This window comes from Nocardiopsis prasina DSM 43845 (assembly GCF_000341265.1).
In the GTDB taxonomy this organism is placed as follows: Bacteria; Actinomycetota; Actinomycetes; order Streptosporangiales; family Streptosporangiaceae; genus Nocardiopsis; species Nocardiopsis prasina.
This window is the reverse complement of record NZ_ANAE01000110.1, coordinates 112,864-170,534: the sequence shown is the minus strand read 5'-3', so window position 1 is coordinate 170,534 and position 57,671 is coordinate 112,864. Positions and strand designations below refer to the sequence as shown.

The following is a 57,671-nucleotide window of genomic DNA, read 5'->3' as shown; positions in this document are numbered from 1 at the left end:
ACCGCGTAGCAGCACGACGTGTCGTTCTCCTCGAAGGTGGCCAGGCCCGCTTCCTTGAGCCGCTCGGTGGCGGCGTCGACCTGAGCCGAGTCCTCGACCTCCACCCCCAGGTGGTCCAGTCGGGTCTCCTGTCCGGGCTCGCCTTCGATGAGGACCAGCTTGAGCGGGGGCTCGGAGACGGCGAAGTTGGCATACCCGGGGCGGCGCTTGGCGGGTTCGACGCCGAAGAGCTGCGTGTAGAAGACCACCGATGCTTCGAGGTCGGCGACGTTGAGGGCGAGCTGCACACGGGACACGGGGGACCTCCACAGGCCTTGTATCGAAATCCGTCGATGCAAGGTTGCGGGTTGTTTTGAAGTTTGTCAACATAGACGCATGTCGAATCAAGAGCGCACGGCCGATGCTCCCGCTTCGGTCCCCGGCACGGTCGCGGACTGCTGCCCCGGTCTGCTGACCACCCCGCTGGAGGAGGGCGAGGCTTCGGAACTCGCCAGGGTCTTCAAGGCCCTCGGTGACCCCGTGCGGCTCCGACTGCTGTCGATGATCGCCACCCCGGACGGCGGCGAGGTGTGCGTGTGCGACCTGACGCCCGCCTTCGACCTCTCCCAGCCCACCATCTCCCACCACCTCAAACTGCTGCGCGAGGCCGGACTCATCACCGCCGAGCGGCGCGGCACCTGGGTCTACTACCGGCTCGTGCCCGCCGCCACCGACCGCCTGGCCGCGGTCCTCACCCGCCGCACCACGACGGCGGCCGGAGCGTGAGCGCCCCCGTCCAGCCGAGCACCGAGACGGGTGTGGTGCGCCTACCGGTCCTGGACCGCTACCTGACGGTGTGGATCCTGATCGCCATGGCCGCGGGCCTGGCCCTGGGCAGAACGGTCCCCGGTCTGGGGCAGGCCCTGGCCGGGATGGGCGTGGCCGGGGTGTCGGTGCCCATCGCCCTCGGACTGCTGGTGATGATGTACCCGCCGCTGGCCAAGGTCCGCTACGACCGCCTGGGAACGGTCACCGGCGACCGGCGCCTGCTCGTCACCTCGTTGGCGGTGAACTGGATCGTCGGTCCGGCGGTGATGTTCGCCCTGGCCTGGCTGTTCCTGGCCGACCTCCCCGAGTACCGCACCGGCCTGATCATCGTCGGACTCGCCCGCTGCATCGCGATGGTCATCATCTGGAACGACCTCGCCTGCGGCGACCGCGAGGCCGCCGCCGTCCTGGTCGCGCTCAACTCCGTGTTCCAGGTGGTCGCCTTCGGCGCGCTGGGCTGGTTCTACCTGGTGGCCCTGCCGGGGTGGCTGGGCTGGGAACAGGCCGCGCTGGAGGTGTCCTTCGTCGACATCTCCGTCTCCGTCCTGGTCTTCCTCGGCGTTCCGCTCCTCGCCGGATACCTCACCCGCCGCCTGGGCGAGCGGGCGCGCGGCCGCGACTGGTACGAGAACCGGCTGCTCCCGAAGCTGGGCCCGTGGGGGCTGTACGGGCTCCTGTTCACCATCGTGGCGCTGTTCGCCCTCCAAGGCGAGGCGATCACCTCCCAGCCCTGGGACGTGGTCCGTATCGCGGCCCCGCTGCTCGTGTACTTCGTGCTCATGTGGGCCGGGACCCTGCTCCTGGGACGCCTGCTGGGCTTCACCCACCCCCGATCGGTCACGCTGGCCTTCACGGCGGCGGGCAACAACTTCGAGCTGGCGATCGCCGTGGCCATCGCCTCCTTCGGGGCCGCCTCGGGGCAGGCCCTGGCCGGGGTGGTGGGGCCCCTCATCGAGGTTCCCGTCCTGATCGCCCTGGTCCACGTCGCGCTGTGGTCGCGACGGTTCTTCCCCCACGAGGAGGTGCGCGGTGTCCGGCCCTGAGATCCCGCAGGTGCTGTTCGTGTGCGTGCACAACGCCGGACGTTCCCAGATGGCGGCAGCCTTCCTCCAGCACCTGGGCGCGGGGAGGGTGCGGGTGCGGTCGGCCGGTTCGGCCCCCGCCGACACCGTCAACCCCGCCGTCGTGCGGGCCATGGCCGAGGTCGGCGTCGACATCGCCGCCAACGTGCCGAAGGTCCTCACCACGGACGCGGTCCGCGCTTCGGACGTGGTGATCACCATGGGCTGCGGAGACGCGTGTCCGTTCTTCCCAGGCAAGCGCTACCTGGACTGGAGCCTGCCCGACCCGGCGGGACAGGGCGTGGAGGCGGTGCGGCCGATCCGTGACCGCGTCCGCGTCCTGGTGGAGGAGCTCCTGGAGGAACTGGCCCCGCCCGGCCGGTGACACGGGGGAGACCATCCCCGTGGGGCGTGGGGCGTGGGGCGTGGGGCGCAGTCAACCCTTCATATCTGGCGCTATGGAGGGTTGAGACCCCTCCCGTGTGGAACCACCGTTTCACCCAGCGGGGAACGTCACTCCGGTGAGCTCCTCCGAGACGGTCCACAGACGCTGCTGGGTGGCCTGGTCGTGGGAGTCGGGGCTGGAGGTGACCAGCTTGGGGTACCCCCGGATCTCGCCCCGGTTGCCGGGACCGTAGTACTGCCCGCCGAGCACGTCCGGGTCGGTGGCGGCCCGCAGTGTGGGCAGGGCGCCCATCTCGGGCCTCTGGGTGAGCAACGGTGCCAACCAGGTGACGGGCAGCCGAAGCGCGGCGGGTGTGTTGCGCAGGAGCTCGGTGTTGGACATGCCGGGGTGGGCGGCCACCGCGATCGTGGTGCCGTGCCGTTCGATCCGGCGCTGCAACTCGTACGTGAACATCAGGTTGGCGAGTTTGGCCTGGCCATAGGCGCCGACCCGGCTGTACGAGTTCTCCCACTGCAGGTCGTCGAAGTGGATCGCGGCGCGGATGCGGTGGCCGGTGCTGCTGACCGTCACGACGCGGGACCCGGGAACAGGCAGGAGCCGGTCCAGCAGCAGGCCGGTGAGGGCGAAGTGGCCGAGGTGGTTGGTGCCGAACTGCAGCTCGAAGCCGTCGGCGGTGGTCTGCTTCGGGGTGTACATCACGCCGGCGTTGTTGATCAGAAGGTCGATACGCGGATGGTTGGCACGTAGGTCGACCGCGGCGGAGCGGATCGAGTCCAGGGAGGCCAGGTCGAGGGCCTGGACGGTGACGTCGCCGGTGATGCGAGAGGCTGCCTGTCTGCCCTTCTCGACGTCTCGGACGGCCAGGACCACAGCCGCCCCGTGCTCGGCGAGCATCCGAGCGGTCTCGAAACCCAGCCCGGTGTTGGCTCCGGTCACGATCGCCACCCGGCCGTGCTGATCGGGCACGTGTTCCTCGGTCCAGTCACCGCTCATGGCGCGCTCCTAAAAGACTGGTGGTCTATTATTGAGACCAACTTAAAGAACCGGTGGTCTGATGTCAAGAGACCGGCGGTCTTCAAGCTAGGTTGAGGACATGACATTCCAGCGGGCGCGAAGCGAGGAGCAACGCCAGATCCGCCGCCGAGCGATCCTGGACACGGCGGCGGCGATGCTCGACGAGATGCCCGTGGCCGAGGTGAGCCTCAACGAGCTCAGCCGACGGGTGGGTCTGGCCAAGTCGAACGTCCTGCGGTACTTCGACTCGCGTGAGGCCGTACTGCTCGAACTGCTGGACGATTTCCTGGGTGACTGGCTCGCCGAGCTGGCGGAGGAGCTGGCCGCGGGCATCGAGGCACACGCGGCACCAGAACTGCGGGCGGCCCAGCTGGCCGAGGTCCTCAGCCGGTCGCTGGCGAACCGGGGGGTGCTGTGCGACCTCTTCGGTGCGCAGGGCGGCGTCCTGGAGCACAACGTCTCGGTCGAGGTGGTCAAGCGGCACAAGCGATCCTCCCTCGCCAGGCTCGCGACCATGTCCGAGCTCGTGCGCCGCCACGTGCCCGAGCTCGGCGACGACGCTCAACTGTTCTGCCTGACGAGCCTCATCTCGGCGGGCGCCCTAGCGTCCTACACCCCACCGTCGCCCAGCCTTCTCGCCGCCTATGCGGACGAACCTGCCCTCGGTGCGCTCCACATGGAACTGCGTGATGCTCTACGCGTCGCCTTCACCTCGATGCTCCTGGGCGTGCTGCCGCGCTCCTAGGCCCTTCCACCCGCCACGAGGAAGGCGGATCGGACCAACCCGGTCCGTGGACTTCGCCCATGGGGCGGTCGACGCCCCGAAGGGCGTCAGGCGACGGAGTCCCGTTTCCACGAGAGTCCGCAGCAGGTAGCGCGGGCCGTGGCTTCCACCCGGCGAGGAAGGCCACGGCCCGAACCTCGTCAGCCACCCTGGACACAGCCGGAAGGCACACGGAGAAGGAAGCCATCTCCGAGCGTCGTACCCCCGCGCTACCCTCCACGCCATGCTCGTGGACTCGATCACCCTCCAAGCCGACGATCCCCCCACCCTGGCCCGCTTCTGGTCGGAGGCCCTGAGGGTGCCGATCGTGCGGGGAGAGCCCGCCGGGCTGCTGCTCGCGACTCCGGGCGTGCCGCTACGCCTCATCCCGGCCCCCTCCACCTCTCGGTCGGAACCGGCCATCACGCGGCTGCACCTCGACCTCAGCGGCGGGAGCGACCACCGCTCCTGGGCCCGAACCCTGTGCTCACTGGGCGCCTCCCCACGCGACGTGGGGCAGGGCGACGTGCCGTGGGAGGTGCTGGCTTACGTCGAGGGAAACCTCTTCTGTGTGATGCCCGGCGATCGCTACGAGGAGGCCGGACCCGGACTGGGATCACTGCCCGTGGACTCCGCGCGCCCTCGGGCCGACCGGGACTTCTGGGCGCGGATCACCGGCTGGACACCCACCGAGAAGGGCCACCCGGAGCTGCGGCCCCCGCACGGCCCCGGCATCCGCCTGGCGTTCTGCGACGAGCTCGGACCCAAGCCCGCGAACGAACCGAACCTCATGGGCCCGGCCCTGCGTCTCGAAGAGCACGAACGCGAGACCGACGCCCTGGAACTGTTGGTGCACGCGGGCGCGGTTCGTGTGGAAACCGAGGACGAGGCCCCCTGGCACCTGCTGGCCGACCCTTCGGGAAACGAGTTCAGACTTCTGAAACCGCTGCGCTGAGTTCTCGTGCTCGGCCCTGATCGGGGCGGGCAGGAGTGAATACCGGCCATGCCCTATTCGGCCTGATGGGTGATGTGTTTCGGGGACAGCACTCGAACGAAGGGGCCGATGTTGTCCGTGTCCGATTCTCGCGAGGAGGTGGTCGAACCGCGCAAACCACCGAGCCCCGGAGGGCATCCCACGGGGTGACATCCCCCCGACCCTGGAGCCCCCATGGCCTACACGTCCTCCGGCGAGAGCAGTCCCGGAACCGCCCTCGCCGTCGCCATCCTCACGCTCGTGTGCTGCAACCTGATCGGCGGCGTCGTCGGTATCGCCTTCGCGGCGGTGGCCATGGGCAAGGAGGACGAGGAGGAGCGGGCCCGCTTCACCGGCTACGCCTGGACGGCGATCGTCATCGGCCTCGTGCTGAGCGGGCTGGGCATCCTCCTGATCCTCTGAACCGGCACGGCGACAACCCGTACACACGGCGAGGGGCCGTACCGGTGCCGGTACGGCCCCTCGCCGTCGCTCAGGCCGGTTGGTCCGCCCCGCCGGTCGTCACGGACAGCCGGTCCAGGGAGTCGTCCACGTCCACCCGGATGGTGTCCCCCTCGCTCAACTCACCCGAGAGCAGCTCACGGGCGAGCGGGTCACCGATGCTGGACTGCACCAGACGGCGCAGTGGCCGGGCACCGTAGTTCGGGTCGTAACCGGTCAGGGCCAACCACTCGCGGGCCGCCGGGGTGACGCTCAGGGTCAGCTGACGGTCGGCCAGACGCCGAGCCAGCTTGTCCACCTGGAGGTCGACGATCCGGGTCAGGTCCTCGGTGGAGAGCGCGTCGAACATGATCACGTCGTCCAGCCGGTTGAGGAACTCCGGCTTGAACGTGGCCCGCACGACGTCCATCACGCGTTCCCTGCGCGTGGCCTCCTCCAACGACTGGTCCACCAGGAACGGGGAACCGAGGTTGGAGGTGAGGATGAGGATCGTGTTGCGGAAGTCCACCTGACGGCCCTGGCCGTCGGTGAGGCGCCCGTCGTCCAGCACCTGGAGCAGGGTGTCGAACACCTCCAGGTGCGCCTTCTCCACCTCGTCCAGCAGCACCACCGTGTACGGGCGACGCCGCACCGCCTCGGTGAGCTGGCCGCCCTCCTCGTAACCCACGTACCCGGGAGGCGCGCCCACCAGCCGCGACACCGAGTGCTTCTCCGAGTACTCGCTCATGTCGATGCGCACGATCGCGCGCTCGTCGTCGAACAGGAACTCGGCCAGCGCCTTGGCCAGCTCGGTCTTGCCCACACCGGTCGGACCGAGGAACAGGAACGACCCCGTGGGACGGTCCGGGTCCGAGATCCCCGCGCGGGCGCGGCGCACCGCGTCGGACACCGCCTGGACGGCGTCCCTCTGCCCGATCAGCCGCTGTCCCAGCTCGTCCTCCATGCGCAGCAGCTTGGAGGTCTCGCCCTCCATGAGCCGCCCGACGGGGATACCGGTCCAGGAGGAGACGACGTCCGCGATCTCGTCGGCGCCCACCTCGTCCTTGACCATGGTGTCCCCGGCGCTGGCCTCGGCCCTCTCCTCGGCCTTGGACGCCTCCTCGACCTGCTTCTCCAGTTGCGGGATCTCCCCGTACATCAGCCGGGACGCCTCCTCGAAGCGGCCCTCGCGCTCGGCCAGCTCCGCCTTCGTACGCATCTCGTCCAGCTGGCCCTTGAGGTCACCGACCCGGTTCAGCCCCGCCTTCTCCTGCTCCCAGCGCGCCACCAGGCCGTTGAGGTGCTCCTGGCGGTCCGCGAGGTCGGCGCGCAGCCGCTCCAGCCGCTGCTGACTCGCGGGGTCGGACTCCTTGTCGAGCGCCATCTCCTCCATCTTGAGGCGGTCCACCGTGCGGCGCAGCTCGTCGATCTCCACCGGGCTGGAGTCGATCTCCATGCGCAGCCGGGACGCCGCCTCGTCGATGAGGTCGATCGCCTTGTCGGGCAGGAACCGCGCGGTGATGTAGCGGTCGGACAGCGTCGCGGCGGCCACCAGCGCGGAGTCCGAGATCTGCACCTTGTGGTGTGCCTCGTAGCGCCCCTTGAGGCCGCGCAGGATCGCGATGGTGTCCGCGGCAGACGGCTCGCCCACCATCACCTGCTGGAAGCGGCGCTCCAGCGCGGGGTCCTTCTCGATCTTCTCCCGGTACTCGTCCAGGGTGGTCGCGCCCACCATGCGCAGCTCGCCCCGGGCCAGCATCGGCTTGAGCATGTTGCCCGCGTCCATGGCGCCCTCGGCCGCGCCCGCCCCCACCATGGTGTGGAGCTCGTCGATGAACGTGATGACCTGGCCCTCGGACTCCTTGATCTCCGAGAGCACCGCCTTCAGCCGCTCCTCGAACTCACCCCGGTACTTGGCGCCCGCCACCATCGCGGACAGGTCGAGGCTGATCAGGCGCTTGCCGAGCAGCGACTGCGGCACGTCACCCGCCACGATGCGCTGGGCCAGCCCCTCGACCACGGCGGTCTTGCCCACGCCGGGCTCACCGATGAGCACCGGGTTGTTCTTGGTGCGTCGGCTCAGGACCTGGATCACCCGGCGGATCTCGCCGTCCCGGCCGATGACCGGGTCCACCTTGCCCTCGCGGGCGCGCTCGGTGAGGTCCACACCGAACTTCTCCAGCGACTGGTAGGTGTCCTCCGGGTTCTCCGAGGTGACCTTCCCGGTGCCGCGCACCCGCTCGAAGGCCTCCAGCAGCGTCTCCGGGGCGGCACCGGCCTCGTTGAGCAGCCGGGCCGCCTCACCGCCGTCGGTGGCCAGGCCGACCAGCAGGTGCTCCGTGGAGACGTACTCGTCCTCCATCTGCTGCGCGCGCTGGGCGGCGGTGTTGATGGAGACGATGAGCTGGCGCGAGGAGGACGGCGAACTGACCGTCGATCCGGCCGCCTTGGGCAGGGCGCTGATCGCGGCCTCGACCTTGTCCTTGAGCTGGTCGGGGCTGGCACCGACCTCCTTGAGCAGCGGTCGGGTGATGCCCTCGGCCTGGTCGAGCAGGGCGTTCAGCAGGTGCAGCGGCTCGGTCTGCGGGCTGCCGTCGGCGGTGGCCTCACGGATCGCCGCAGCCAGGGCCTCCTGGCTCTTCCGCGTGAGCTTGTAGTTCACGTCCGGTTACTCCTTCCGCATGAATAGTTACTCAGAGTGATCGCTTGGGGCCGAACTCGCCGGGTCCCGCATCGCGGTTCCCGTCTGTCAGCCCTGGGCCGGACCGCCCGTCTCGGGTTCGTCCCGGCCGCCGGGGCCACTCTGGCCGCCCGCCCCGCCCTGGCGGCCCTGGTCCGGGTGCTCGCCGTCGGGTTCGGCGGTGTTGAAGATCGTGACGCGGGTGCGGCGCACCAGCTCCCCGCGTACCGGCCCGCCCTCGGGACGGGCCGGACGGCCCCGCCGGGACACCGCCCGGCGGGCCGCCTCAAGCTCGTTGGCCAGGTGGAACGCCTGCTCGCGCAGCTGCTCCACCTCGTGTTGCAACTCCAGGATCCGCTTGATGCCGGCGAGGTTGATGCCCTCCTCCTGCGACAGGCGCTGCACCTCGCGCAGCGTCCGTACGTCGCGCATGGAGTACCGGCGGCCCCGGCCGGAGGTACGGCCCGGAGACACGATCCCGAGCCGGTCGTACTGCCGCAGCGTCTGCGGATGCATCCCGGCCAGCTCAGCGGCCACCGAGATCACGTAGACCGGTGCGTCGGCGCCGAAGGCAGGATCGTTCACGTTGTTCACGCGCCCTTCGCCCGCGCCTCGAGCCCGTCGCGCGGGTCGTAGTCGGAGGTCGCCGCGCGGAACTTCTCCAGAGCCTCGCGGGCGTCGCCGTTGAGTGTCTTGGGCACGTCCACCTCGAAGGTGACGAGCATGTTGCCCGTGGTGCCGTCCTTGCGGGTGGCGCCCTTGCCGCGGACCCGCAGCGTGTGCCCGTTCTGGGTGCCCGGCGGCACCTTCACGGTCACGGGGAAGCCGCTGAGGGTGGGGACCCGGACCTCGGCGCCCAGGGCCGCCTCGGGGAAGGTCACCGGGACCGTGATGGTGACGTTGTCGCCGTTCCTGCCGAACACCGGGTGTCCCTTCACGTGGACGACGACGTAGAGGTCACCGTTGGGGCCGCCGTGCTCGCCGGGGGCGCCCTTGCCCTTGATACGGATGCGCTGGCCGTCGCTGACCCCGGCCGGGATGCGGGTCTGTATGGTGCGGGTGCTCTTGCCTCGCCCGCTGCCGGTGCAGGTGGGGCAGGGGTCGTCGACCACGAGGCCGCGTCCCTTGCACTCGCTGCACGGCTCGGACAGCGAGAAGCCGCCCAGGTTGGTGCTGTCGTGTCCGGTGCCGCTGCACTTGGGACACATGCGCGGGGCCGTGCCGGCGCGCGCTCCCGTGCCCTTGCACGTGGGGCACGGGGCCTCGCTGCTCAGCTGGAACGAACGGGTCACCCCGTCCGCGGCCTCGCGGAAGGTCAGTGTCGCCTCGGTCTCGACGTCGGCGCCCCGCCTGCTGCGGGTGGCGGTGCCGCCCCGCCCGCGGTTGCCGAACAGTCCGCCGAAGATGTCGCTCAGGCGCTCGCCGCCCGCGGCCCCTCCGCCGGAGCTCTGGCCGAAGATGTCGCTCATGTCGAACCCGCCGGGACCGGCGCCGCCGGGCCGGTACGACCCGCCGAACATGGAGCGCGCCTCGTCGTACTCCTTACGGCGCTTCTCGTCCGACAGGACGTTGTACGCCTCGGAGATCTCCTTGAAGCGGTCCTCGGCCTTGGGGTCGTCGGTGTTCGCGTCCGGGTGGTTCTCCCGGGCCAACTTGCGGTAGGACGACTTGATCTCGTCCTTGGAGGCCGTCTTTGAGACTCCCAGGACCTTGTAGTAGTCCTTCTCCAGGTAGTCCTTGGTGCTCATCGACTGGTGCCTTCTCCCGCTGGTGCCGGTTGCGTCCGATGTTTCCACGTGGCCCCGCACCGCTGGGGTGCCGGGGGCGGCCCGGGGCCGTGACCGACGCTCTCACGTCGGCCACGGCCGGGTCCATGCCTGCCTGCTCGAGGCAGGCGTTACTGCTTGTCCTCGCCGTTCTCGGCGGTGGAGTCGTCGGCGTCCGAGGACGGGGCGGCGGACTCGTCGTCCCCCGCGCCCTCCAGCGGCTCACCGACCACCACGCGGGCGGGGCGCAGAACCCGCTCACCCATGCGGTACCCAGGCTGGAACACCTCGATCACCGTCTGGACGGAGATGTTCGGAACCGGGACCAGGGTGAGCGCCTCGTGGACGTTCGGGTCGAACTCGTCGCCCTGCTCGGCGTACTTCTCCAGGCCCAGCTTGGTGGCCGTGGCCTCCAGGGCCTCACCCACCGCCTTGAACCCGCCGTTGAGCTCGTCGTGCTCACGGGCCCGACCGATGTCGTCCAGGATCGGCAGGAGTTCTCCGACGACCTGGGCGGTGGCGACCTCACGGACGGCCACGCGGTCGCGCTCGACACGCTTGCGGTAGTTGGCGTACTCCGCCTGCACCCGCTTGATGTCGTTGGTGAGCTCGATGACCCGCTCGTCCGCGTTGATCGCCTCGGTCACCACGGACTCCGGGGTGTCCGGAACCTCGGGGACGTCCTCGATCTCGACCTCGACGACCTCGGGCTCCTCCTCGGCGGCCGTGGTCTCCTCGGCGGACGCACCCTCGGGGGTGCGGGCCTCGCCGGTCTCCGGGTCGACCTTGCGGTTGTCCCGGATCACCGGACCCTGGTTCTCGTCACCCGAGTCGGGGTTGTTCTTGTCCTTGTCCGACGGCGCCATGTCCGACGTTCCCTCCTTCCTCGCCTCTCACCGGTCCTCGGGGGTCAGGACCCCTGGTTGCCCTTGCCGTTGTCCTCGTCGACGATCTCGGCGTCGACGACGTCCGCGTCCTCGGTGGAGGAGTCGGCGTTCTCGGAACCGGGCTGAGCGGCGCCCTCACCCTGCTGGCCCTGGCTGTAGATCGCGGAACCGATCTTCTGGCTGGCCAGCGCGACCTTCTCGCTCGCGGAGCGGATGGCCTCGGTGTCGGTGCCCTCCAGGGCGGTCTTCAGCTCGGCGACGGCGGCCTCGGTCTCGGAACGCACGTCCGCCGGGACCTTGTCCTCGTTGTCCTTGATGACCTTCTCGGTCTGGTAGACGAGGGACTCGGCGTTGTTGCGGACCTCGGCCTCCTCGCGGCGCTTGCGGTCCTCCTCGGCGTACTGCTCGGCGTCGCGGACCATCTGGTCGATGTCGTCCTTGGACATCGCCGAACCACCGGAGATGGTGACGGACTGCTCCTTGCCGGTGCCCAGGTCCTTCGCGGTGACGCTGACGATGCCGTTGGCGTCGATGTCGAAGGCGACCTCGATCTGCGGGACGCCGCGCGGCGCCGGGGGCAGACCGGTCAGGTCGAAGACGCCCAGCTTCTTGTTGTACTGGGCGATGTCACGCTCGCCCTGGTACACCTGGATCTGCACGGACGGCTGGTTGTCGTCGGCCGTCGTGAAGATCTCGGAGCGCTTGGTCGGGATGGTCGTGTTGCGCTCGATGAGCTTGGTGAACACGCCGCCCTTGGTCTCGATGCCCAGGGAGAGCGGGGTGACGTCCAGCAGCAGGACGTCCTTGACCTCGCCCTTGAGCACACCGGCCTGGAGCGCGGCGCCGATGGCCACGACCTCGTCCGGGTTGACGCCCTTGTTGGGGTCCTGGCCGCCGGTCATCTCCTTGACCAGCTCGGCGATGGCGGGCATACGGGTCGACCCGCCGACCAGGACCACGTGGTGGATCTGGTCCAGGCTGATCCCGGCGTCCTTGATGACCTGCTGGAACGGGGTCTTGGTCCGCTCGACCAGGTCGGCGGTCAGGCGCTGGAACTCGGCGCGGGTGAGCTTCTCGTCCAGGTGCAGCGGACCCTCGGCCGAGGCCGTGATGTAGGGCAGGTTGATCTGCGTCTCGCTGGAGCTGGACAGCTCGATCTTGGCCTTCTCGGCGGCCTCGCGCAGACGCTGGAGCGCCATCTTGTCCTTGGCGAGGTCGACGCCGTTGGAGTTCTTGAACTTCTCGACCAGCCAGTCGACGATCGCCTGGTCCCAGTCGTCGCCGCCGAGGTGGTTGTCGCCGTTGGTCGCCTTGACCTCCACGACGCCGTCGCCCACCTCGAGGAGGGAGACGTCGAAGGTGCCGCCACCGAGGTCGTAGACGAGGATCGTCGCCTCGTCCTCCTTCTCCAGGTGGTAGGCGAGCGCGGCCGAGGTGGGCTCGTTGATGATGCGCAGGACGTTCAGGCCCGCGATCGTGCCGGCCTCCTTGGTGGCCTGGCGCTGCGAGTCGCTGAAGTAGGCCGGGACGGTGATGACCGCGTCGGTCACGTCCTCGCCCAGGTAGGCCTCGGCGTCGCGCTTGAGCTTCTGGAGGATGAAGGCGCTGATCTGCTGCGGGTTGAAGGTCTTGTCGTCGATCTGCACCGACCAGTCGGTGCCGATGTGACGCTTCACCGAGCGGATGGTCCGGTCGACGTTGGTGACGGCCTGACGCTTGGCCACCTCGCCGACGAGCACCTCGCCGTTCTTGGCGAAGGCCACGACCGAGGGGGTGGTGCGGGAGCCCTCGGCGTTGGTGATGACCGTCGGCTCGCCACCCTCAAGGACCGCGACACACGAGTTCGTCGTACCGAGGTCGATTCCGACCGCACGTGCCATGGTTGTTTCCTCCGTCAAAGTTGAGTCGTTCAGGCGTAATTTTGCTTCGTCGGGTTGGGGCTGTCAAGTCAGTTGAGTCGACCCCACTCAAGTTGCTTCCTACGCCCTGACAACGGGTGGCCGCGCGGGGATGTTCCCGACCTGGGCCGATTTCACGAGGGGAACGGATGAACCCCGGGAGAACTCGGGGACATCCTTGACCTGGAAACCAGGGATGCCGGGGGCGTCTCGGGGTCGCCTCCGGGGGTCTCGGCGGGGCGGGCGGAGTGGCGTGCCGCGACACGGCGGGGGGTTCTCCCGGGGGTCGGGTGGCCCGTGTCGTGCCCCCGGTCCGCTTTGATGGGGGTGTGCGGTGTGTTCGGGGTGTCCGGTTCGCACCCGCGTGAACCGGGTCGCGTCGCGACTGGCTACCGTGGGCACCCGCCGCCGCGCGGGTGGACTCCGGGTCGGTGGCCGCCGTGCTATTACTCGCTAGTAACATCAATAGGGACCACCGGTGTGTGGCGCACCGGTAGACGGAAGCAGGATGGGAGGCCACGGACGATGCATCCTCTGTACTTGACGCTGGGCATCATCACCTCGGTCTTCGCCGTGGTCGCGTTCACCTTGTTCGGTCTGGCCATTCGCCAGATCGTGCGAACCGTGGGTGTCGGCCGAACGGTGGAGCCGGAGCGGAAGGGACCGTTCGGACAACGGTTCACGATGACGCTCATCGAGATCCTCGGACACACGAGGATGCTGAAGCGGCCGTGGGTCGGTGTGGCCCACTGGTTCGTGATGGTCTCCTTCCCGCTGCTGGTCTTCACGGTGATCGAGGCTCAGGGTGAGGTCTTCTACCCGCACTTCAAGCTGCCGCTGATCCACGACTGGGTCCTCTACGGCCTGGCCATCGAGGTCATCGCCGGGGCCAGCCTCGTCAGCATCATCGGTCTGACGGTCTACCGCCTGCTGAACGGGCCCCACCGCAAGGGCCGGGACTCCCGCTTCTACAACTCCAAGACGTGGACCGCGTACTACGTCGAGGCCTACCTGTGGGCCCTGCTGATCTCGATCTTCGTGATCCGCGGTCTCAAGGTCGCCATCGAGGACTTCCCGTTCCCGGTCTGGGCCACCCCGATCTCCCACGCCGTCGGAGCGATCCTGCCGACCGACGTCGCCGTGGCCGAGCCCGCCATCGCCCTGGTCGCCGCGTTCAAGCTGATCATCAGCTACGCGTTCTTCGCGATCCTGTACTTCAAGCTCACCATGGGCATCGGCTGGCACCGTTTCATCGCGCCGTTCAACATCTACTTCAAGCGCAACGCCGACGGCACCCCGACCCTCGGCGCCGCCAAGCAGATGATGGACAAGTCCGGCACCAAGCCCCTCGACTTCGAGGAGGCCGACCCGGACGAGGACCCGTTCGGCGCGGGCAAGCTGGAGGACTTCACCTGGAAGGGCCTCCTGGACTTCACCAGCTGCACCGAGTGCGGCCGCTGCCAGTCCCAGTGCCCCGCCTGGAACACCGGCAAGCCGCTCTCTCCCAAGAAGGTCATCCTCGACCTCCAGAAGCACACCTACGAGAAGGCCCCCTACCTCCTCAAGGGCATCACCGAGGAGACCATCGCCGAGGGCGCCGACGACAGCCACGCCGGAGTCGACGTCCTCGCCCTCCTCAACAAGCCGCTGGTCGGCACCGAGGAGGAGGGTGGCGTCATCCACCCCGACGAGCTGTGGGCCTGCACCAACTGCGGTGCGTGCGTGGAGCAGTGCCCGGTCGACATCGAGCACATCGACCACATCCTGGACATGCGCCGCTACCAGGTCATGGTCGAGTCCAACTTCCCGTCCGAGGCCAACACCCTGCTCAAGAACCTTGAGAACAAGGGCAACCCGTGGGGCATGGCCGAGGACCGGCGCATGGACTGGATCGAGGAGCTCGCCTCCCAGGAGAACCCGGTCGAGGTCCCGGTCGTCGAGGACAAGCTCCCCGAGGGCACGGAGTACCTGTTCTGGGTCGGCTGCGCCGGTGCCCTGGAGGACCGCGCCAAGAAGACCACGAAGGCCATCGCCGAGCTGCTGGACATCGCGGGCGTGAAGTTCGCCGTGCTGGGCGGCATGGAGGCCTGCACCGGTGACCCGGCGCGCCGCCTCGGCATGGAGTACGTCTTCCAGATGCTGGCCCAGCAGAACGTCGAGACGCTCAACGAGGCCGGGGTCACGAAGATCGTGGCCAGCTGCCCGCACTGCTTCAACACGCTGGCCAAGGAGTACCCGCAGCTGGGCGGCACCTACGAGGTGATCCACCACAGCCAGCTCCTGGCCAAGCTGGTTGAGGAGGGGCAGCTCACCCCGGTGAACTCGATCGACGAGAACATCACCTACCACGACCCGTGCTTCCTGGGCCGCCACAACAAGGTGTACACGCCCCCGCGCGACATCATGGCGCAGGTTCCCGGCGTCAAGACGCAGGAGATGCACCGCCACAAGGAGCGCGGCTTCTGCTGTGGCGCCGGTGGTGCCCGCATGTGGATGGAGGAGCGGATCGGCAAGCGCATCAACACCGAGCGTGTGGACGAGGCGCTGACCACGAACCCGGACACCGTCTCCACCGCTTGCCCGTTCTGCCAGGTCATGCTCGGTGACGCGATCAACGAGAAGAAGTCGTCGGGCGAGGCCAAGGAGTCGCTGGAGGTCGTCGACGTCTCCCAGCTGCTGCTGCGTTCGGTCAAGGGTGAGAACCCGGCCCCGGGCGAGGAGAAGGAGACCGCCGACGCCCAGTAGCCGTCCTTCGCCGGGGTGGGTCCCGGTGCGGTGAGGGCCGCGATCAGAGCTCGGGAAGGGGCGGGGTGCCACGCGCGCACCCCGCCCCTTCGCGTGTCCGGGTCGGGCGTGGCCAGGCCCCGGTCCGACCAGCCCGTTTCCGGTGGCCTCGCAGGGGTCCTCCAGTCGATACGGGTGTATCAAAAAAGCGGGGGTGTGCCAGAATGACCCCGTGCCGAAGGTCGTAGACAGGGAAGCCCGACGGGATCGGGTCGCCGAGGCGATCCACCGCATCGCCGCCCGGGAGGGACTCGAAGGGGTCAGCGTGCGGGTGGTCGCCGCCGAGGCGGGGCTGTCCGTGGGCGCCGTGCAACGGGAGTTCGCCACCAAGGACGAACTGCTGCACTTCGCGCTGCGTGCCTCCGTCGAGGAGGTGTCCGCGCGCTTCGGCCGGTTCCGGGTCGGTCCGGTGGCCCTCACCGTCGCTGAGGGGCTACGGCAGGTGCTCCTGGACCTGCTCCCCACCGACGAGCGGCGCCGGGCCCAGACGCGGATCTGGGCCGCCTTCTACGCACGCGCGGCCGTGGATCCGGTCTTCGCCGGGGTGCTGGCCGAACTGGACGCCCAGGCCAGGGGGCACCTCCGCGTCGCCCTGGAGTACGCGAGGGACCAAGGTGAGCTCGCCCCGGGGCAGGAGCCGGAGGCGGCGGCGGAACTGCTGATGGTGCTCATGGACGGCCTGTGGCTCACCTGCGCGCGCCTGCCCGAGGGGGCCGACCTGTCACCGCAGCGCGCCGCGGTGGAGTCGGCGGTCCGGCTGGTCACCGCCTGAGCCAAGCGGTGGGAAACGGTCGGGACGTGATTGGTGTCCTTGGTCCCGGAACGGGTTCACGACGGGATCGTCCCTTCCAGTCATGGTCCTGACCAGCGTTTTTCTTGGAGTGGAGGAATTCCTGGGAGGTGTCGGTAAAACCTTTCCCGGATCGTGTGTTCGGCGGGGGGTCGTATTTCCGAGGGGTCGGTGAGGATTTCCGTCTTCCCTGATCAGTGCGGGGTTCTCGGTGTCCGAAGGTCGTGGGGTGGTGTCATTCGTACCAGCGTTCGGTCTGCGCGCGACTCGGGATGGCTTCCTCGGGACGATGTTTCCCAAGAAGAAAGCAACCAATGCTCGGGTGTCGGGAATCCACCCGTCGGAATTGCCGTATTCCACCGGCGCGCCCGGTCCGAGTCGTGTAGAACGTTGGTGACCGCCGAGGGGTCGCGCCCGGCATCGCGTTGTGAGGGGACGGGCGCGCCCCCGACCGGCGGCGACGGCCGCGCTCGTACGTGAGTTGACGAAGGGGCACGCACGAACGCGGCCGTGTTCCCGCGGTCCGGCGGAGGGGCCGGAACCGCGGGACGGAACGCGGACGGGCCCCGGGATGACATTTGTCAGCGACGGGGGCGGATGAAGTGTCATCGGCGAGGGGTGACAGCGGCGTCTGTCAGCCGGGGCCCGGTTCGCGGGACTCTGGTGGCATGACGACGACAGAGCACACCGGACCGGCCGCCGCGACCCAGGACCCCACGTCGACCACGGGGCCCTCGGTGGTCGTCAGCGACCTCCACCAGCACTACGGCGACTTCGAGGCGGTCCGGGGTGTCTCCTTCGAGATCCGGCCCGGCGAGCTCTTCGCCCTGCTCGGGACGAACGGCGCGGGGAAGACCACCACCATCGAGACGCTGGAGGGTTTCCGGCGGCCCAGCTCCGGGACGGTCCGTGTCTTCGGGCAGGACCCCTTCGGTCAGCCCCCCGGTGTGCGGGAGAGGGTCAACGCCGTCCTCCAGGGCAGCGGGCTCCTGGAGGACCTGAGTGTGGACGAGAGCCTCAGGCTCACCAGCGACCTCGCCGCCTCGCCCCGGGACGTCGAGGAGATCCTCCGCCTGGTCAACCTCACGGACAAGCGCGGCCTGCGCGTCCGGCAGCTCTCCGGCGGTCAGAAGCGCCGTCTCGACCTGGGCTCGGCGCTGCTGACCCGGCCCGAGGTCCTCTACCTCGACGAACCCACGACCGGTATGGACCCCGAGGCGCGGCACGAGACCTGGCGGATCATCAACGACCTCAAGGAGAGCGGGGTGGCGGTCCTGCTCACCACGCACTACCTGGAGGAGGCTGAACGCCTCGCCGACCGGCTCGCCATCATGCACCGGGGTGAGATCCAGGTGGAGGGCACCCTGGCCGGGGTGCTCGCGGGCTGGGGCGACCGGGTGAGCTTCCTGCTCCCCGGCGACGTGCGCACGGCCGACCTGCCCGACGTGGACGGAGCCACGATCGAGGTGGAGACCCGCGACCAGGAGTTGTGGGCCACCTACACCGTCACGGGCGGGGACGTGGCCGAGCGCGCCCACCGCGCGGTCGCCGCGCTGGTCGCGTGGTCGGCCGAACAGGGGGTCGTCCTCCAGCACCTCCAGGTGCGCGGCGCCTCCCTGGAGGACGTCTTCCTCCAGGTCGCGGACGGCGCCGCGGACCTCGTCACCCCGTGAGGAGGCGGGTCCGGCGCGTGCCGCACGGACCCCGGCGGCACCAGTGGCCGTCCCCTTCCGACCCCGCCCCGTCACCGGGACCACGCGCCGCCGCGCGACACCCCGGCACCAGAACCCAGGAGACACCATGACCACGACCACCACCCGGCCCCCGGCCCCGAGCGTTGACCGGACCTCTCCCAGCACCCTGAAGCGGACCCTGCGCCTGGCCCGCACGGAGTTCACCCTCTTCGTGCGGTACAAGACAGCGCTGATGTACCTGGTGATGCCGCTGATCCTCTTCATGCCGCTGCTGTCCACGCCCAGCGCTCCGGTCTTCGGGGACTTCACCACCCACGACCTCACCCTGGCGTCGGCCGTCATCGGCATCGGCCTGATGCTGGGGATCGGACATCCCTCCAACGTGTTCGCCGCCCGCCGTGAGGCCCTGGTGCTCAAGCGGCTCCGGGTGAGCGGGATCCCGCAGACGGCGATCTTCGGCAGCGTGACGGTGGTCGTCGTCCTGTTCTCCCTGGCGATGTCGGTCCTGATCCTCGGCGCGGTCGCCGCGCTCGGCGGGAGCCTGCCCGCTGACCCCGTGATGCTGGTGGCCGCGGTGCTGCTGAGCGCGGTCGCGATGAGCCTGGTGGGCCTGCTGATCACTCCCATGGTGCGCAGCGCCGAGTCGGCTCAGATGTTCTCCGTGGTCCCCATGATGGGGCTCCTCCTCACGGGCGGTGTCTTCTTCCCGCTCGACCTGATGCCCGAGCCCGTCCGCCTGGTCGCCCAGTTCCTTCCGGTCGCCCCGGCGGCCGAGATGGCGCAGGCCGCCTACACCGGCTATGACGTGTTCGGCGGGTACGAGGGCGCCGAGGCGCTGGGCGCCGCCGCCCTGTGGGGCAGTGCGCTCCCGTCGCTCGCCGTGATGCTGGCCTGGATCGTGGTGCTGTCGCTGCTGGTGCGGCGCTACTTCAGGTGGGACCCCCGCCAGCCGTAGGCAGCGGGTCGAGGGGGCGGAGTCGGGAGGCCGGGACGGGGCCACCCGGCTCCGCCGCGCATGGGGCCCGGAGGAGATCCGACCTGTGGACAACGGTCGTGGAGGGGTGCTCCGCCCTTACGTTGGAGTCCGGTGAAAAGCGCCGGGGGAAAGCGGGAGGCGGACGTGGGGGAGCAGGGCGGGCGCGCGGCGTCCGTGGCGGCGCCGGAGAACGGTGGTGCCACGGCTCCGGCGGGCCGGGGCGCCGAGACGCCCGCGCCACCGGGGATGAGCGCGGGTTTCGCGCGCAGGATCCGGCGGGCGCGACTGTACTGCCTGTACAGCATGGCGGCGTTCCCGTTCCTGGTTCCCTTCTGGGCCGGGACCGGGCTCCTGGTGGACCTCCCCTACGCCGGGGGCGTCCTCGACGGCCAGCCTGACTACGTCCTCGGGCTCGCCGTGGTCCGCACGGTCGCACTGTTCGTTGCCTCGGTCCTGTGCGCCCTGGCGATGTTCCGCATGATCCGGGAGCGGTTGGACGGCAGAGTCCGACCGAACCGGATCCTGTACCGGAGCACCGTCGCCCTGCTCCTGGTCGTGTTCCTGTTCCTCTGGCACACCCCGAGCGTCCTCGGGATAGCCGCCTCGGCCTGGGTGCTGCTCGCCTTCCTGTCCTCCCGGCGCGAGCTGTTGTACCTCACGGGTGGCGGGATCGCCGTGACGGTGGTGAACGCGCTGGTCACGCCGATGCGGACAGCGCTGTTGCCCGGACCGGGCGGTCTCGGCGGCCCCCTGGGGATCCTCGGCAGTCTGGCGGGGCACGGCCTGATCATGCTCTTCTGGGCGGGCTTCCTGTGGATCGGCTGTCTCTACACGATCTGGCTGTGGGACGGCATCCGGCGGGTGACCGAGGGCCAGCAGGCCCGCGCCCAGCTGGCGGTGGACGGGGAACGGCTCCGCTTCACCAACCAGATCCGTGAGCTGCTGTGGCACCGGCTCGACGCGCTGCGCATCGGCGCCGGTCAGGCGGGACGGCACGTGCGGACCGACCCGGAGGCGGCCGAGCGGGAGATCGGCCAGGTCCACGAACTGGCGCGGACCACGCTGAGACAGGTGCGCTCGGTGGTCCGGGGGTACCGGGACATCGACCTCGACGCGGAGGTGAACTCGGTCCGCGCGGTCCTGGAGGCCAACGGGACCGTCACCGCCGTCACCGGACTGACGGGCCTGAACCCGCCGGCGGACACGGCGGCCCTGGCCGCCTGGGTGGTGCGGGAGGGCGGAACCAACGTCCTGCGGCACAGCCGCGCCCAGAACTGCCGGATCGCCTTCACGGAGGAGCCGGGGTCCGCTCCCGGCCTCGGCGAACTGGTCGTGGAGCTGAGGAACGACCGGGCCCGGGAGGGTGCCCCGTCCGGGGTGGGGTCCGACAGCGGTCTGGCAGGTCTGGCCGAGCGGATCGCCGGTGGCGGCGGCACGCTGGAGGCGACCCGGACGGACGACGGCGGCTTTCTGCTGCGGGCCACCCTTCCCTTGGCGGATGGCCCGGCACCCGCGCTGGCCGGGGCGGGCGAGAACGGGGCGAGCGAGAACGGGGCGTATCCGGCGCCGAGCGGCCCCGTGCCCGCGACGGCCCTGGTCGCGCCCGAGCCCTCCGAGGAGACGACACCGCAGGAAGCCGACACGGAACTGCTCAACGACCTGGCCAACGACCGGCGGGTCCGTCTCTCCCGGCGGATCATCATGGCTCTGATCGGTTTCAACAGCCTGCTGCTCGTGGTGCTGGCCCTCATGGATCTCGTCGGCAGCGCCGAGTACCGTCTTCCGCTCTGGTCCTCGGTGGTCGGCACGCTGCTCACCGTGGTGGTCGCGGGTCTGCTCATCCGCCTGCTCCGGGAGCGGCTGGATGGTAACCGCAGACCCAGTCCGGGCCTGTTCTGGCTCTCCGTGGTGCTGCTCCTGATGGGCGCGGTGTTCCTGAACAACCCAGCCGTGGCGCTGATCATGATGGGCGCCTGGTGGGGGACCGGAATCCTCTTCACCACGCGTTGGCCCGGCGTGGTGGTCACCGTCCTGTTGTTGTTCGCGCCGCTGCCACTGATCCCGACCTTCTCCGCGGTCCTCGAACCGAACGGATTCAACCCCCTCGTCTACGGACTGGTCTGGCTGCTGGCGGTGATCGTGGCCCTGACCTTCCTCTTCAGCACCTTCGGCACGATCTGGCTCTGGGACATCAGCCGCGAGGCGGTCGCCGGACAGCGGGCCCGCGCCCAGCTCGCGGTGACCCAGGAACGGCTCCGCTTCGCGCGGGACATGCACGACCTGCTGGGCCACAGCCTCTCCGCGCTGGCGGTCAAGGCGCAGCTGGCCGGGCGGCTCGTGGACCGGGCCCCGGACCGGGCCCTCACCGAGATTGCCGAGGTCCAGGGGCTGGCGGGGCAGGCGCTCCAGCAGATGAGGTCCGCGGTGAGCGGTGACCGGGAGGCTGACCTGGAGGGGGAGGTGGCGGCGGTCGGCGCCGTCCTGGACTCGGGTGGAACGCGGACCGTGGTCACCGGCCTGGAGGGCCTGGAACTCCCGTCGGAGGTCGCCGGGCTGGCCGCCTGGGTGGTCCGCGAGGGCGCCACGAACGTCCTGCGGCACAGTGACGCGCGAGAATGCCAGATCAGCTTCCGGCTCACCAGGGACGGCGCGAACGTGTCGAGGGGCCTGGTCGTGGAGGTGCACAACGACAGCGCGAGGGCGCGGACGCCCGGGGGCAGCGACGGCAACGGACTGGCGGGCCTCTCCGAGCGGGTCGCCCTGGCTGGGGGAACCCTGTCCCGGGCCAGGACCAGGGACGGCGGCTTCCTGCTCCGCGCGGTGATCCCGTTCTGACCGACCCTCGAACGGTGCTCCGGGGACCGCGTGCGGAGCCGCGTGCCGGGTCACGGGCGGCTTGTCCGAGGGCCTCCCTGTCCCGCGGCGCCCTGGACCGGGGCACCGCGGAACGTCCGGGGGGCCTTGCGGGGGAGTGCTCAGACGGTGCCCAGGGAGTCGAAGGCCGTGTCGATCCCGGCTGTGGCGTCCTCGCCGCCGCTGGTGTTGAGGCCGAGCATGAACGCGCCCCGGTCGTCGGTCACCTGGACCACCAGGAACCGACCGTAGCCGCCGTCCTCGTCGGAGGCGTCGCCCAGGGTGGCGCCGAAGGCGGGGCGGTCGTCCAGGGTGGTCTCCCCGGAGGGCTCGATGCGTAGGTCCGCGCCCCCGGTGACCAGCTCACCGACCATCTCCGTGGCCAGGGACAGGCCGGTGGCCGCGATGGGCTCCAGGGGGCCGAGATCCTCGGTGCCGGTGACGATGATGGCGTCCGGATCGTCCTCGGAGCCGTACACCGTGTACGAGGAGTACTCCGCCGGAACCTGGTCGTCGCCGAGCCGGGCCCACCCCTCGCCGGGCAGGAGGTAGGCGAGCCCCGCCCTGGAGTCGGTGACGGTGCCCTCGTCGCCGGGCGGAGGCCCGGAGCCCGTGGGCGGCTCCGTCTCCCCGGCGGTGCCGTCCGAGGCGGTGTCCTCCCCGGGTCCCGTCCCGTTCCCGGTGCCGTTGGCCAGGAACCAGCCGATGCCTCCGGCCGTGACCAGGAGGAAAAGGAAGGTCACCACGAGGGCGACAGTGAGGGTGACGCGGCGCGCGTTGTCGGGTTCGCTCACGCGGCGGGGATGACGGTCGGCGGGGGCGCGTGAGTCCGGGCGCTCCACCTCGCGTTCCGGCCTGTCGGGTCCTGCGTGCATCTCGGCTCCTGAAGGGGCTGCTGGCCGTTCTGTGGGCTGAGGGGCCCTGAAGGAGCAGTACCCAGTACGAGTCGGCGCGGAGCGGGACGAACGTGGCCGGATCAGGCCGATTTCGGATGATTCTGTTTCCGAAACGGAGGCTGTGGGGGCGGGTGTGACCTCAGAGGTGCCAGGCCCGCCAGGGGACGAAGTGCGGCAGGACCACGTCACACAGCGGATGCGATGCCGAGGAACCGCCCTGGACGCCGCCCTGGACCGGCACGACGAAGGTGGGCGGGCGATGGCCGTCACGGGCCGGGGGCACCGGACTGGCGTACCTGACCTCGGACGGCTGCTCGGGAACGGCTCCGCGACGCGGCCGTTTCCTCCTGACGGGAGTGCCGGTGGGGCCGGGTGCGGCGTGCCGGACACCCTCGTCCGACGCGCTGGTTTCGGTCGGCGAGACCGGTGGTTTCTCGGCGGTGTCGGCCTCCCGGACACCGTCTCCGCCGGGCTGGTCGCCGACCAGGTAGCGCCCGGTCAGGCCCAGTGCCCGGTCGATCTCGGCTGGACTGAGCCTGTGGTCGGTGTCGGCCACCGCGATGAGGACCTCGGCGTACAGCTCGATCTCGTCGAGCGCGACGTGGTCGTGGAGCCGGTCGCACACACTCAGCCCGTTCGCTCCCAGGCGGTTCACCACCACTCACCTCCCGGGGCACCGGTGTCGCAGGACAGGACGGCAACCCCGTGCGCCGGGGCGATGCGGGCGCGGCGCGACGGAACCGATCCCACAAGGAGAGAGGACTACCAGGCTACGGCCGCGGGACCCCGGAGCGCATGACTCTTGTGGGCCAGTACCGGGATCATCCGGGTTAGCCAGTGCCCCACATCCCCTTGGGGAGAGGGGATGTGGGATCTCACCCAGGCGAGTCACGGTCGGCCGGGCACCGTCCGCCGTTCCGACGGCGGGGGAGCCACAGGTCCAGTCGCCCCCAAGACGTCGGTGCGCGGTGTTGGGGGGCGTCGTCCGAGGACCCGGGAGGACAGGACAGAGGCTTCGAGGACCGCTCCCCCGGCTCGCGGGCTCTTCTCCTCCCCGAACCCGGTCCACGGGCGAGGAGCCTCGTCCGAAAGGCTCATCTCCGCACGCCCGAGCCCGGTACGCGGCTCCCTCCGCGCACCGGGCTCCGCCGCGTCCGGAGGAATCAGCGCCAGACGACGTCCTGGTGCTGCACGGCGTAGGCGGCGTAGGCGGTGGGGGTGTGCTCCAGCACGAGGCGGTCGTCGTCGTTCAGCTCCCGGACGACCTTGCCGGGGAGCCCGGCCCACAGGGTGTTCGGGGGAACGACCTTGCCCGGGGCGACCAGCGAACCCGCCGCCACCAGCGCGCCCCGGCCGACCCTCGCCCCGCCCAGGACGATCGCGCCGATGCCGATGAGCGCACCCTCCTCGACGATGGCGCCGTGCACCATCGCCTTGTGCCCCAGGCTCACGTCGTCATGCAGGACGGCGGGCTGTCCCGGGTCGGAGTGGAGGCCGCACTGGTCCTGGATGTTGACCCGATCGCCGACCACGATGTCCTCGGTGTCCGCGCGCAGGACCGATCCGTACCAGACGCTGCTCTCGGCGCCCAGACGGACGCGTCCCACCACCACCGCACCCGGGGCGATCCAGGCTGTGGGATGGATCTCCGGCTCGCCGAAGGGCGCCCCGCCGATCCTCGCGCCCGGGCGCGGCTCCATGCCGAATCCGTCCGTCTCGCTGTCCATGCGTGGGTCCTCTCGCTTTATGTCCCCTGGGGCGAGAGGGCAGGAAGTTGACCGCTACGCCCCCGTACGGGGATGATCGCGCATACCTTAGTAAGAACGTGACCAGGGTCCGCACGGCGATGTACGCGCCGGGGCTCTTGACGCCTCGGCGCAGCGCGTGTCTACCTTGGTCGTTTGGACGGTGTCCACGGCTTCACGCTCCGCTCTCGGCCGGTGCCCCTCATCGTGCCGAGCCGGAGCTCGACAACGGACATCCGCGGGCGAACCAGACCGAACGGTTCGACGGGTGCTTCGACGACACATGGGTACGGGGCAACTCTCACCATCTCTCACCACCTGCGACGCGCAGCAACGGTGTTAAGGACATGAAAGGCACATGAGCGATATGTTGCCGGGCGGCGGACTGCAACAAGACCGTTTTCCGACGGTGCGCAAGGGCGGCTACGACAAGGCGCACGTCGACGACTACTACGTCCGAATGGACAACCAGTTCAAGGATCTCCGTGAGCGCCTCCAGCGCATGGACGACGAACTGGAGCAGTACAAGCGCGACCTCGCGATCGCCCGCGAGAAGGCCCAGGTCAAGCCTGAGCACGAGCAGATCAGCGAGCGCATGGCGGAGATCCTCCGCATCGCCGAGGAAGAGGCCAAGGAGCGTCGCTCCCGGGTCGAGTCCGAGGTGAAGGAGGCCCAGAAGAAGGCCCAGGAGGAGGTCGCCAAGCACCGCAAGGACGCTGAGGAGCACGCCGAGCGGATCGTCTCCTCCGCGCGTTCCGAGGCCAACGAGATGGTCGGCGGTGCCAAGAAGGAGGCCGACCAGCTCCGTGAGCAGGCCAAGCAGGAGGGTGACCGCCGCCTGAGCGAGGCCGAGGCCCGCGCCAAGAAGATCCACGACACGGCCGACCGTCGTCTGGCCACGCTGACGGCCACGCACGCCGAGGCGCTGCGCCGCCTGAAGGACATGCACTCCACGCTGGCCGACCTGGTCGCGGCCGAGGACAAGGCCGGTGCCCTGGAGACGGGGCTGTCCCGCGAGGAGACGGCCCCCGCTCCGGCCGAGGCCCCCAAGGGTCAGCCGAACTCGGGCCCGCAGAACCCGGTGCGGCCCAAGCCCGCGGTCAAGCCGGAGAACAGGGCACCCGAGGCCAAGGCTCCGGAGGCCAAGGCCGCCGAGGCTCCCAAGGCTCCCGAAGCCCCCAGGCCCGCCCAGCCGGAGAAGAAGGAGGAGGCCACCACCAAGCTTCCCCCGCTCCAGCAGGAGCCGGACCACGCCACCGTGCGCATCCAGCCGCTGCCCAAGCCCGAGCAGGGACAGCAGGAGTCTCCCGAACCGGAGGTCCAGCAGGGACCGAGGCGTGACGAGGGCAAGGGCGGCGAGCCCAGGGTCGCCGCCCCGCAGCCCCCGCAGGGTGCCCGCTTCGACGCCCCGGCCCCGGGGCAGCAGGCGCACCAGCAGCCGAGCGGCCCGCAGCAGGCGCCGTCGGCTCCGCCCGCCGAGGAGGCCGGGGGTGACCCGGGTATCACCGGCGTGTACCGTCGCCCCGAGGGCGGACAGCAGCACCCGCCCGCGAACGACGAGGGCGTGCGGGTCATCCGCAAGCCCTGACGCGGCGCCGTACCGGGCTCCGCACCGGCGTCGTCAGGTGTGTCACCAGGGCGGGACCGGCCGGTCCCGCCCTTGGTGTTTTGTGGTGAGTTGTAGGGTGACGTCCGCCTTGTCGCAGGCCGTCGGCTACGATGCCGACAGCCATGATTATCCGCGCGGCCATTCGGTCCGACCTCGGTGCGATTCTGCGTCTCCTGCGCGAACTCGGTGACACCACCCACACGCAGAGCGCTCATGTTCGCATGTCCTCCGCCGCCGTACGCGCCTGGACCCGCATGGAGAACGACCCCGACCGCACCGTCCTGGTGGCGGAGCGCCGGGGCCAGATCATCGGGACCCTGGACCTGCTGACGGTGGCCAACCTGACCCACGACGCCCAGCCCTGGGCGGTGGTCGACAACCTCGTCGTCGACCCCGACACCAGGCTCCAGGGCATCGGCCGGGCGCTCATGGAGGACGCTCTGGACCGTGCCGCGCGCGCGGGCTGCTACAAGGTGGAGCTGCTCTCGCACGAGAGCCGCCAGGGGGCGCACCTCTTCTACGCCGCCCTGGGCTTCGACACCTCGGCCGCGGGCTTCCGCCGCTACCTCTGAGCCCGCGGGGCCCGCTTCGGCCCGCCACCGCGCAGCGGCACGCCCTTCATGAACGAGACCGCGACCAGACCCAGCACGGCGATGGGAACTCCGGCCACGAACACCCCCTGCATGGCGTGGTCGAAGGCGCCCACGACCACGTCGCGGACGGGGCCGGGCAGCGAGTGCACCAGCTCAGGGGAGCCCTGGGCGGACTCCGCCGCCTGCTCCAGCCCCACCGTCAGCTCCCGGGCACCCGAGTCGGTGCCGTTGGCGGTGTCCAGGGCCAGGGCCTCCTGCGCGGAGGTCGCGGCCGAGGCGAGTTCGGCGTTGAGACGGCTCACCATGACGGCGCCGAAGGCCGCCACCCCCATGGCCCCGCCCAGGTTGCGGAAGAAGGTGACCGAGGCGGTCCCGGAGGCCATGTCCCTTACCGGCAGCGCACTCTGGGTGGCCAGCAGCAGGATCTGCATGTTGAGGCCGAACCCGAGGCCCACGAGCATCTGTCCCACGACCACCGTGGTCAGCCCCGGGTCGAACTGGGCCAGACTCAGCACGGTGAACCCGATCACGCAGAGCACCATGCCGACGACGGGGTAGACCTTCCACCGGCCGGAACCGCTGATCGCGAATCCGGAGCCGATCGAGGTGAGCAGGAACGAGGCCACCAGCGGCAGGGTCATCAGCCCGGAGACGGTCGGGCTCATGCCGTGCACCATCTGGAGGTACTGCGGCATGTAGATGATCAGGCCGAACATCATCATGCCCACGGTGACGGAGCCCGCCGAGGCCAGCACGAACGTGCGGTCGCGGAACAGGCGGGTGGGGATGATCGGTTCCTTGGCCCGGCTCTCGACCAGGACCGCCGCGACGGTCAGCAGCACCGCGGCGGCACCCATGGCGTACGCGGCCGGGGAGTTCCACGGGATCTGTGTGCCGCCCAGGCTGAGCAGGACGATGACCGTGCTGGCGGCGCTGAAGATGAGCCCGGCGCCGAGCCAGTCCACGGTGGGCCGCTGGCGCGGCGTGAACGGCATGCGGAACATGAACTGGATGACGCCGAAGGCCACGACCGCGAGCGGCACGGTGATGAGGAAGCACCAGCGCCAGCCGAGGGGGCTGTCCACCAGGAACCCGCCGACCAGCGGCCCGAGCACCGTGGAGACACCGAAGACCATGCCGATCAGGCCGCTGTAGCGACCGCGTTCACGGGGCGAGACGACGTCGCCGAGGATGATGTTGGGCAGCGTGGCCAGGCCGCCGACACCGAGGCCCTGGAGCGCCCGGGCGGCGATCAGCCAGTTGATGTCCTGGGCGAATCCCGCCGCGAGCGAGGCGACGATGAAGATGCCGAGGGCGATCTGGAAGAGGAGCTTGCGCCCCCAGATGTCCGAGAGCTTGCCCCACACGGGGGTGGAGGCGGTCATGGTCAGCAGGGCGGCGGTCGCCACCCAGGCCAGCCGGTCCTGTCCGCCGAGCTCGCCCATGATCGTGGGCAGCGCCGTACCGATGATCGAGTTGGTGAGCATCGAGGTGAGCATCGCCAGGACGAGCCCGACCATGATCCGCCGTACGACCGGGCGCGAGGGGTACTCGGGTGTGGGTTCGGGAAGTGGTGCGGGGGCCGGGAGGTCCTGGGGGGAGGCGGTCCCGGGGGAGGAGCCCCGGGTGGTGGATGTCCCTTGTACTGACTGTTCCATGAGGCCCCCGATTCCGGACGCACGAAAGCCCCGCGGCACGCACACCGGGGGCAAGCATCCACGTCAGGTATATGTAAACGCTGTTGACCTGTCAAATCGGTATCTCTCGGGCGCTTCCGGTATGCGTGGGGTGTACCGAGGTGTCAACCTGGAGTACTGAAAGCCCGATCGCGGCCGCCAAGGGGTGTGCAGATGGAGCGTCCGGAACAGACCGGAGCCGGCGCGGAGGCGCCGACGCGTGGCCGTGAGGCGACACGGGAGCGCATTCTCGCCAGCGCCAAGACACTGTTCACCAGTGAGGGGTACGGCGCGGTGTCCTCGCGCAAGATCGCGTCCCACGCGGGGGTGAACGTCGCGCTCATCAACCGTTACTTCGGCTCCAAGGCCGGTCTGCTCACCGAGATCCTGCGCGAGGACGGCGTGTTTCCCCGGCTCATCGAGGAGGGCTCCCCCGAGGACCTGACCGAACGGCTGGCGGAGCACTCGGTGGGCCGTCTGCACGGCGAGGGCACCCCGTTGCAGCTGTCACTGGACGACTCCGCCGGTGATCCCGACCTCCAGTCGGTCTACCAGGGGCGGCTCAAGAGCGCGCTGATCGATCCCCTCGCCGTCTACCTGGGCGGCCCCGACGCGCGCGTGCACGCGTCGCTGGTCGCCGCGGTCCTGTTGGGGGTGGGCCGGGTGCGGCGCGTGGAGGGGGCGGCGGCGCTGCGCGCGCACGACCGCGAACAGCTCAAGGAACGGGTCCTGGCCCTGCTGGAGCTGTGCCTGAGAGACTTCGGCGAGCCGGAGCCGGAGGCTTACTGAAGAGGTGCCCCCGCCCCTCCCAGGCAGGGGAGGGGTGGGGGCGTTCCCGGGCCGGGGGGCGACCCGGGGGTTCACGGGGGTGTCAGAGCGGGAAGGCCGTGGCGGCGATGCCGACGGCGACGACCGGCAGGATGAACGCCCAGTACTGCATCGGAACGAAGAAGAGCGTGTGCGCGTTGCGGTGTCGGACGGGCTGTCCGGTGGCCGGGTCGAAGGCCTGCTTGGGGGCGTTCAGCCTCTGGCCCACGAAGTAGACGGCCACGGCGGCCAGGACGCAGCCCACGGCTCCGCCGAGGCCGGAGGCCTGGGAGCCCATGAGGTGCCCGGCGACGATGCCGCAGGGAACGGCGATGGCCGCAGCGATGAGTAGGACCAGAATGCCCCAGCCGCGCCAGATGATCATTTCTGTTGTTCCTTGAGGTCTCAGTGGGGGAATTGTGGACGTCTCGTGGGACACGTGCGAATAGGGATCAGTTCTGAGATTCCGGTGAATATCCGGACCGTCTTCTCATCCCCTTTTGTGTGACTCCTTTGCGGGTTCGGCAAGGGAACTCGCATCACCGCACCGCGCTGAGCAGAGTGGGGGAGGAGGTGGTCGACACATGACCGACGAGTACGGTTCCCTGCCCGAGGAGATGGGCGAGGACTTCTGGAACGACCGGTACCGCTCCGAAGACCGGATCTGGAGCGGACGGCCGAACCGGCACCTGGTCAGCGAGATCGAGGGCGTCCAGCCCGGGCGGGCGCTGGACGTCGGCGCCGGTGAGGGCGCGGACGCCCTGTGGCTGGCCGCACGGGGCTGGCGGGTGACGGCCGTGGACATCTCGTCCGTGGCGCTGGACCGTGCGGCCGCGCACGCGGTGGAGGCGGGCGCGGGGGTTGCGGACCGGATCACCTGGCTGCGCGCGGACGTGACCCGGTGGGCCCCGCCGACCCCCGAGTACGAGCTGGTCACGGTCCAGTTCATGCACCTGTATCCGAACCCCCGGGCGCTGCTGTTCGCGGACCTGGCGGCGGCGGTGGTGCCAGGCGGGGAGCTCCTGGTGGTCGCCCACCACCCCAGGGACCTGGAGACGGGGGTGCCGCGTCCGCCGTACCCGGAGCTGTTCTACGAGGGTGACGCGGTGACCGCCGCTCTCATGGAGGGGGAGTGGGACGTGATCGTCAACGAGGCGCGGCCCTCGGAGCAGACGCTGGACGGGACCGTCCATACCGTCCACGACCTCGTGGTGCGGGCACGCCGTCGTGGCCCGGTCCGTGGCGGCCTCGCGGATTGATGACACAGGGAGGGCCTGGGAGGACGTCCGGCGCGGACGCTCTGGCAGCCGCGCGAAGGGGCCGACACGGTGGAACCGGCCGCCCCCGGGGAGCCGGTGTCGGGGGCGGCCGGTCGACGAGGTGCGTCCCGGGGGACCGTGCACCGTGCGGTGAACGGGTGGCCGGGGCGCGGATCGGGCCGCGACCGGGAGGCGGACCGAGGCGACCGGTCAGTCTCGGAGCTTGGCGACGACGTCGATCTCGACCAGGATGTTGGCCAGGTCGGAGCCCACGGTGGTGCGGACCGGGTAGGGGGTGGTGAAGTGCTGTTCGTAGACGGCGTTGAACTCCGGGAAGTCCGCCTTGAGGTTCTCCAGGTGGACCGTGGCCTTGACGACGTCGTCCAGGGTCAGGCCGTGCTCGGCGAGTACGGCCGCGACGTTGGCGAGCACCCGAGTGGTCTGCTCGCCCACGGTCGGCGCCACCTCGCCGGTCTCGGGGTCCTGCGGGCCGAACCCGGCCGTGTACAGGAAGCCGCCCGCGACGACGCCCTGGCTGTAGGCACCGGCGGGAGCGGGGGCCTGGTCGGTCTGGACCGCCTTCTTGGACATGCGTCTCCTTCGGTCGGGTCTCGCGTGCTCCTGCGCGCGCCGGGGATCGTGTGGTCACGCGGGTCCGCGAACACATTTATTGGCAACAAAGTTACCAATTATCTTTACTGAAGCGTATCTTGGGCCACACTGACACTCCGACGGCGGAGACGCCGAACCGGGTGTCGGGGACCCCGAACGGAGGAACAGTGCAGCCCGAGACCGTACTCGCCGGGGGACGGGTGATCGACGGCACCGGCGGCCCCTCCCGCCTCGCCGACCTCGTCCTGCGTGACGGCCGCATCAGCCACATCGTCCCACCCGGGAGCGCCAGGAGCACCGGCGAGATCATCGACGTGAGCGGCCTCGCCGTCTCCCCGGGGTTCGTGGACATGCACGCCCACTCCGACCTCGCCCTGCTCGCTGACCCCGCCCACGAGGCCAAGGTCCTCCAGGGCGTCACGCTGGAGGTGCTCGGCCAGGACGGGCTCGGCTACGCGCCCGTCACCGACGCCACCGCCGACGCCGTCCGTGAACAGATCGCCGCGTGGAACGGGACGCCCGACCTCGACTACTCCTGGCGCGGTGTCGGCGAGTACCTGGACCTCATCGACCGGGGGTCCCCCACCAACGCCGCCTACCTCGTCCCCCAGGGCAACGTCCGCATGGCGGTCGTGGGCAACGACGACCGCCCCGCCACCGAGGCCGAGACCGACCGCATGCGCGCGATGATCGCCCAGGGCATGGCCGAGGGCGCGCAGGGGCTCTCCGCAGGGCTCACGTACACCCCCGGGATGTACGCCAGCGACGACGAGATCGTCGCCCTCCTCGAACCCGTCCGCGCGGCGGGCGGCTACTACTGCCCCCACCACCGCAACTACGGTTCGCGCGTGGTGGAGTCCTACCAGGAGTGCCTGGAGGTGGCCCGCCGCGCCCAGGTGCCCCTCCATCTGGCCCACTGCCACGTGAACTTCCCGCAGAACAGGGGCCGCGCCCCCGAGGTGCTCGACGCCATCGACGAGGCCACCGTCCGCTACGGCCTCGACGTCACCCTCGACTCCTACCCCTACCGGGCCAGCGCCACCTACCTCGCTGCCCCCCTGCCCTCCTGGGTCCAGGAGGGCGGGACCGCGGCCACCCTCGAACGCCTGCGGGACCCCGCCATCCGAACCCGCGTCCTGCGGGAGATCGAGGTGGAGGGCACGGACGGCAACCACGGCGCCCCCATGGACTGGACGACCCTCGTGGTCACCGGGACCGCCGACCCCGCCCTGTCCTGGGCGGTGGGTTCCTCCGTCTCGGACCTCGCTCGGGTTCGCGACGAGGCCCCCGGGAAGGTCTTCGTCGACCTCCTGATCGCCGACGAGCTGCGCAGCGGCTGCCTCCTCCATGTCGGCAACGAGGAGAACATCCGCACGATCATGCGCCACGGCTCGCACACGGCGGGCAGTGACGGCATCCTCGTCGGGGAACGCCCCCACCCTCGCGGCTGGGGCACCTTCCCCCACTACCTGGGCCACTACGTGCGCGAACTCGGGCTGCTCAGCCTGGAGGAGTGCGTCCGGCACCTCACCTCGCGGCCCGCCCTGCGCCTCGGCCTCGTCGACCGGGGGAGCATCCACGTCGGAGGCGTCGCCGACCTGGTCGTGTTCGACCCCGACACCGTCCACGCCCGGGCCACCTACGAGGAACCCCGTCAGACCCCGGTGGGCATCGAGCACGTCATGATCGCCGGAGAGTTCACCGTCCGGGACGGGCGCCGCACCGACCGCCTCCCCGGCCGATCCCTTCGGAGGAACACCCGATGACCAGGATCGACGCGGTCTGCGTGGGGGAGACCATGGCGGTGCTCACCTCCCCCGAGGCCCTCGCTGAGGGCGCCCGCCTGACGGTGGGCACCGGTGGCGCCGAGTCGAACGTGGCCATGGCGCTGGCCCGGCTCGGCCACCGCTCCGCCTGGGTGAGCCGGGTGGGGGCGGACCCCTTCGGACGGATGGTCACCGACTCCGTCGCCCGCTGCGGGGTGGACGTGCGCGGCGTGGAGGTGGACCCGGTGCTCCCCACCGGGCTGTACGTGAAGGACACCGCGCCCGGCGGCGCCGGGGTCCTCTACTACCGGAAGGGGTCGGCCGCCTCGACGATGTCCGTGGTGGACGCCGAGAAGGTGTGGTCACGGGGGCCCAGGCTGGTGCACCTGTCCGGGATCACCTCAGCGCTCTCCCCACGCGCCGCCGCGCTGGTCCGGGAGCTCCTCGACCGCAGGTCCGGGAACGGGGCGCTGCGCTCCTTCGACGTCAACCACCGGCCCGCCCTGTGGGAGGCCCGTGAGGCCGGGCCGGTCCTGCTGGACCTCGCGCGCCGCGCCGACGTGGTGTTCGTCGGCCGCGACGAGGCCGAACGCCTCTGGGGCACCCCGGCGGCGGAGGACGTCCGGGCGATCCTCCCGGAGGTGCCCACCCTGGTGGTCAAGGACGCCGAGCACGGGGCGACGAGCTTCGACGGGGCGGACACGGTGTTCGTGCCCGCCCCGCCGGTGGACGTCGTGGAGGAGGTCGGGGCGGGCGACGCCTTCGCCGCCGGCTTCCTGTCGGGGCTGCTCGACGACCTCGCACCAGACCGGCGGCTCAGCCTGGGACACGCCGCGGCCGGAGAGGTGCTGCGCTCCCGTGGGGACGTCCTCGACCGCGTTCCGGACGAGGTCCCCGGCATCCGTGCGGGGAACGCCTAACCGATCACGATGGCCCCGGCCAGGACCGGGGTGCCGAAGCGGACGGATCCCTGACCGGAGGCCAGGGTGCGGCTGCCCTGGCAGCTGGTGCCCGCGAAGAGCGCGAACCGGGACTCGCCCTCGATCTCGACCACCCCGCCCTGACCGGTCTCCAGAACACGGCAGCCGCCGTTCTCCACGGACTGCTCGTGGCCGGACTCGAAGGTGACGAGGACCGGGGCGGTCTCCTCCTTGCTGGCCATCCCCGAGATGGCCCCGGCGATGGTCGCGGACATGGTGGCGAGGTTCGCAGGGCGGATCGGCACGGGATTCCCCTTTTCACCGGGCTCGCACGAGCCCTTGGGACACAGGTACTGGAGACCCGGCCGGGCACCGAAGGGCGCTGCCGAGTGCAGAGATGGTTACTCTGTGTCATTTAGCTACAGGATCACGCGAAAGGTGGGGAGCCGCAACGGAGTGTCGGCGGATTTCTCGCGGGGTGAAGGGGCCCTTCGCCGGCCTGGTGGCGACTGGGTACCATGAGTGCCATCGGACGGGAAGGGAGGGCGACGCGTGCAGTACCTGCTGCCCTTCTTCGAGTTCCTCACCCTCGGCTTCCTCCCCGTCGACCTCCCGCTCCCCGGCATGGAGAGCGGCGCCCTGACCCTGCTGGTCGTGGCGGTCGGCGTGGCCCTGACCTGGCTGGCCCTGCGCGGCACGGCCCTGTGGCCGGTGGGCGACACCGCCACCGGCTCGGCGCACGCGATGCGCCGCAGAGCCAGGAAACTCCCCGTCCTCACCCTGTGCGACCCCGACGCGGCGGGCAGACCGCGTCCCCGAGCACCCGGCGGGGCCCTCCCGGCCGCTCGCTGACCACGCCCCGACGCGTGCCCACGCACGCCGCTGTGCCCACGCACGCCCGTGCCGTGGCTCGGCTCCGAGCGGCCTGACGTCTGAACTTCCCACCCAGACGAAGGGTCCCGACCTTGTACACCTTCGGGCCGATCGCGGCCGTCATCAGCATGCTCTCGGCGGTCCTCGCCGCCCTCACCACCACTCTCACACCGCTCACGGGCGCCCTGGCCGCAGGACTGGCGATCGTCGGCCTGACCGTCGCCGTCCGCCTCCTGCTCCTGCCGCTGGGGGTGGCCCAGGTGCGCGCGGAGAAGCAGCGCGCCCGGATCGCGCCCAGGCTCGCGGAGATCACCAAACGCCACGGCAAGAACCCCGAGCGGATGCTCGCAGAACAGCGCCGGGTCTACACGGAGGCGGGCACCTCGCCGCTGGCGGGCTGCCTGCCCGGCCTCGTGCAGATCCCGCTGGTCGTGGCCCTGTACGGGCTGTTCATCGGTGCCGGACCGGGGGAGGAGCCCCTGCTCGCGCACACCTTCGGCGGTATCGAACTGGGCTCCACCCTGGTCGCCAGCGTCGAGGGGCTCCTGGTCCCGCCGGTCTTCGCGGCGCTGCTGGTCCTCCTGGCCCTGGTGGCCTGGGCCAACCGCCGCTACGTGGTGCTTCCGATGATGCGGGAGAACCCCGCGCAGCCCCCGATGCTCGCGGCGCTGTCCTACATGCAGTTCATGACCGTGGTCATCGCCGCGTTCGTGCCGCTGGCTGCCGGGATCTACCTGTTCGCCTCCACGACCTGGGCGCTCGCGGAGAAGGTGGTGCTGCGCAGGGTGCTGCCGGACTGAGCCCCGCCGCCGGGGCCGACCGCGGGCGTCAGAACTCGACGGTCACGCAGGCGAGGCGGTCCCCGGCGGTGCCCGCGTGCCCCTCGTGGGTGGCGGTGTGCTCGTCGTGCAGCACCAGGGAGTGCGCCTCGCCCTCGCGGAACTCCCAGTCCACCGTCGAGGTGACGAAGGCGTTGCCGCTGTTGTCGGTGGTCATGTCCAGCCAGACCTCGTTCTCCGGGTTGGCGTACTCGGGGTCCGTGGAGGGCTCGTCGTCCTTCGCCGCCGGGTCGACCTCGTTCTGGTAGTGCGGCCCCGCGTCGGCGGGGTCGTCACCGCAGGGGCGGGTGTGCACGTGGGCGCCGAAGTCCCGGTCCGCCTCCAGGCCGGTCCCGGTGAACTGCACGAATGTGGAACCGTCCTGGACACGGACCTGGACGTCGGCGGTGGCGCCCTCGGGTACCGCGGTCTCGTCGTAGGTGATCGCCCCGGCGCTCTCGCCCGGCGGGAGGAAGATCGAAGCGGTCACGCTCGGGGCGGTGGTGGGCTGGGCGGCGGGGTTGTCCGTGGAGGTCGCCCCGTCACTTGTGGAGGGCGCGCCCTGAGCGCACCCGGTGGCGAGAAGGGCGGTCAGGACCAGACCGACGACGGGTGGCGTGGTGCGCATGTCGGGACTCCCCGGGGATCAGTGCTGTGGCTGTCCGCAACGTTACCCAAAGTGCATGTGGGATAACTACGAGTGCGGCAACTGTGGTGTGGGCGGAGGGTCGGCGCCGCCCTCGTGAGGGCGCGCCCGTGCGCCCGGCCCCCGCTGTGCGGGCTCTCCCGGCGCTCCTGGGCCCCTCCGGTGAGGGGACCGTACCAGCAGACCGTGCGGGAGGAGGCCGGCCCCCTCAGGGATGGCAGACTGGTGCGTCCCACCACGAACCCTTCTGAACAGGCGACATGAGAACGATCAAGCGCGGCGGCGAACACGAGATCGAGATCAGGAAGTCCCGGTTCGTCTGCGCCATGGCCAGGGTGGACAGTGAGGACGCCGCCCGCGCGTTCATCGCCGAGCGCCGCAAGGAGCACTGGAGCGCCAATCACAATTGCACCGCCTACGTGCTGGGCGACGACGGAGGAGTCCAGCGGTCCAGCGACGACGGCGAACCCGCCGGGACCGCCGGAGTGCCCATGCTGGAGGTGCTCCGCCACCGGAGGATCACCGACACGGTGGCGGTGGTCACCCGCTACTTCGGCGGGACCAAGCTGGGCGCGGGCGGGCTCATCCGCGCCTACGGCAACGCGGTGTCCGCCGCCGTCGAGGAACTGGGCCTGCTGGAGCGGCGCCGACTCCTGGTGGTGGACGTGTTCGCCGACTACGTCCTCGGCGGTCGGCTGGAGAGCGACCTGCGCGACTCCTCCATCACCGTCAGGGATGTCGCCTACGAGGAGCGGGTCCGGATCGAGGTGGCGCTGCCCGAGGCCGAACTGCCCGGCTTCGAGGTCCGCCTCGCCGAGCTGACCGGAGGCCGGGCCGAGTCCGAGGTGAGGGGAGTCACCACCATCGAGGTGGAGCCCGAAACCGGCGCCTGAGCACGGGAACGGCGCGCTCACAGGGCCGTAACGAGTGGCCGACACCGTGTATCCACCTGGCCGCTCCCCGGCTTAGGATTTGCCGTAAACGTCATCGTTTCGTGGGGAGATACCGTCAATGCGCAGCTCACGGGTGCTTCAGGCGCTGACCTGTGGCCTTGCGGCGCTGCTGGTCGCGGGGTGTACCGGTGATCCTGAACCGGAGCCGCCCGCTCCCGCACAGGAGGAGGAGCCACCTCCGATCCCCACGGAGTTCGAGGGCGAGGCGCCTCCCGGCATCGAGGGCGAGGTCCTGCGCCACCTGCACGGTGACGGCGCGGACTCCCACGACATCCTCGACGACCCCCTGGGCGTGCGGATCAGCCCGGTCGGCGGTGCCTTCCTGATCAGTTCCGGCGGTGAGGACCGCCACCTGCTCCAGGACGCCGCCACCGGCGACACCCTCTGGGAGGGCGAGGCGCGCTTCCGAGGCTTCGACACCGACACCGAGGGTGCGTCCGTCCTGCTCATGACGGACGCGGACGACACCCCCTTCGTCCTGGACGCCGACGGGGACAGGCTCTGGGAACCGGCCGAGGAGGGCGACCTCTATCTGGACGGCCTCGCGGTGCGCCGCCCGGCCGAGTGGAGCGCGGAGGAGCCCCACGGCGACTTCTCGGTGCTGGACCCCGAGGGCGAGGAGCTGTGGTCCTATACCTTCGATCCGGAGGACCCCGAGTCGGAGGACCCGGGTCCGGCGGACGGTGGGGCCGACGACGACGCCGACGAGGAGACCGACCCGGAGGAGACCGAGGCCAGCGCGGACGACCCCGAGCGCCTGGGAGTGCCGGTGGCCGCCTGGGACGACACCGTCCTGCTGGACTCCGGGGACTCCGTCCTGCGCGCCCATTCGCTCGACCCCGACGACGCGGGTGAACTCCTGTGGTCGGTGGCCGCGAGCGACGAGGAACTGGGGCTGCCCGCCACCGCGCCGACCCCCGTCCCGCAGATCCTCGGGGTGTTCCCGGCGCCCCAGCCCGACTCCGAGTCCGAGTCCGAGGAGGACGAGGACGACCCGGCGACGGTGCTGCTGCGCTGGGCCCAGCCCGAGGCGCCCTCGGTGCTCTCCGCGCACGACACCGTGGACGGGGAGCAGTTGTGGACCCTGGAGGAGGCGGGCACCAACCCGGTCTCCCGGCACTTCGACGAGGCCGGCTACCCCGGGCTCCTGCACGACCCCGACACCGGCACGCTCCTGCTGTCGCAGGCCAGCGGTGAGGCCACGATGGTCGCCGTCGACCTCGTGGAGGGCGAGGTCCGCTGGGGCCTGGAGGAGGACGACGGCTCGATCTCCCCGGCCTTCGCCCACGGCGGCCTCGTCTACGGGGACTCCCGCTCCAACGAGGACGGCGACCTCCAGCTGGTGCTGGACGCCGAGACCATGGACGTGGTGGGGGACGAGCTCTCCGCCTACGTGGAGGCGATCACCGACACCGGTCACGCCATCCTCGTCCAGGACCGCCAGCGCTTCGTCTTCGGCCCCGCGCCCGAGGACCTCGAAGCCACCGAGGACGCGCAGGACGGGGACGCCGAGGACTCCGAGTCCCCCGACCCCTCCGACGACGCCAGCTGATCCGGTGAGCGACCGGACACCGGCCCCCGGACCCGGCTACGAGAGCGGTGTCGTCACCAACCCGCTACTGCGGATCGCGGGAATGGTGGGCGGCCCCGCGATCATGGTGGCCGGCACCGGCATCCTCATCGTGGACGAGGGGGCGTTCTGGTGGCCCCTCCTGGCGGTGGTGCTCCTCGCCGCCGCTGTCGGCGGCACACTCGTGTACGTCTCCAGCGTCCACATGAGGGTCGGGAACGGTGAGCTGGAGATCAACGCGGGCTACCGCAGTGTCAGGCTTCGGACCGGCTCGGTCGGGTACGTCGGCAGGGCCCGCTTCGAGGGCCGTCACGCGCGACGCCTCGGCAGGTTCAACCTGACCAACGCCCGTGCGGGCGAGGGCGTCGAGATCGTCAGCAGGAACGGCACGTACGTCACCGCCCGCACCGACACCCCCGACGAACTCGTCCGGGCGCTGATCGCGGAGGGCATGGACCCGAGCGCCCTCCGCGTCCCCTTCCCCTTCGAGTCCGTCAGCTACCGCCGCGTCCGCGAGATCCAGCGCGAGAAGCGCACCGTGAACCCGGCCTGAGACAGCCCGGCGCCCCCGATGGCGGCGGTCCCGCTCACTGGCGGCGTTCGGGCAGCCGCAGGACCACCCTGAGGCCGAGCGCCCCGGTGTCGACGGTGCCGTCCTCGTGGGCCTCCCACTGCCAGCGCGCGTGGATCGACTCCCCGGTGCCCACCACGAGGGTGTTCGGGGGGATGCCGCCGAGCACGTGCTCGTCGGCGGTTCCGAGCGGACGCGGTACGACCACCACGAGCGGGTGTTCGGCGCTGTGCTCCAGGCCGTGGACGGGGTCCGGGGCGGTCAGGTCGGGCGGAGCCGCGGTCACCAGCGAGTGCAGCGGCTGACCCGACCGCAGGACCCGGACCGTCAGGCCCTTGGAGTGGAGCGCGTCGGCGATCACGCGCACGGCGTCGGCGGCGATCGTGCGGTCCCCGCCCACGGCCAGCAGACCGCGCGTCCTGGTGAGGTCGACGTGGACGAGCGCGTCCCCGTCCTCCAACGTGCCCAGGCACGCCAGGACCCCGTTGACCACGGGGCGGACCATCGTGTGGGTGGACGCGGCGAAGTTGAGCGGGCCGGAGGACCCCGAACCGCGCGCGTAGCGCCAGGTGGTGGTGTCGACGACCCGCCACGAGGTCGCCGGAGGGGTTGCCCCGGCGGGGACGATCGCGGTCGTCTCCCCGGGTGTGGTCAGGATGGCGACGGGTCGGGCTGGGACCTCGGCGGGGGCCCCGAGGAGGTCGGCGTGGGCGCCCCCCGCCCGGTGGACGGCGTCGGGATCGGCCGTGACGCGCTCGGTCGCGGCCCGGCGGCGACGCGTAGCCGCGGCGATCCGAGCGGACCTGGGCTTGCGGGGTCTGCGCCAGGGGAGCGCGGCGATCCTCCGGAACGGCCAGGCGATGGCCCGGCCGATCGGCTGCCAGAACAGCGTGAGCAGGGTCAGCAGGATCAGCGCGGCCGCACCCGCCGCGAGGAGGCGCGGGTCGATCTTGGGCTTGTCGTCCTGCGGGGTGACGTCGGTGACCTCGCCCTGCTCCGCTGACGGCTCCTCTTCGGGAGACGGGGAGTAGGCAGGCGGCGCCGGGTGCGGGCTCGGCGGGGCGACTCCCTGGGCGTTGGCCTGGTCGACCGCGACCACGCAGAGGGGGTCGCGGCCCTCGTAGACGCCCTCCCCGCCGGAGTCGAAGGGGACCACCAGCCGCCAGTCCGCCTGGAGTGCGCGGTCCTCGCCCAGGGCCGTCCCGTCCGCCTGGGAGCGCCCCGCGTTGAGTTCGTGGATCTCGTCGGCGCGCTCGGGGTCGTCCAGGATGAGGTCGGCGATCGCCTCGAGCCCGGGGGAGCCCTCCGGGACCACGTAGTAGTAGACCTGCGGGCACATGTCGTAGGTGCCCGCGGTGTCGGCACCGGCCGGGGACGCCAAAGCGGACAGGAAAGCCGCCACCAGGGAGGCGCTGACCGCGAGGCCGGTGGCGGTGCGGGCCGTCCGCGTCGCCGCCGACCGTGTTCCGAGGGGGCGTGCCGCCGCTGTCAGGGTCACTCGCTCTCTCCCGTTGGTGTCTGCGCTGGTGGGTCGTCCGGAGGGGAGATGCGGAAGGACTCCTCCCGGTTCACGCGAACTCGGGGGCCTTCCGAGGCATCTGTTCACTCATGGGGGTGGGAGTCTATGATGTCGGACTCGCGCGGTGCCCTACGCCCCCGAGGCCCGCGAACCCCTGGCTGTTCGTGCCGCTGCCTGTGCGCGGAACACGACGGTGCCCTGTCGGACCTGGAAAGCGAGTACTTCGGGACGTGGCCAAACAACCTCGTGAGTACCTCCGGTGGGACCTGCTCGACCGCCCCGACGACCCCGTTCCGTGGCAGACGAGTGACGTCCGCACCCTGAGCAGGTTCTACGAGAGGCTGTCGGACGCGGCCGAACAGGCCGCCGCCGACATGCGGCGCCTCGAGGGCGACTCCCTGGGCGAGGGCGACACCGTCGCGGCCCTCAAGGAGCTCGTCAACGAGCTGCCCAAGCACCTGGACAAGGCCCAGGAAGCCTACGAGAAGGGGTACAGGGCCCTCGACAAGTGGGAGATCTCCCTCGGAACGGCCCGCCAGGACAGCGCGTCGATCGCCCACCAGGCCGCCTCGGCCTACACGGCGCTGGAGGACACCGACGCCTGGAAGAAGAGGGTCGATGGTGAGGACCCCGAGCGGGACGCGTTCATCACCAGGCTGACCAGCGTCCTCAACGACATGGACGAGGCCGCCCGCGAGTGCGCCGACGCCTTGGAGGAGGCCAAGCAGGGCAGCCCGCGCAAGCTGTGGGGTTGGCTGGACAAGATCGTCACATGGGTCGAGGAGAACCCGCTGCTGTACGCGGTGGCCATGGTCGTCGCGGGCCTGGCGGCCATCTTCATCCCCGGACTCGGTATCGCCCTGGCCCTGACCGTCCTCGCGATCAGCGCCGCCTCGCTGCACAAGGAGGGCAAGCTCGGCTTCAACCGGGAGTCGCTGTTCACCCTGGGCATGGACGCGATCTCCCTGATTCCGGGCGGCGCCCTGCTGCGCGGTGGACGTGCGGTCGGCAGGGTGGCCGGTGCGGCGGCCACCCGTGTTCCCGGGCGTGTGGCGGGCGGCGTGAGCCGTGCGGCCTCCTCGGTCCGCAGCGGAGCCAGCCGTGCGGTCCCCGCCACGGTCAGCCGGGCGGCCAACACCACGGGTGGGAAGATCGCGACGAGTATCGCCAAGGACAGCGCGGCCAGCATGGCGTCGTCGGTCACGGTGCAGGTCGCAGGTGAGGGCAAGAGCCTCAGTGATATCAACTGGACCAACGAGGCGCTGACCGCAGTCGGGACCAGCGCCGCCGGTTCCACCGTCGGGGTGCTCGCGGACAACGGCTCGCTGCCCAACTTCTTCGGGGGCGGTTCCGGAAGCGGCGGGAGCGCAGACGGGTCCGACCCGGCGGCGGGGGCCGGTGGGGCGGACCCGGCCGGAACCCAGGACTCCGGTGGAGGAGGCAACACCGGCGCAGGCGGCGCCGCCACCGGGGAGGGCCGCACCGGGGAGGCGTCACCGGACGCGGCGCTCACCGACCCTGACGCCGGTCCCGCGCCCATGGGCGGCCAGGGGGACCCGGTACCCCAGCAGGCTGGCCGGGGTGAGGCGGAGCCGCAGGCCGCTGCCGCCCAGGCTGGTGCCGGTGGTCCGGTTCCCGAGTCGGCTGGCGCCGGTGCGGAGTCCGGTTCCACGAACGCCGTTGGTGACTCCGAGTCCGGTTCCGGCGGTGCTGGTGCTCCCGTTGCTGCCATGGGTGGACCTGGGGATTCCGTGCCTGCTGCCTCGGCCGATGCGGGCAGTGCGGGTGGGACGCCAGCGTCGACGAATGTCGCTGGTGACTCCTCGACAGGCACCAGCGGCACCTCCACCGCCGAGTCGGACGGTAGAGGGGACTCCTCATTCGCCCCCGATCACGGCCCAACGGACACGGTCGGTACGGGGGACTCCGCGACCGGAGCGGCGGACGTGCCGGGCCCTCACGACACCGGAGGGAACCAGAGCGACCGGGGCGACGGAACCGAGCCCCGAGAGGACTTCGCTCCGCCCACCCGGTCCGGGAGCGGCATGAACACGCCCCAGCCGCCCGCCTCACCTCGGGCTCGGATCGCAGAGCCCGGAGAGGTGGACGTCGCGCCCGCGAACCGCGACGGTCAACCCGATACCCCGTCGACCGGGGTGCGCTCCAACGAGAGCACCGAGACTCGGTCGGGCGTGGACGAACCGAACCCCGCGCCGCGAAGCGCCGACCAGCACCCGAACACGGCAGAGCAGCGGACCCCGGAACGGGCACCCGGCGAGGCCCAGCCCCGCCAACGCGCTGAGGACACCCAGGCCCCTGACGCCCCGCGTGGTGACGGTTCCGGTGCCTCCGCGCAGGACGGTCCGGTCGTCACCCACACCCGCACCAACGGCCAGGGCGAGTTCACCACCACGCGCGGCGCCGACGGTGAGCAGAACGTGGCCTACCGCTACCCGGCCACCCGCGAGGGCGGCTCGGACTTCACCATGAACGTGACCCGTGACGGTGTCGACGTCAACGGCACCAGCGTGCGGAGCACCGGGCGCGGGTTCGACGTGTCCTCGGCGGACGGCTCGTCGGTCCGCGCCCAACGGGACGGCACGGTCCGCGCGGGAGAACTGGAGGTGACCGGTCCCGGCGGCAGGGGGCGTGCCTCCTACCGCGACGGTGAGCTGACGGTCTCCACGAGCGACGGGGACGTCTCCGTCTCCCGGGACACGAACGGCAGCGAGGTCCGGACCGGGGACGGCCTGACCGTCCGCCAGGACGCGGACGGCCTGCGGGTCAGCCACACCGGTGACGGCCCCGTCGACCTCAGGACCAACGGTGGCGGACCCGACGTCACCCGGTCGGCGGTCGACAGCACGGGGCGCGCTCCGCGTTCCCAGGTGACGGACCCGACCACGGGCAGGAACGCCGAGGTCGGGGTCGACGGCTACCGGGTCGACGTCCCGGGTGGCGGCTCGCACGGCTTCGACCGCGCGGACGGGACGGTCCGCGTCACGTCGGGTGGAGCCCGCGCCGAGGTCCGGTCCGATTCGGCGCACCTGTCCCACGCGGACCGGGGTGTGGACTTCGATCTACGCCAGGACGGCACCGGCAGCGTCAGAGGCGGCCCCTCCAGCGCCGAGATCCGCGCGGACGGCGGCATCGACCTGCGGTCGTCCACCCACGGGGACGGGAACGACGCGGCCCTCAGGCAGGTCGCCGACGGCCGGGGCGGCACCCGCCCCGTGTTCAGGTCCGGGAACGTCACCGCGGAGCCGGGGCAGGTCAGCTTCGACCACGGTTCCCGAGTCCAGATCGTGGACCACCACGGAACGAGTGCGATTCACGTGGTCGACGGCGGCCGACAGCGGACCTACGACATGGACGGAAGGCCAGTGCCGGGCGAGACCTACCCGAGTCTCCCCCTGGACCCGGCTACCAACACCCCCTCCCTGGCGGTCAGTTCCCCGGACGGTCGCACGCTCACCAGCGTGACGATCGAGCCGGGGCGTGGCGGAGACGGGCCAGGAGCGGCCCCCGCGTTGCGCGTCGAGAGCCCGTACGGCTGGTCGGTGCGCGCCTCCGGAGACGGGGACATGACCATGGCGGCGCCGGGCGGAAGGGAGAACTCCCTGGAGGTGACGCGTCGAGGCGACGGCTCCGTGGCGGTGAACACCAGGGACGGGAGTCACCGGGCCGACAACGGTGGCGGACGGCTCAGCGTCTCCGGGCCCGAGGGGCTCAGGGGTGACACCGACGGAGACCGGGTTCGGGTGTCCGACGGGGAGGCGACCACGACCGCCCGCACGGACGAGGGAGGCGTCGGCCCGGGCGAGAGGGTGGCCGAGACCAGGAGCGACAGGGAACCCCGCCCACCGTTCGGGGAAAGCTCGCAGCATGAGAACTCCGTCTCCACGAGTGCGGGGACGAGCGTCTGGGCCAGGGGTGACGGGGTCCACACGACGATGGCCCCGGGCCGGGACCCCGGCACTGTCAGCTCCGGCGGCCGGACCGTCGACGTCACGCCCGACGGCCTGACGGCGCGGGGCACCGGTCGCGACTCCGACACGTGGGCGGTGTCGACCAGCCCCGACGGGACGCGCGGCAGCAACGGTGCGCAGAGCATCGAGGTGACGGCCAGGCCCGGTGGGCCCGGAGTGCAGAATCCGATCCACACGGGCAACGGCCGGTGGCCTCGGTTGCGTGACCCGTTGGTCTCGCCCGACCAGATCCGGTTCGAGTCCGGCGGGAACGTCTCGGGCACCCGGTCGGCCTCCGGGCGCGCCGAGGTCACCGACGGATCCAGCGGAACGACGGTCCGGGACGCCCGGGGCGGGGTGCGTGTCGACTCCGGCGGCGGCCCCGAGCTGCGCGTCACCGAGGGCCACGTCCGCGTCTCCGCGCCGGACGGGGTCCAGCACCGGGTGGACATCCCGGGTTCCGGGGCCGACGGAGCCCCGGCCCGCCCCGACCGGGACGGCGGCGCGCGCACCGCTCCCCCGATGACGGACGACGGCGACGCCCCCGCTCGGCAGGACGGCGACGACACCGCCCAGCGGGACGGCGACGACACCGCCTCCGGCGGGGACGACCGGCGCGACTCTCCGGGGCCGGAACGCCCGGACCCCGATCCGGTCACCACGCTCCGGGACACCCGGAGGGCGGCCCTCGACGGGATCCCCTTCGAGCTGTTCAAGAACATCCTCAACGTGGTCGCGGGAACGGGATTCGACTTCGCCCGCCATTTCGCGGCGGAGACGACCGGACTGGACTGGCTCTCGGACGGCATCGCGTTCGGTCCCGACGGGATGCCCAATCCCAGCTACGTGGTGCAGTCCTTCATGCAGCTCGGAACTGCGATCCCCAAGGCGGCGGCCGAGGGCAGGTACGGGGGCGCCGACGGCCTGCCCGGCTTCCCACTGGAGCTGAGCCACCAGGCCATGCGCAACAACCTCCGGGACGAGTATCTGGACGAGTTCCACGAGGACTTCCGCGAGGGGGAGAAGGTCGAGGAGCAGCTCGAGGTGCTCAACAAGCTGCTCACCGAGGAGAACCTCAAGGAGTACGAGGCCACCCGCAACACCGATCACTCCAACTCCAGTGCGGTCGAGGAGCAGGAGCGGGCGGACCGCTTCCTCGCCGATGCCCAGGCGCAGAGGAGGGTCCTCGAAGCAAGGCTCGCGAAGCTCTACGACGTCAGCCTGGAAGACGTGGAGAAGATGCGGGACCAGGGCTGACACCGCACGGGCCGAAGCACGCACGAACACCAGGAAGGGGGTCGGATGGCCACCATCGTCAGTATCGACACGGACGCCCTGATCGACATGCGGGGGTCGCTCAACAGGATCCAGAGCGCCTTCGCCGAAGCCGAGGAGGGCGATTCCTACCGGAGCCCCGAGGACCGGGCCGAGGACATCGGTCCGGGCAACCTGGTCGACAAGGCCAAGGACTACGGCAAGGACTGCAAGAAGAACTACGAGCGCCAGGCCGAGGACCTCGGGGCCCTGCTCCAGGCACTCACCCCCGTGATCGAGACCTTCGAGGAGGCGGACGAGGAGATGGGCAGGAGCCTGACCGACAAGGAGCAGGGCGCCCCGCCTCCCGGTCACCCCAACCAGTCCGCCGTCTAGCCTGACCGCGGAGAGCCATACCCGCCCGCACGAGGAGAACCGACCGCCATGCCCTACCTGTTCGAGGAGGACGTCCCGAAGCGGGACATCCTGTTCGACTACGCGCTTCCGGAAGGCTGGAAGCAGTACGACCTGTCCGGCGACTCGCTCGCCGAGATGCGCGCCAAGGTCCTGGAGGCGTACGGGAACCGGCCGGAGGAGGCGGAGGCGCTCAACGAGCTGATCGCCGACATGTCCAGGGTGACCGACGAGGCGACCGGGTCCGGGCTGATCTCGGCCGCCGGGACCTTCGAGGAGTACGACGACGGGTTCTTCATGGCGACCGTCTGCGTGTTCGCCTTCCCCGCGGGCAAGGGCCCGCACGCCATCGACCCGCTGCGCCTGGTCGACTACGTCTACCAGGATTCGGCCACGGCGCGCGAGGGGACGTGGCTGAACAAGACCGTCGTCGACCTGACCGAGTCCGGGCTGGGGCAGTGCGGTCGTATCTACGGTGTCACGGACTACGACACCGACGAGGCGATCCTGCGCACGGTGGCCATGCACACGGCCATGGAGTACCCGGGCCTGGACAAGCGGATCCTGGTCAGCTGCACCAGCCCCAACTCCCGCGAGGTCGACGAGGTCCTGGACCTCTTCGACGCGATCACCGGCTCGGCTCGGTTCTGGGAGCGCGACGTCCCCCCGGCCGAGGACACCTGAGTCTGCGCCGACCGGTGCAGGTCGGCGGGTTCCGGGGTGAACCATCACCCGCGAACACGTATCAGCCACAATGAGCACAGAAGGGCTCCCGGGCCCCGGCCGGACGCGGCCGCCCCGAGAGCACACACACGAGGAGAGACACATGCCCGCGTACAACGTCGACAGTGACAAGACAGAGGAGACCTCGGGCTCCCTCACCCAGGAGTTCAACGAGTTCACCGAGCGTCTCCAGTCCATCAAGAACAAGGTCGACGCGCTGATCTCGGACGGCTACAGCACCCCCGCCGCGGAGAAGCACTTCCGCCCGTTCTTCGAGGACTTCAACAGCGGCTTCGAGGACGTCAACAAGGGCCTTGAGGGCATCGCCAAGTACCTCAAGCAGGTCGGCACCACCTTCAGCGAGACCGACGAGAAGCTCGGCGAGGGCCTCAAGGGCTGACGGCCCCGAGCCGCCCCGACCCCCGCGCTCCTCGCGGGCTCCCGCCCCGCACCGAGCAGCCCCGCCCCGCACGCCCGCGCCGGACCCCACGCCCCCTTCCGGCTCCCGCGCGGGCGCGGGGCGCGACGCGCGGCCCCACCGACCGCCGCGTCGGCAGACGTGACCCGCCCCTGACGGCAGAGACCCGGAAGCAGTCCCCACCGTGCGCCTTCTCTTCACCGCGACTCCAGCCACCGGCCCGTCCGTGGACGGACCGAACGGCTTTGGCCCCGTCGCCTCCTCCCCCCTGCGGCTGGACATGCTCGTCGACGCCGACCCCAGCGCCACGGTGCGCCAGCTCACCGAGGTCGTGGACCCGGTGGTCCGGACGATGCCGCGCGTCGACGGCCAGGAGGTCCCGCTCTACGTCGGTGACCGGCGCGTCGATCCGTCAGTGTCCCTCGCTGACGCCGGGATCCTGGACGGGTCGGTCATCGGTGTGGGCGGACCCGCCGAGGTCAAGGCGGAACCCCCGGGCGTGGTGGAGGTCCGGGTGGTCTCCGGCCCCGACGCCGGGCGGGTCGTCCGGCTCGACCCGGGCGACTACGTGGTCGGCGACCACGAGAGCGCCGTGCTCGTCGTCGACGCGGACGGCCACTGGGCGCGGATCCGCGTGTCCCCTGACGGCACCGTCACCATCACGGGTACCAGCAGCGGGCCGGGCACTTACCTGGAGCGCGACGAGGTCGCCCCGAACACCGCGTGGCCGCAGGGGGAGCAGCTCACCCTGGGCGGGACCCTCTTCGAGGCGTGGCCCAACCACCGGCCCGACGCCTCCGTCGTCACCTCCGAGGACGGCACCGGCCTGGACTACAACCGTCCGCCCCGTCTGCACCCCGCGCCCACCAAGACCAAGTTCAAGCTGCCCACCCCGCCCGAGCCGCCGGACAAGCCGATCGCCCAGCTGCTCATGATGATCCTGATGCCGATCACCATGGCGGTCGGCGGCGCGCTCATCATGAACCGCCCCCAGATGCTCCTCATCGGTCTGCTGGCGCCCGTCTCCGTGCTGTTCATGCAGTTGATGCAGCGCAGGACCACCAAGGCCCGCTACGAGAAGCAGCTGCGCGAGTTCGAGGAGAAGACGGAACGGGTCACCAGGGACGCCCGTGACGCCCTCGTCTCCGCGCAGCGGCGCCTGCGCGACACCTGTCCCGACCCGGCGGCGGTCCTGCTGCTGTCCACCGGCCCGCGTTCCCGCCTGTGGGAGCGCCGCAAGATCGACGAGGACTTCACCCAACTGCGCGTGGGCACCGGCAGCATCCCCTCCGAGGTGGTCCTCATGGACCCCACCAAGGACGACCACCGCAAGGAGGTCACCTGGGACATGCGGGACGTGCCGGTGAGCGTGTCGGTCAGGGACAACGGCGTCGTGGGCGTGGCCGGGACCGGCGAGGGCGCCCACGCCCTGGAACGCTGGCTGGTCGCCCAGCTCGTCGCCCTGCACAGCCCCGCCGAGCTCCAGCTGTACCTGCTGTCCATGGAGGGCGACCACACCCGCTGGCGGTGGACCCGCTACGTGCCGCACCTGCGCGGGGACCTGCCCCAGCTCTCGCTGGGCCGGATCGGCATCGACGCCACCACGTGCGCCCGCCGCGTCTCCGAACTCCTGATGATCCTGGAGGCGCGGGCCAAGGCCACGCGCGGGGCCGTCGACGACGAGCCCGCGATCGTGGTCGTCCTCGACGGCGCCCGCCGGATCCGCTCGCTCCCCGGGGTCGTCCAGCTGCTGCGTGAGGGTCCCGAGGTCGGCATCCACGTCCTGTGCCTGGACGCGGAGGAGCGGCTGCTCCCCGAGGAGTGCCGGGCCGTCGTCAGCATCACCCCGCACGGGATGCGTCTGCGCCGGACCTCCTTCGACAACGTCGAGGACGTGCGCGCCGACGTCCCCTCCGCCGCCTGGGCGGACCGGCTCGGGCGGGCCCTGGCCCCGCTGCGGGACAGCAGCGTCGGCGAGTCCGGCGGGTCCCTGCCGCGCAGCGCGCGCCTGCTCGACGTGATCGGCCTGGAACCGCCCAACGGCGACGCCATCGCGGCCCACTGGGCGAGCGGCGGCCGGAGCACGGTCGCCACTCTCGGCGTCGGCCTGGACGGCCCGTTCGCCGTCGACATCCGGCGGGACGGCCCCCACGCGCTCATCGCGGGCACGACGGGTTCCGGCAAGTCCGAACTCCTCCAGACACTGGTGGCGTCGCTGGCGGCTGTGAACCGCCCCGAGTCGATGTCGTTCGTGCTGGTCGACTACAAGGGCGGCAGCGCGTTCAAGGACTGCGTGGACCTGCCGCACACCGTCGGCATGGTCACCGACCTGGACACCCACCTGGTGGGACGCGCCCTGGTCTCGCTCGGCGCGGAGCTGCACCGCCGCGAGCACATCCTGGCCAAGGCCGGAGCGAAGGACATCGAGGACTACCTCGAACTCCTGGACCGCGACCCCCGCATGCCGCAGATGCCCCGGCTGATGCTGGTCATCGACGAGTTCGCGTCCATGGCGCGCGAGCTGCCGGACTTCGTCAAGGGCCTGGTCAACATCGCCCAGCGCGGCCGCTCGCTCGGCATCCACCTGGTGCTGGCCACCCAGCGTCCCGGCGGCGTGGTCACCAACGACATCCGCGCCAACACCAACCTGCGGATCGCGCTGCGGATGACCGACGAGACCGAGAGCCGCGACGTCATCGACGCCGCGGAGTCCGCCCACATCGGGATCGACACCCCCGGACGCGCCTACGCCCGGCTCGGCCACGCCTCGCTCCTGCCGTTCCAGTCGGGTCGGGTGGGCGGCCGCAGGGTCGTGGCCGTGGAGAACGCCTCCGCCCCCGTCGCCCACGCGGTGAAGTGGTCGGACCTGGCACTTCCCGCACCGATCGCCGCCAAGGAGAGCCAGCAGAGCGGCGACGTGGAGGCCACCGACCTCACGGCGTTGGTCGCGGCCGTCCGGGAGGCCACCGAGCAGGTCGGCGCGCGGCGTCAGCCGAGCCCCTGGCTGGAGGCGCTGCCCACGTCGCTGACCCTGTCGACGCTCCTGCGGGGGCGGCCCCCGCAGGCGGAGCCCGGGGTCGTGCGCCCGGTGCCGATCGGCCTCATCGACGTCCCGGCGCAGCAGCGCCAGATGCCGTACACGTTCGACCTGGCCAGAACCGGACACCTGCACATCATGGGGTCGGGCCGCACCGGCCGCTCCCAGACACTGCGCACCCTCGCCGCCTCCCTCGCACTGGGCCACCACCCCGACGACGTGCACATGTACGGCCTGGACTGCGGCAACGGCGCCCTTCTGCCCATGGAGAGGCTGCCGCACTGCGGGGCGGTCGCCCAACGCACCCAGGGCGACCGTGTCGTGCGCCTGCTGGGGCTGCTCGGAGAGGAGCTGGACCGCCGGCAGAAGCTGCTCGCGGCGCACGGCTGCGCCGACCTGGAGGAGCTCCGGGCCAAGCTGCCGGGCCAGGAGCGACCGGCCCACATCGTGCTCTTCATCGACCGCCTGGACGCCTTCGAGCAGGCCTTCGGCGAGTACAACTACGGCGCACTGGTCGAGGACGTCACCACCCTGATGAGGGACGGTGCGGGCGTGGGCGTCCACGTGGTCGCCACCGGTGACCGCCTGCTGACGCGCACGAAGTACTCCTCCACCACGGAGGACCTGCTGGTCCTGCGCTGCAACGACAGCGGAGACTACGGTTCGGCCGGGCTCCAGGCCCGCGCGCTGCCCGAGGAGGTCCCGGACGGCCGGGCCTTCCGCGCGGGCGACGCGTTGGAGGTCCAGATCGCGCTGCTGACGAAGAACCCGCAGGGCGCGGCCCAGGGCGCCGAGCTCGCGCGCATCGCCGAGTTCGTCTCCCAGCGCCAGCCCGGCGGCGGCCCGCGGCCGTTCCGCGTCGACGTCCTGCCGGACCAGCTGACCTTCGCTGACATGTCCCGCTACCGGACCCGGCCTCCCCGACCGCTGCACGCCCTGATCGGGGTCGGAGGCAACGAACTCACCGCCGTCACCGCGGACCTGTCGCGGATCCCGACCTTCCTCGTGAGCGGTCCGCCCCAGTCCGGGCGGTCCAGCATGCTCACGACCATGGCCGCGTCCCTGCTGGAGGGAGGGACGGAGCTGCTGCTCGTGACCCCGAGGGGGTCACGCCTGGCCGACCTGCGCAACGAGCGCGGGGTGCGGGCCGTCATCGACGCCGCCGAACCGAGGCTGTCGCAGCTGCACGAGGCGCTCGGGCGCTTCGAGGCGGACACGGCGGTCGTGGTGATCGACGACGCCGAACTGCTGCTCCAGAGCGACCTCGGCAAGGAGTTCACGCGGATCGCACGCGGCATGGTGGGCGCGGGCTGGGGCATCGTCGCGGCGGGTACCAACGAGGCGCTCCAGGGCGGCTTCAACGGCTGGCACGTCCACCTCAAGCGCAACCGGATCGGTGCGCTGCTCTCTCCGCAGAGCCAGGCCGACGGCGAGGTCCTGGGACTGCGCCTGCCCAAGGGGGTGTCCAGCCCGAGGCTCACCCCGGGGACCGCCTACCTGCACCTGGGTGACGGCAGGGTCCAGCAGGTGAGGGTGCCGATGCCGTGACCCGCCGGAGCCGGGGTGTGACGACAGATACCTTGTGCGCGAGGTTTGAGGCGCTAGTATCCACCTACTCCCCTTGGTCCCACTTGTCCTCCCTGTTCTCGGTGGGCGCCTGACCCCGCTGCCAGAGTCAACCGTCCCACCCGTATGCCGATCAGGATCTGTTCCCAGTGAACCCAACCCCCTCAGCCGTCTCACTTCCCGTCACCGCCACCGACCTGACCTCCACCGACCCCGCGAGGATCGGCCCCTACCAGCCCCTCAAACGCCTGGGGGCGGGGGGCATGGGCGTCGTGTACGCGGCCCGGACCGCCAGCGGCGAGCTGGTCGCGGTCAAACTCATCCACCCCGAGTACGCGGCGGACGAGGAGTTCCGGGCGCGCTTCACGCGTGAGGTCGACCTGCTCCGCAGGGTGGGCGGCGCGTGCGCGGTGCCCCTGCTGGACGCCGACACCGGGGCCGAGCGGCCCTGGCTGGTCACCCCGTTGGTGCGGGGCATGACGCTCAGCGCCTACATGCGCAAGCACGGAGCCCTCGACGAACAGCTGCTGATCGGCCTCGCGGCGGGGGTCGCCGAGGCACTGGCCCAGATCCACGAGGCGGGTATCGCGCACCGCGATCTCAAACCCGCCAACATCGTCCTGTCGCCCGAGGGCCCCCGCGTCCTCGACTTCGGAGTGGCCCGGGCCGTGGACCAGACCGCGCTCACCCGGACCGGATCGGTCATGGGCTCGCCCGGGTGGATCAGCCCCGACCACTACCAGGGCAAGCCCGCCAGCACCGCCGACGACATCTTCGCCTGGGGCGCCCTGGTGACCTACGCGGCCACCGGACGGCCGCCCTTCGGCAGCGGGGACCCGGCCGCCATCGCCCACCGGGTGATCAGCGGGGAACCGGACACCGAGGGGTTCACCGGTCCGCTGGCCGACCTCGCGCGGCAAGCGCTCCAGAAGGAGGGCGCCCAGCGGCCGACGGCCCTGCAACTGGTCTCGGAGATGGTGTCCGTGACCCACCCCGGGCGGTCCTTCGCGCCGGTGGCCTCGGCCGAGGCCGCTGGCAGTGTGATGGGCGCCCTGGTCGACAACAACTGGCACGGCGTGCAGACCGCACCCGAACGCGAGTTCGCGGTGAAGACCGGGGGCGCGGGCGCTGGCAGGGCCCTGGCCCTGGCCGGCGCGGTCCTGGGTGCCCTTCTGCTGATCGCCGGACTCGGGTTCGGGGGTGTGGCCCTGGCCAACAACTGGGACTCCCTGCCCGTCGCCGCGTGGTTCTCCGGAGGCGAGGACGACGAGGGCGGGGACACCGCGAAGGAGAGCTCCGACGAGGAGCAGAGGCGTCCCGGCCCGGTCGGCAAGGAGCCCACGGAGGAGGCCTCGCCCTCGGACGAGCCCTCAGAGGAGGCCGGCGGCGAGGACGACGAGGACGACGCTGACGACGAGGGCGAGGAGGACGGTGGTTCGACCACCACCATGGCCACGGTCGGCGCCGGGGTGAGCGCCTCGGGATCGCGCCCGGCCGGTGACCACGTGGTGGCCTTCCAGCCCGCGGGCGGATCCGGCCAGTACGCGGTGGTCGACGGCGCCACGGTGGTGTGCGCGTGGAGCTTCTGCCAGGAGCAGGGAGGCGGAGTGGCCGACGGCGCCGCCGGAACGGTCTCCTCCAGCCCCGGCGCCCTGACCGGCTACGTCAACTCCGGAAGCCGCACGGTCTCGGCCGAGGTCACCTACACCGAGAGCGGCGGCACCGTCACCATCACCCGACTCGTGGAGCACCACAAGACCAGCGGTAGCGGAACCCCGCCCTGGTAGGAGGAGCACAAGTGCTGAAGTCTCTCACCCGCCGGATCTCCTGCGGGCTCACCGTCGTCCTGGTCGCGGCCCTCGCCAGCCCGGCCCCGGCCTCCGCCGCCTCCTACAGCGGGGAGTGCGGGAGCGGGTACGGGGTGGTGAACTCGGCCTCCGTCCCCGGGGGCACGGTCCACCTGGCCTACAACAACTCCAATGGCAGGAACTGCGTCGTCGTGACCCGGTCCAGCCCCGGTTCCGCAATGAACATGGACGCGTCCCTCAAGCGCTCCGACTCCACCTCGTGGAAGACCGACCCGGGCAGCTTCACCACCTACGCCGGTCCGGTGTACCTGGACGCCGCGGGTCACTGCGTGGACTGGGGCGGTTCGATCGGCGGCGAGTGGGTCGTGCGCAACGGCACCAACTGCGGCTGACACCGCGAGGAACGCGAGGGGCCCCGCCGAACAGCGTGTTCGGCGGGGCCCCTCGCGCGTCCCGGTGCTCCGGGGCGTCGGGTCAGACCCGGTAGAACGAGAAGGAGCCGTACTGGGAGATGCTGACCTCCCACTCGGTGACGTCACCGGTCTCCTCGTCCAGGCTCTGGCACAGGAAGGGAGCCTCGCCGCCGGTCTCACCGCGCTCGACGTCGGAGTCCATGTCGCAGAGCACGAGCTCGGACTCGGCGCTCACCCGGAGGCTGTCCTCGACGACCTCGCGAACGAGCGGCCCCTCGGGCATGTCCCACTCGTAGTTGATCAGGATGCCCGAGGAACTGATGTCGATCGAGTACTCGAACTCCTCGTCCAGGAAGGTCACCGTGCAGGTGACGGACTCCCCCTCCTCACCGGCGATCTCGGGGCAGGTGGAGGTGGCGTCGGGATCGGTCACGGAGGCGAAGGTGGAGATCCGCTCCAGGGCCTCCCAGGCGATGCGGTCCCCCAGGGGAGCGGAGGCGTCGGGCTCGGCGGGCAGGTCCGTCTCCGGGTCGATCTCGGGTGCCTCGTCGGGGATGGGGCCCTGGTTGAACGAGGAGGCGTCCACCTCGACCGCCTCCTCCTCGACCTCCTCGACGGCGGCCGTGTCGGGCTGGGCGGGCTCGGGGTCGTCGCCGCCACAGGCGGCGAGTGCGAGGGCGGAGCCGGCGGCGACGAGGCCGAGGGCGACACGGTGGCGGCGGGTGGAGTTCAGCATGGGACATCCTGTCGGGAGAGCGGGTTGGGGTATCCGCTTGGGTCCCTGACCGGGGCTTTTGGTTCTGGAGCGGGCCCATGTGTGGCGTATGTCATATTCTGGGGCTGATGTGGCCCGTGCGTTTGGCGTTGGCCAACCCGCAGGTCAGAACGGGGGAGGTCGAACCTGTGCCGAGCACCACACCCCGGCTCGCCGGAACCGAACGCGGTTCTCTACCATCTCGAAGTATGGACGTCCCTGAGAGCGGGGCCGCCGGTACCGCGGCCCCCAACCTGGCCGAGGGCTTCCCGGCGGCCACACGTGAGCGGTGGCGCGAACTCGTCGCCGGAGTGCTGCGCAAGAGCGGCGTCGCGGAGGAACGGCTCGCCGACACCCCCGAGTCCGTCCTGGCCACGCACGGCTACGACGGGTTCGACATCCAACCCCTCTACACCTCCGACCCGCCCGCCGCGGACCCCGGCTATCCCGGGCTGGCACCCTTCACGCGCGGCTACCGACCGGGCGGAGGCGTGGCCGGAGGGTGGGACATCCGGGCCCGGCACACCGACGCCGACCCCGCCGAGCTGCGCCGCCGCATGCACAACGACCTCATGAACGGTGTGAGCTCGCTGTGGGTGGCCGTGGGCGCCGACACCGGCCCCGAAGCCGCCGAGCCCGGCGGGGTCCCCCTCTCCCGCCTGGGTGAGGCCCTCGCCGACGTCTACCTCGACCTCGCCCCCGTGGTGCTGTCCGCGCCCGGCCCCCACGCACTCGACGCCGCCACCGCCCTGCTCAGGGCGCACGCCGACGCCGAGGTCCCCGACGGCCGGGTCATCTCCCACCTCGGCCTGGACCCGTTGAGCACGGCGGCCCTGACCGGTGAGCGCCCCGACGTGGCCGACGCGGCCCGCTTCGCCGCGGAACACGCCGCCCACCGCCCCGGGCTGGGCCTGTTCGTCGCCGACGGCACGCTCGTCCACGACGCGGGCGGCTCCGACGCCCAGGAGATCGGTTCCGCTGTCGCCGCCGGGACCGCCTACCTGCGTGCCCTCACCGACGCCGGGCTGGACCTGGCCGACGCCGCCCGCCGGATCGAGTTCCGGCTCGCCGCGAACGCCGACCAGTTCTCCGTCATCGCCAAGCTCCGCGCCGTCCGCGCCATGTGGAACCAGGTGCTGGAGGCCTCCGGGGTGCCCGCCGACCAGCGTGGCATGAGCCTGCACGCCACCACCTCGAACGCCATGCTCACCCGGCGCGACCCGCATGTGAACATGCTCCGCACCACCGTGGCCTGCTTCGCCGCCGGGGTGGGCGGTGCCGACGCGGTCACCGTCGCGCCCTTCGACTCCGCCGTGGGCCTGCCCGACGACTTCGCCCGCCGCATCGCGCGCAACACCCAGTCGCTCCTCATCGAGGAGTCGCACCTCGCCCGGGTCGTCGACCCGGCCGGGGGCTCCTTCTACGTCGAGGCCCTCACCCGGGACCTCTACGGCGCCGGATGGGCCTTCTTCCAGGAACTGGAGCGCGCCGGAGGCATCGGCGCGGCGATCGCGCACGGTGAACTCCGCACGGCCGTGGACCAGGTGTGGGAACGCCGTCGCCACGACCTCGCCCGCCGCACGGCGCCGCTCACCGGGGTCAGCGAGTTTCCCGACCCGCACGAGAAGCCCCTGGTCCGCGCCCCCGACCCCGCGCGCCCCGCACCGGACCACAGAGGCTTCTCGGTCCGCCGCTACGCCCAGGACTACGAGAGCCTGCGCGACCGCTCCGACGCCCACACCGCCGCGACCGGCCACCGTCCCGGCGCGTTCCTGGTCACCCTCGGGCCCGTCGCCGCGCACACCGCGCGCGCCTCCTTCACCACCAACCTCCTCGCCGCCGGGGGCATCGAGGCCGAGGACCCGGGGCCGATCGACGACGCGGCCTCGGCCGCGCGCGCCTTCGCGGACTCCGGCAGCCGGGTCGCGGTGATCTGCTCCTCGGACCGGCTCTACGGTGAACACGCCGAGGACGTCGCGCGCGCGCTCAAGGGGGTCGGGGCCCGCCGCGTCCTGCTCGCCGGGACGCCGCGCGACTCCTACCGGGAGGCCGGGGTGGACGCCTTCGCCCACAAGGGCTGTGACGCCGTCGCCCTGCTCACCGACCTGGTCGACGTGATCCTCACCGACCCGCCGACCGCCGCGAACGACTCCACCCAGGGGGCGAGGACATGATCCCCGACTTCTCCACCGTCGACCCCCGTCTCCCCGCCTTCACCGGCGCCGACCAGGGCGCGGCCGACTGGCGGCGCGCCCTGGAGGACACCACCGGCAAGGCCGCGGACGCCCTGGAGTGGGAGACCCCCGAGGGCATCGGGGTCAGGCCGCTCTACACGCCCGCCGACCGCGAGGGCCTGGACTTCGTGGACGGCCTCCCGGGCGTCCCGCCGTACCTGCGCGGGCCCTACCCGACCATGTACGTGAACCAGCCGTGGACCATCCGCCAGTACGCGGGCTTCTCCACCGCCCAGGAGTCCAACGCCTTCTACCGCCGCAACCTCGCCGCCGGGCAGAAGGGCCTCTCGGTCGCCTTCGACCTGGCCACCCACCGCGGCTACGACTCCGACCACCCCCGGGTCGCCGGCGACGTCGGCATGGCGGGCGTGGCCATCGACTCCATCTACGACATGCGCCAGCTGTTCGACGGCATCCCGTTGGACCGGATGAGCGTGTCCATGACCATGAACGGCG

At 71.1% G+C, this 57,671-nt stretch carries 48 protein-coding genes (2 of these 48 only partly in view); 31 read left to right on the top strand and 17 right to left on the bottom strand.

Translation table 11 applies throughout. The features are described 5' to 3' along the window. Positions 1 to 296 carry the 5' portion of an ArsI/CadI family heavy metal resistance metalloenzyme gene (locus D452_RS28120; protein ID WP_017544287.1) on the bottom strand. Its footprint begins 169 nt before the window's first position, so only the first 296 of its 465 coding nucleotides appear in the window; its start codon is at positions 294 to 296; its stop codon lies off the left edge, out of view. A 79-nt stretch (positions 297 to 375) separates the two neighbouring features. Between D452_RS28120 and D452_RS0111440 the strand changes: the two genes are divergently transcribed. The 3 genes from D452_RS0111440 to D452_RS0111430 are packed head-to-tail and all read left to right on the top strand — an operon-like array spanning position 376 to position 2,253. Next, positions 376 to 765, top strand: coding sequence for an ArsR/SmtB family transcription factor (locus tag D452_RS0111440; RefSeq protein WP_017544286.1), 390 nt, complete (start codon positions 376 to 378; stop codon positions 763 to 765). Then, positions 762 to 1,850, top strand: coding sequence for an ACR3 family arsenite efflux transporter (gene arsB, locus D452_RS0111435; protein ID WP_017544285.1), 1,089 nt, complete (start codon positions 762 to 764; stop codon positions 1,848 to 1,850). The genes D452_RS0111440 and arsB overlap by 4 nt, the downstream gene beginning before the upstream one ends. Next, entirely contained in the window at positions 1,837 to 2,253 is a 417-nt protein-coding gene (locus tag D452_RS0111430; protein ID WP_017544284.1) for an arsenate reductase ArsC, read from the top strand. The genes arsB and D452_RS0111430 overlap by 14 nt, the downstream gene beginning before the upstream one ends. A 111-nt stretch (positions 2,254 to 2,364) precedes the next feature. Here the strand turns inward: D452_RS0111430 and D452_RS0111425 are convergent, their stop codons facing one another. Then, positions 2,365 to 3,267 carry an SDR family NAD(P)-dependent oxidoreductase gene (locus D452_RS0111425; RefSeq protein WP_017544283.1) on the bottom strand — a complete coding sequence of 301 codons (903 nt, stop codon included), beginning with the start codon at positions 3,265 to 3,267 and terminating at the stop codon, positions 2,365 to 2,367. Positions 3,268 to 3,367: 100 nt separating this feature from the next. On the opposite strand from D452_RS0111425, the gene D452_RS0111420 reads away from it, so the two are divergent. From D452_RS0111420 to D452_RS0111410, 3 genes are all read left to right on the top strand, one after another. Then, positions 3,368 to 4,033 (top strand): TetR/AcrR family transcriptional regulator, encoded by a 666-nt coding sequence (locus D452_RS0111420; protein WP_017544282.1) that lies wholly within the window; start codon positions 3,368 to 3,370, stop codon positions 4,031 to 4,033. A 262-nt stretch (positions 4,034 to 4,295) separates the two neighbouring features. Then, a complete protein-coding gene (locus D452_RS0111415; protein WP_017544281.1) occupies positions 4,296 to 5,006 on the top strand; it encodes a VOC family protein in 711 nt (236 codons plus the stop codon). Positions 5,007 to 5,219: 213 nt separating this feature from the next. Then, a complete protein-coding gene (locus D452_RS0111410; RefSeq protein ID WP_017544280.1) occupies positions 5,220 to 5,447 on the top strand; it encodes a hypothetical protein in 228 nt (75 codons plus the stop codon). 70 nt (positions 5,448 to 5,517) lie between these two features. Here D452_RS0111410 and clpB read toward each other — a convergent pair whose 3' ends face one another. The 5 genes from clpB to dnaK form a co-directional block, all read right to left on the bottom strand. Continuing rightward, positions 5,518 to 8,127, bottom strand: a complete 2,610-nt coding sequence (clpB, locus tag D452_RS0111405; RefSeq protein ID WP_017544279.1) for an ATP-dependent chaperone ClpB — start codon at positions 8,125 to 8,127, stop codon at positions 5,518 to 5,520. An 87-nt stretch (positions 8,128 to 8,214) separates the two neighbouring features. After that, a complete protein-coding gene (locus D452_RS0111400) occupies positions 8,215 to 8,739 on the bottom strand; it encodes a heat shock protein transcriptional repressor HspR (RefSeq protein ID WP_017544278.1) in 525 nt (174 codons plus the stop codon). Next, positions 8,736 to 9,893 carry a molecular chaperone DnaJ gene (dnaJ, locus tag D452_RS0111395; protein WP_017544277.1) on the bottom strand — a complete coding sequence of 386 codons (1,158 nt, stop codon included), beginning with the start codon at positions 9,891 to 9,893 and terminating at the stop codon, positions 8,736 to 8,738. The genes D452_RS0111400 and dnaJ overlap by 4 nt, the downstream gene beginning before the upstream one ends. A 149-nt stretch (positions 9,894 to 10,042) precedes the next feature. Then, entirely contained in the window at positions 10,043 to 10,777 is a 735-nt protein-coding gene (grpE, locus tag D452_RS0111390; RefSeq protein ID WP_017544276.1) for a nucleotide exchange factor GrpE, read from the bottom strand. 44 nt (positions 10,778 to 10,821) lie between these two features. Beyond that, positions 10,822 to 12,678: a molecular chaperone DnaK gene (gene dnaK, locus D452_RS0111385; RefSeq protein ID WP_017544275.1), complete on the bottom strand. Its 1,857-nt coding sequence runs from the start codon at positions 12,676 to 12,678 to the stop codon at positions 10,822 to 10,824. A 543-nt stretch (positions 12,679 to 13,221) separates the two neighbouring features. Between dnaK and D452_RS0111380 the strand changes: the two genes are divergently transcribed. From D452_RS0111380 to D452_RS29600, 5 genes are all read left to right on the top strand, one after another. Further along, positions 13,222 to 15,441 carry a (Fe-S)-binding protein gene (locus D452_RS0111380; protein WP_017544274.1) on the top strand — a complete coding sequence of 740 codons (2,220 nt, stop codon included), beginning with the start codon at positions 13,222 to 13,224 and terminating at the stop codon, positions 15,439 to 15,441. A gap of 211 nt (positions 15,442 to 15,652) precedes the next feature. Further along, a complete protein-coding gene (locus tag D452_RS0111375) occupies positions 15,653 to 16,252 on the top strand; it encodes a TetR/AcrR family transcriptional regulator (protein ID WP_017544273.1) in 600 nt (199 codons plus the stop codon). 686 nt (positions 16,253 to 16,938) lie between these two features. Further along, positions 16,939 to 17,943 (top strand): ABC transporter ATP-binding protein, encoded by a 1,005-nt coding sequence (locus D452_RS0111370; RefSeq protein ID WP_017544272.1) that lies wholly within the window; start codon positions 16,939 to 16,941, stop codon positions 17,941 to 17,943. Positions 17,944 to 18,070: 127 nt separating this feature from the next. Further along, the gene (locus D452_RS0111365; RefSeq protein WP_017544271.1) at positions 18,071 to 18,919 is read left to right on the top strand and encodes an ABC transporter permease; all 849 of its coding nucleotides are present in this window, start codon (positions 18,071 to 18,073) and stop codon (positions 18,917 to 18,919) included. 165 nt (positions 18,920 to 19,084) lie between these two features. Next, positions 19,085 to 21,775: a sensor histidine kinase gene (locus D452_RS29600; protein ID WP_017544270.1), complete on the top strand. Its 2,691-nt coding sequence runs from the start codon at positions 19,085 to 19,087 to the stop codon at positions 21,773 to 21,775. 140 nt (positions 21,776 to 21,915) lie between these two features. Here D452_RS29600 and D452_RS0111355 read toward each other — a convergent pair whose 3' ends face one another. The 3 genes from D452_RS0111355 to D452_RS0111345 form a co-directional block, all read right to left on the bottom strand. After that, the gene (locus D452_RS0111355; RefSeq protein ID WP_017544269.1) at positions 21,916 to 22,668 is read right to left on the bottom strand and encodes a hypothetical protein; all 753 of its coding nucleotides are present in this window, start codon (positions 22,666 to 22,668) and stop codon (positions 21,916 to 21,918) included. A gap of 160 nt (positions 22,669 to 22,828) precedes the next feature. Beyond that, positions 22,829 to 23,344, bottom strand: coding sequence for a hypothetical protein (locus D452_RS28105; protein WP_152498568.1), 516 nt, complete (start codon positions 23,342 to 23,344; stop codon positions 22,829 to 22,831). A 508-nt stretch (positions 23,345 to 23,852) separates the two neighbouring features. Then, positions 23,853 to 24,416 carry a gamma carbonic anhydrase family protein gene (locus D452_RS0111345; protein ID WP_017544267.1) on the bottom strand — a complete coding sequence of 188 codons (564 nt, stop codon included), beginning with the start codon at positions 24,414 to 24,416 and terminating at the stop codon, positions 23,853 to 23,855. Positions 24,417 to 24,801: 385 nt separating this feature from the next. Between D452_RS0111345 and D452_RS0111340 the strand changes: the two genes are divergently transcribed. Both D452_RS0111340 and D452_RS0111335 read left to right on the top strand, forming a co-directional pair. Next, the gene (locus tag D452_RS0111340) at positions 24,802 to 26,022 is read left to right on the top strand and encodes a cell division protein DivIVA (protein WP_026129201.1); all 1,221 of its coding nucleotides are present in this window, start codon (positions 24,802 to 24,804) and stop codon (positions 26,020 to 26,022) included. Positions 26,023 to 26,165: 143 nt separating this feature from the next. Beyond that, complete coding sequence (locus D452_RS0111335; RefSeq protein ID WP_017544265.1) at positions 26,166 to 26,615, top strand: GNAT family N-acetyltransferase; 450 nt, start codon at positions 26,166 to 26,168, stop codon at positions 26,613 to 26,615. On the opposite strand, the gene D452_RS0111330 is transcribed toward D452_RS0111335, so the two are convergent. Beyond that, positions 26,606 to 28,294 carry an MDR family MFS transporter gene (locus D452_RS0111330; RefSeq protein WP_026129200.1) on the bottom strand — a complete coding sequence of 563 codons (1,689 nt, stop codon included), beginning with the start codon at positions 28,292 to 28,294 and terminating at the stop codon, positions 26,606 to 26,608. The two genes, D452_RS0111335 and D452_RS0111330, sit on opposite strands and share 10 nt — an antisense overlap. Before the next feature lie 192 nt (positions 28,295 to 28,486). Here D452_RS0111330 and D452_RS0111325 point away from each other — a divergent pair, with 192 nt between their 5' ends. After that, entirely contained in the window at positions 28,487 to 29,101 is a 615-nt protein-coding gene (locus tag D452_RS0111325) for a TetR/AcrR family transcriptional regulator (RefSeq protein WP_026129199.1), read from the top strand. Positions 29,102 to 29,183: 82 nt separating this feature from the next. Here D452_RS0111325 and D452_RS0111320 read toward each other — a convergent pair whose 3' ends face one another. After that, positions 29,184 to 29,504: a hypothetical protein gene (locus D452_RS0111320; protein WP_017544262.1), complete on the bottom strand. Its 321-nt coding sequence runs from the start codon at positions 29,502 to 29,504 to the stop codon at positions 29,184 to 29,186. A 199-nt stretch (positions 29,505 to 29,703) separates the two neighbouring features. On the opposite strand from D452_RS0111320, the gene D452_RS0111315 reads away from it, so the two are divergent. Continuing rightward, entirely contained in the window at positions 29,704 to 30,378 is a 675-nt protein-coding gene (locus D452_RS0111315; protein ID WP_017544261.1) for a class I SAM-dependent methyltransferase, read from the top strand. Positions 30,379 to 30,588: 210 nt separating this feature from the next. On the opposite strand, the gene D452_RS0111310 is transcribed toward D452_RS0111315, so the two are convergent. Then, positions 30,589 to 30,969, bottom strand: a complete 381-nt coding sequence (locus D452_RS0111310; RefSeq protein ID WP_017544260.1) for a RidA family protein — start codon at positions 30,967 to 30,969, stop codon at positions 30,589 to 30,591. Positions 30,970 to 31,157: 188 nt separating this feature from the next. Here D452_RS0111310 and D452_RS0111305 point away from each other — a divergent pair, with 188 nt between their 5' ends. Both D452_RS0111305 and D452_RS0111300 read left to right on the top strand, forming a co-directional pair. Then, entirely contained in the window at positions 31,158 to 32,756 is a 1,599-nt protein-coding gene (locus D452_RS0111305; protein ID WP_017544259.1) for an N-acyl-D-amino-acid deacylase family protein, read from the top strand. Then, the gene (locus tag D452_RS0111300; protein ID WP_017544258.1) at positions 32,753 to 33,676 is read left to right on the top strand and encodes a sugar kinase; all 924 of its coding nucleotides are present in this window, start codon (positions 32,753 to 32,755) and stop codon (positions 33,674 to 33,676) included. The genes D452_RS0111305 and D452_RS0111300 overlap by 4 nt, the downstream gene beginning before the upstream one ends. Here the strand turns inward: D452_RS0111300 and D452_RS0111295 are convergent. Next, entirely contained in the window at positions 33,673 to 33,981 is a 309-nt protein-coding gene (locus D452_RS0111295) for a hypothetical protein (protein ID WP_017544257.1), read from the bottom strand. The genes D452_RS0111300 and D452_RS0111295 overlap by 4 nt on opposite strands. Before the next feature lie 247 nt (positions 33,982 to 34,228). Here D452_RS0111295 and D452_RS0111290 point away from each other — a divergent pair, with 247 nt between their 5' ends. Both D452_RS0111290 and D452_RS0111285 read left to right on the top strand, forming a co-directional pair. Then, positions 34,229 to 34,528, top strand: a complete 300-nt coding sequence (locus D452_RS0111290; RefSeq protein WP_017544256.1) for a DUF6412 domain-containing protein — start codon at positions 34,229 to 34,231, stop codon at positions 34,526 to 34,528. A 113-nt stretch (positions 34,529 to 34,641) separates the two neighbouring features. Continuing rightward, positions 34,642 to 35,349: a YidC/Oxa1 family membrane protein insertase gene (locus tag D452_RS0111285; RefSeq protein WP_017544255.1), complete on the top strand. Its 708-nt coding sequence runs from the start codon at positions 34,642 to 34,644 to the stop codon at positions 35,347 to 35,349. Positions 35,350 to 35,377: 28 nt separating this feature from the next. On the opposite strand, the gene D452_RS0111280 is transcribed toward D452_RS0111285, so the two are convergent. After that, the gene (locus D452_RS0111280; RefSeq protein ID WP_017544254.1) at positions 35,378 to 35,995 is read right to left on the bottom strand and encodes a superoxide dismutase family protein; all 618 of its coding nucleotides are present in this window, start codon (positions 35,993 to 35,995) and stop codon (positions 35,378 to 35,380) included. A gap of 278 nt (positions 35,996 to 36,273) precedes the next feature. Between D452_RS0111280 and D452_RS0111275 the strand changes: the two genes are divergently transcribed. The 3 genes from D452_RS0111275 to D452_RS28100 all read left to right on the top strand — a co-directional run bounded on the left by D452_RS0111275 (position 36,274) and on the right by D452_RS28100 (position 39,089). Beyond that, positions 36,274 to 36,906, top strand: a complete 633-nt coding sequence (locus D452_RS0111275) for a YigZ family protein (RefSeq protein ID WP_017544253.1) — start codon at positions 36,274 to 36,276, stop codon at positions 36,904 to 36,906. Between the two features lie 118 nt (positions 36,907 to 37,024). Further along, positions 37,025 to 38,518 (top strand): outer membrane protein assembly factor BamB family protein, encoded by a 1,494-nt coding sequence (locus D452_RS0111270; RefSeq protein WP_017544252.1) that lies wholly within the window; start codon positions 37,025 to 37,027, stop codon positions 38,516 to 38,518. Between the two features lie 4 nt (positions 38,519 to 38,522). Then, positions 38,523 to 39,089: a hypothetical protein gene (locus D452_RS28100; protein ID WP_017544251.1), complete on the top strand. Its 567-nt coding sequence runs from the start codon at positions 38,523 to 38,525 to the stop codon at positions 39,087 to 39,089. 34 nt (positions 39,090 to 39,123) lie between these two features. Here the strand turns inward: D452_RS28100 and D452_RS0111260 are convergent, their stop codons facing one another. Beyond that, entirely contained in the window at positions 39,124 to 40,605 is a 1,482-nt protein-coding gene (locus tag D452_RS0111260; RefSeq protein WP_017544250.1) for a hypothetical protein, read from the bottom strand. 251 nt (positions 40,606 to 40,856) lie between these two features. On the opposite strand from D452_RS0111260, the gene D452_RS0111255 reads away from it, so the two are divergent. The 7 genes from D452_RS0111255 (at position 40,857) to D452_RS0111225 (ending at position 54,206) form a co-directional block, all read left to right on the top strand. After that, on the top strand, positions 40,857 to 45,851 hold the full coding sequence (locus tag D452_RS0111255; protein ID WP_020379986.1) for a hypothetical protein: 4,995 nt from the start codon (positions 40,857 to 40,859) through the stop codon (positions 45,849 to 45,851). 45 nt (positions 45,852 to 45,896) lie between these two features. Beyond that, positions 45,897 to 46,244, top strand: coding sequence for a hypothetical protein (locus D452_RS0111250; protein WP_017544249.1), 348 nt, complete (start codon positions 45,897 to 45,899; stop codon positions 46,242 to 46,244). Positions 46,245 to 46,292: 48 nt separating this feature from the next. Continuing rightward, positions 46,293 to 46,946, top strand: a complete 654-nt coding sequence (locus D452_RS0111245; protein WP_017544248.1) for a hypothetical protein — start codon at positions 46,293 to 46,295, stop codon at positions 46,944 to 46,946. 142 nt (positions 46,947 to 47,088) lie between these two features. Next, positions 47,089 to 47,385 (top strand): WXG100 family type VII secretion target, encoded by a 297-nt coding sequence (locus tag D452_RS0111240; protein ID WP_017544247.1) that lies wholly within the window; start codon positions 47,089 to 47,091, stop codon positions 47,383 to 47,385. A gap of 202 nt (positions 47,386 to 47,587) precedes the next feature. Beyond that, positions 47,588 to 51,988 carry an FtsK/SpoIIIE domain-containing protein gene (locus D452_RS0111235; protein ID WP_017544246.1) on the top strand — a complete coding sequence of 1,467 codons (4,401 nt, stop codon included), beginning with the start codon at positions 47,588 to 47,590 and terminating at the stop codon, positions 51,986 to 51,988. Between the two features lie 167 nt (positions 51,989 to 52,155). Next, on the top strand, positions 52,156 to 53,793 hold the full coding sequence (locus tag D452_RS0111230) for a serine/threonine-protein kinase (protein ID WP_017544245.1): 1,638 nt from the start codon (positions 52,156 to 52,158) through the stop codon (positions 53,791 to 53,793). An 11-nt stretch (positions 53,794 to 53,804) separates the two neighbouring features. Then, positions 53,805 to 54,206 carry a hypothetical protein gene (locus D452_RS0111225; RefSeq protein WP_017544244.1) on the top strand — a complete coding sequence of 134 codons (402 nt, stop codon included), beginning with the start codon at positions 53,805 to 53,807 and terminating at the stop codon, positions 54,204 to 54,206. Between the two features lie 82 nt (positions 54,207 to 54,288). On the opposite strand, the gene D452_RS0111220 is transcribed toward D452_RS0111225, so the two are convergent. Further along, a complete protein-coding gene (locus D452_RS0111220) occupies positions 54,289 to 54,963 on the bottom strand; it encodes a hypothetical protein (protein ID WP_017544243.1) in 675 nt (224 codons plus the stop codon). Positions 54,964 to 55,190: 227 nt separating this feature from the next. Here D452_RS0111220 and D452_RS0111215 point away from each other — a divergent pair, with 227 nt between their 5' ends. Both D452_RS0111215 and scpA read left to right on the top strand, forming a co-directional pair. After that, on the top strand, positions 55,191 to 57,155 hold the full coding sequence (locus tag D452_RS0111215; RefSeq protein WP_017544242.1) for a methylmalonyl-CoA mutase family protein: 1,965 nt from the start codon (positions 55,191 to 55,193) through the stop codon (positions 57,153 to 57,155). Further along, positions 57,152 to 57,671: the 5' end (the start) of a methylmalonyl-CoA mutase gene (gene scpA / locus D452_RS0111210; protein ID WP_017544241.1), read on the top strand. Its footprint extends 1,718 nt past the window's final position; only the first 520 of its 2,238 coding nucleotides appear in the window; it begins with the start codon at positions 57,152 to 57,154; its stop codon lies beyond the right edge, outside the window. The genes D452_RS0111215 and scpA overlap by 4 nt, the downstream gene beginning before the upstream one ends.

Bases quoted from the DNA above. Each gene is read 5' to 3' on its own strand.
- dnaJ (WP_017544277.1), bottom strand. From the start codon at position 9,893: ATGAGCACCAAGGACTACCTGGAGAAGGACTACTACAAGGTCCTGGGA.
- D452_RS0111355 (WP_017544269.1), bottom strand. From the start codon at position 22,668: ATGCACGCAGGACCCGACAGGCCGGAACGCGAGGTGGAGCGCCCGGAC.
- D452_RS0111370 (WP_017544272.1), top strand. From the start codon at position 16,939: ATGACGACGACAGAGCACACCGGACCGGCCGCCGCGACCCAGGACCCC.
- dnaK (WP_017544275.1), bottom strand. From the start codon at position 12,678: ATGGCACGTGCGGTCGGAATCGACCTCGGTACGACGAACTCGTGTGTC.
- D452_RS0111330 (WP_026129200.1), bottom strand. From the start codon at position 28,294: ATGGAACAGTCAGTACAAGGGACATCCACCACCCGGGGCTCCTCCCCC.
- D452_RS0111275 (WP_017544253.1), top strand. From the start codon at position 36,274: ATGAGAACGATCAAGCGCGGCGGCGAACACGAGATCGAGATCAGGAAG.
- D452_RS0111425 (WP_017544283.1), bottom strand. From the start codon at position 3,267: ATGAGCGGTGACTGGACCGAGGAACACGTGCCCGATCAGCACGGCCGG.
- grpE (WP_017544276.1), bottom strand. From the start codon at position 10,777: ATGGCGCCGTCGGACAAGGACAAGAACAACCCCGACTCGGGTGACGAG.
- D452_RS0111270 (WP_017544252.1), top strand. From the start codon at position 37,025: ATGCGCAGCTCACGGGTGCTTCAGGCGCTGACCTGTGGCCTTGCGGCG.
- D452_RS0111215 (WP_017544242.1), top strand. From the start codon at position 55,191: ATGGACGTCCCTGAGAGCGGGGCCGCCGGTACCGCGGCCCCCAACCTG.
- D452_RS0111335 (WP_017544265.1), top strand. From the start codon at position 26,166: ATGATTATCCGCGCGGCCATTCGGTCCGACCTCGGTGCGATTCTGCGT.
- D452_RS0111315 (WP_017544261.1), top strand. From the start codon at position 29,704: ATGACCGACGAGTACGGTTCCCTGCCCGAGGAGATGGGCGAGGACTTC.
- D452_RS0111300 (WP_017544258.1), top strand. From the start codon at position 32,753: ATGACCAGGATCGACGCGGTCTGCGTGGGGGAGACCATGGCGGTGCTC.
- D452_RS0111440 (WP_017544286.1), top strand. From the start codon at position 376: ATGTCGAATCAAGAGCGCACGGCCGATGCTCCCGCTTCGGTCCCCGGC.
- D452_RS0111250 (WP_017544249.1), top strand. From the start codon at position 45,897: ATGGCCACCATCGTCAGTATCGACACGGACGCCCTGATCGACATGCGG.
- D452_RS0111245 (WP_017544248.1), top strand. From the start codon at position 46,293: ATGCCCTACCTGTTCGAGGAGGACGTCCCGAAGCGGGACATCCTGTTC.
- D452_RS0111310 (WP_017544260.1), bottom strand. From the start codon at position 30,969: ATGTCCAAGAAGGCGGTCCAGACCGACCAGGCCCCCGCTCCCGCCGGT.
- D452_RS0111220 (WP_017544243.1), bottom strand. From the start codon at position 54,963: ATGCTGAACTCCACCCGCCGCCACCGTGTCGCCCTCGGCCTCGTCGCC.
- D452_RS0111280 (WP_017544254.1), bottom strand. From the start codon at position 35,995: ATGCGCACCACGCCACCCGTCGTCGGTCTGGTCCTGACCGCCCTTCTC.
- D452_RS0111320 (WP_017544262.1), bottom strand. From the start codon at position 29,504: ATGATCATCTGGCGCGGCTGGGGCATTCTGGTCCTACTCATCGCTGCG.
- D452_RS0111380 (WP_017544274.1), top strand. From the start codon at position 13,222: ATGCATCCTCTGTACTTGACGCTGGGCATCATCACCTCGGTCTTCGCC.
- D452_RS0111340 (WP_026129201.1), top strand. From the start codon at position 24,802: ATGTTGCCGGGCGGCGGACTGCAACAAGACCGTTTTCCGACGGTGCGC.
- D452_RS0111410 (WP_017544280.1), top strand. From the start codon at position 5,220: ATGGCCTACACGTCCTCCGGCGAGAGCAGTCCCGGAACCGCCCTCGCC.
- D452_RS0111325 (WP_026129199.1), top strand. From the start codon at position 28,487: ATGGAGCGTCCGGAACAGACCGGAGCCGGCGCGGAGGCGCCGACGCGT.
- D452_RS0111345 (WP_017544267.1), bottom strand. From the start codon at position 24,416: ATGGACAGCGAGACGGACGGATTCGGCATGGAGCCGCGCCCGGGCGCG.
- D452_RS0111240 (WP_017544247.1), top strand. From the start codon at position 47,089: ATGCCCGCGTACAACGTCGACAGTGACAAGACAGAGGAGACCTCGGGC.
- D452_RS0111415 (WP_017544281.1), top strand. From the start codon at position 4,296: ATGCTCGTGGACTCGATCACCCTCCAAGCCGACGATCCCCCCACCCTG.
- D452_RS0111365 (WP_017544271.1), top strand. From the start codon at position 18,071: ATGACCACGACCACCACCCGGCCCCCGGCCCCGAGCGTTGACCGGACC.
- D452_RS0111420 (WP_017544282.1), top strand. From the start codon at position 3,368: ATGACATTCCAGCGGGCGCGAAGCGAGGAGCAACGCCAGATCCGCCGC.